This is a genomic window from Lysinibacillus sp. BSL11, from assembly GCF_052928325.1.
Map to the genome: position 1 here is coordinate 1 of NZ_JAVGCX010000022.1, position 57671 is coordinate 57671.

A 57671-nucleotide genomic window follows, 5' to 3' on the forward strand; every position below is an offset into this window, starting at 1 on the left:
GTACATTGAGAAAAACCTTCCAATTTTAAAGAGGAAGGCTTATTTGCTGTACCCTTTTTTAGTATATCATGCGAGTTTTAATTTTTTTATTGAAAAATCTTGACAACTATTAGCTGGTTTTGTGGAACAAGAAAAAATCTTGCTTTTATATTTCGTGTAAACATTGAGCTTTAGAGATTAAAAGTCGATAAAAAACGCGACAACTTTAAAAACTAATCCCTTGATTTTTGTTAAAATGTAAATAAGGTTTTTTTGCTTTTATGTTAAAAATTTTGTAAAATAAAACGGAAGACGCATATTTTTACAACTTGGGAGGGGCTATATTATGCGAAGTAAACGAATTAAATTAGCAATTGTCGCAATTATTCTTGTCCTTTGTATAACTGGTATTCTATTTTATTCAGAATATGGAACAAAGAATATTGGAGATGAACTCATTACAAACACTGATAAATTTGAAAAAGTTGTTGATAGCATTTCCGTTTGGGAAATGAACGGTGGTGTAGATAACAAAAATATATTTATCGTAAACAAAGACGATGAATTATATAACGAAGTACGCAGCATTTTGAATAATTGGGAAGCAAAACGAACTTTATTCAAAAGTATGGATGTCTCTAACTCTTATTACAAAATAGTTTTCACTAATAACGACGATACTACTAATCCAATTAATATATTAATTTCAAAAGATGGTATGGTTAACATTAACGCAAGAGAATACGAACTTGTCAAAGGCGATTTAGTTGAATTACTTAATATCGCTAACTATGAATAATCAATCGAGAATGATGAATCTCAAGTACCTTGTATTCCGCTGCAAGTTCGCATGGATTGGTGGAATGCTTGTTGTATGGTGAAGTCCTAAATTTTCTGATTTCTGATTCGTGCAATCATTCCGGAAAGCTCCGTAAGCTAAATAGATCTTTTTTTTACATCTATATGGTTAAGTGAACCAGATGTAAACAATTATAAATGGTGACTGTTTTTATAATAAAGGCGGCCTTCCACAAACTAATCTGTGGAGGACCGCTTTTAATTTGTTCTTATTTACTTAACAATCCTCGTCTCGTGAATTCAGAAGGACAGAACACTATTCAACAATAGCGCCCAATTGTTGAATAGTGTTATCTAACTAAAGCACTCGAAAGTTTAAGTGAAACTGTTCACAACTTATAATCAGTGTTTTAGGATCTCGGATAACGCCTGTTCCTCACCATCTAACATCGAAGTAACGATTGTCATAAAATCTTCAGCTCCAATTTCAAAATGACCTCGACGAAATGGATATCCCCAATTGCGATTTCCACGCGTAAAAGTGAGCTGGTTTAACAACACTGCAATCTTAACTTCTCGACAAGGAATATAACGCATATCTCTGCGAAATGGCACAAACGACTCCGACACTTGATGTTTGTAAGCACCGTTGTCCGTAACCTGACCAATAGCAGTAAATGCTTGAACTGGCTTCCCTTTTAACATGTCTATGCGAGGGGAATAGTATATCAACCAATCACCTGGAGACATTTTACGCAAAGGTGCTGCCTTACCGTGACACAACTGTGCAAAACCACCTTCTATGGCTAAATTCACATGAGAAGCGGATACAACGCCAATCCAATATCTGCTTTTCTGACTTGTTATATTCGACATGATGCATCCCCCCTACTCTTCAAAGGCTAAACTTTTCAACCGATCCAGTTGTAAAAAATGATGTCTGTAATGCATTTCAATCAACATAAACCATTCCTGAGCGTTTAAAGCACCGAACGCCGGATGAAGTATCTTGTTACTTACAGGCGCTTGAAGTAGAACTGATTCCGTATTCCTCATCTGTTCCACTACACTGTTAAGTCCTTCTACCAAATGCTCCATGCTCTCTGGTGGTTGCGGAGTATAAATCGGAGAAGCAGGGACCTTAATACGAACAGCTGGAAATTGTTCTAGTTTAAAAACAATCTTACCCTGCTCAGTTTTTTCCTTCGTTGGGTTCAATGTCGATTCGCTACCAGCTAAACATTGCTCGACATTATGTAGATGCATGAAAGCTGATTGAATTAAATGTACATACATCTGTCCAATGGACCAATCTTCTTCGTTCAGCTTTCTATGTAATTTATCCATATTGAGTTTTGTCAGTTCTTCCAAATATCTTTCTACTGTAAGTTCAAATGACTTCAATACATCCTTTGTACTTTTCATCCTTTAAGCAGCTCCTCTTCATCTTGGTATAGTCACAGTATAAAAGAACACTACTGACAGGTGTATGTCAGTAGTGTTCTAAAATTTTTTTCGCTACTTCTCGAATCTTGAAGCGTAAAGACTTCGGCTCAATCACCTCGATATCTCCGCCCCAGCCAAGTAAATGATGTAATAGTTCCTCTGGATACCGAACACGAAATTGAAAGATTACATCCTCATTCCGCTCCTCAATGGATGCAATATAAAAATTAACTGCCTCAATGATTTTGTCGGCAATTTCGGGGTTTGCCCTCATTATTATTCTTTCATCTCGATTGTCAGGTGGCCGATAGCTACTTAGGTCAAAATCATTTGGTAGAAGAAATTGATCTTCCAACACAGAAAGCTCGGACATCCGGGACAAGCGGAAATGTCGCATTTCTTGCCTCATATCACAGTATGCTAGTAAAACCCAATTTTCATGGACAAGTGTTAATCCATATGGAGAGACCACACGTTTATTTTTCCGATTCCCATCTGTTCCTGGCATTTTTTTAATATACATAAAACTGATTTTGCACTGTTTCAAAATTGCATCGCGAACTTGATTAAGATACGTTTTTACACGCTCTTCAGTTGACTGATCGCCTATATGAAGCAGTCGCATTGTTTCCCGAACAAGCCTTGACTCGTTACGAACTGACTCCGCCAAAGTAGCCTCGATTTTGCGTTTAGCGGACTTTGCATTTATACCATAATCTGTATCCAACCTTTGCTCGATAAAATCAGCTCCCATGAGCAGGGAGACGGCCTCTTCTGCTGTGAACCTAACCGGAGGTAGAAAATATCCTTCCATTAAGGAATAACCCTGACCAGGGGCGCCTAAAATGGGAACCCCAGCCTCACTTAGTGCTTGAATATCCCTATATATCGTACGTACACTTGTCTCAAATTGAGAAGCTAAATCTTCTGCTCTCAGTGTTTTACTTCGCTGTAATTCAAGCGTGATTGCAAGCTGCCTCTCCGTTTTGTTCATTTTTTTCCTCCACCATTTCTACATTCTATTACGGTACTTGCCCAATAGTTGAATAACAGCAAGCAATGTAACTGGGCTATATCCCTGGATTCGTTTGTATGATATCAAGTTTGCTTAGAGTCATGGTACAACAATTGATAATAGTTGCTTCAATTAAGAATTTTTAAACACCATTCAACTAGATTTTCCTGTTAAAACAGGTATTCACCCATGTTTTCACGAAGTCTTAATCTAATAATTCTTCAGCAAATTTAATCATCCTTAGTCTCAAATTGCACATATTTCTTATAATATCATAAAAATTTTTGTACTAGACTGCCCCATTTGTTGAACAAAAAAATCCTGCATATCGACACAGGATGTTTAAACAAACTTGATTATAAATGATTAATTTTTTTTATAAAACTACAAAGGCTACCTGTGAATTTTTCATACTCAAGTTAAACCTTTCCAAAGTATTTCCATTTTCCATGCTTCATTAAACCTTGCTATTTCACTATTAACGCTGGGCAATGAACATGTTTCATCACTTTGTGGCTGACACTTCCTAACACCATCTCTTGTAAAGTATTTAAGCCTCTGCTACCAATGATAACAAGATCAACTTGCTTTTCATTTGCGTACTTCACAATTATAGAACCAGGTGTACCATGTAAAATCGTTAATTTGAAGTTACTACCAGCAACTCTTAAAACTTCTTCTACTGGTGCTACCTTTCGTTTACGTTCTAATAATAAACTTTCACTAGATACAGCATGTAACACTTCTGTTTTCGCCTTTTCAAAATCTGCCACATACACCATTTCAATCAGTGAATTCTCAGAAGCAATTTTGACTGCCTCTTTTGCGGCACGCACTGAATGCTCAGAACCATCAACAGCCAATAAAATATGTTTATACATAAAGTATCCCCCTTAATGTGATACACCTACATTTAATAATTGGTTATATAATTTTTCACTCGCTGGGTTCATGCCAATGACTTTCACAGTTTTCCCCTGCTCTTCTAATTTCGTAACGACTTTTACGACTGCACCAACTGCTGATTCATCCCATAAATGGCTACTTGTTAAGTCGATTGTAACGATATCATCCTTAACTGCTTCCAGTGTTTGGACAAATTTTTGAGTAGACGCAAAAAATAAAGGACCTTCTACAATAAATTGATCGTTATCTTGATGTATTCGTACCTTTGAAATCGTTGCAACAAAGAATAAAGAACTTAAAATTACTCCTAATACAACTCCAATCGCCAAGTTATCTGTATAGACAACTACAGCTACGGTTGAAAGCATAACGAATGCCTCACTTTTAGGTGCTTTGACAATATATTTAAACGATCCCCAATCAAATGTACCAATACTTACCATGATCATAATTCCTACAAGTACTGGCATTGGAATATCGACCACGATGTTGCCAAGTACTAGGATTAAGAACATTAGGAACATTCCAGCCACAAGTGTTGATAGACGTCCTCGACCACCTGATTTTACGTTAATCATCGACTGTCCAATCATTGCACATCCCGCCATACCTCCAAAGAAACCATTAACGATGTTTGCAATTCCTTGTCCACGTGCCTCGATATTTTTATTGGATTTTGTATCCGTCATATCATCAACAATTTGGGCGGTCATTAGTGATTCCATTAACCCAACAAGCGCTAATGCTAGTGCGTAAGGGAAAATAATCACTAACGTTTCAATATTGAATGGTACGTCTGGAATGAAAAAATGCGGTAAGCTCTGTGATATCGCACCTAAATCTCCTATCGTTTTTAGTTCAAAATTAAAAATGAATGTTACAGCCGTTAACATGATAATCGCAATTAAAGGTGCAGGTATTACTTTAAGGAATCTAGGTAAAATGTAAACGATACATAATGTGACCACGATAAATATATACGTTATATACCCTCCACGTAAAAAGTGTGGTACTTGTGCCATGAAAATTAAGATTGCTAGTGCATTAACAAAGCCAATCATGACCGAATTTGGTATAAAACGCATGAGCTTAGCAATTCCAAATACACCAAATAAAACTTGAATAATTCCTGTTAAAATTGTTGCTGCTAATAAATATTGTAACCCATGGTCTGCCACCAAATCTGCAATCACGAGTGCCATTGCTCCTGTTGCGGCAGAAATCATTCCCGGTCTTCCCCCAACAAATGCTATAATAACAGCAATAGAAAAGGACGCATAAAGTCCGACCATTGGATCGACACCAGCAATGATAGAAAAGGCAATTGCTTCAGGTATAAGCGCTAAGGCGACGACCATCCCTGATAAGATGTCACCACGCACATTACCAAACCATTGTTGCTTTAAACTTTGCATGATATTCTCCTTCTTTACTAAAATATAATCTTTGAATATCATAGCATACTTTTCCTAAAAAGGAACCTTTACGGAACTGAAATGGAGTGAAATTATATGATTTACGGTTATCAACGACCCTTATATAATGATGAGGATATGCAAATTCAAACTGTTGCTTTAAAGAATTGTGACCATCTATTTACTGAAAATCATGGTCGTGCGAAAAAGCGATTAGCGCTTGAAGAATTACTCATGACAATAGAAAAAGACGATACCATTCAGGTACTTCGTTTCTTTAGCATCGCGGATACAACTAGGCATTTAGAAGACCTACTAAAAATTTGTAAAAGAGATCAGGTAACTATTCACTTTATGGAGGAAAATATTACGTCCACACAAATTCTTGAAATGCCACTTGAGCAAGTTTTACAATTCTTTTTAACATTTCAAAGTGATATCGTAAAGCAATCAACTACTTTAGGAATGGCTGAAGCAAAAGCAAAAGGAAAATCAATTGGGCGACCTAAGAAATCAGATGAAAATATAAAAAAGGCAATTGAGATGTATCAGTCTGGAAACACATTATTGGATATTAAGAATGAAACAGGTATTAGTAAATCAACGCTTTATCGTTATCTAGAGTCAATAGAATAAAACAACAGTAAATTGAAATCTTTATAACCTATCAATTAAATTAAAAACAAGCCTGCTTATGCGTTAGTTTGAGCAGGCTTGTTTTCTGAGTGAATTCGTTTTTACTTCCCGAAAAGTCATAAAAAGATGGTATTCAATACTATGCTTCGTTAATTCAATAAAATGAGCTGCCTTTGCAACTCCTTGTTCTTAGCACCTTAGCTTAAATAATTTCTTTCATAAACTTTGTTCAGTGTTAATCTGATTTAATAACCTTTTGTTCAATTCCCATAACGCCGTTTTATTGCTACCCCATTTCAAAAGTATTACTGCCTCTTCAAAACATAACCATTTATAGTTAAGGTGCTCTTTGGATAAAGATATATCTTTTGTAGGAATTTTTTTTGTGATGTAGTTAAAAATCATATATCTATCCATAGCAACTGGATTTACATATTCATAGAGACCTTTAAAAATAAGGTTACTTACTTCTAAACCCGTTTCTTCTTTTACTTCTCTAATTGCATTTTCCAAAATACTTTCAGGAAATTCAACTTTTCCACCAGGTGGAATAAACCCTTTGAAATGATCATGTTGTCTATCAAGTAGTAAAACCTTATCTTCTTTAGGTTTCGGTCTCTCTCAAAACTTTCATTTGGGAACGTTATTGAGGTTTGTATTAGATACGTTATAAATCCTTGTGGCACTACACTAAAGCACCCGTTTAACAAAAATAGAATATATAATCTTTTTTTGGTATATTTGTTAAATCGAGGTTCTTGCTAGCACAACTAGACAGTTTAAATTTCTTCGTCATTGAGATTAATGCTGCGAAATATCTACAGAAATGTAAGTATTGCTAGAAATAGGCATATGGATTTTCTTTACATTCCACAATTTCTGAAATTCCTTAATTGGAACTTTTCGATTATATTTTTTATTGTCATCATCACAATTCACCAAATGCCCTAACGATTCTGAAAGATAAATATACTCTTTGTCGTAGCCTACAACGGGGACAAAATGCAAATTATTAAGCCCCTTCTGTACTTTAATAAAAACAATTACAGGAGTTCCTTTACTAACTTCGTACTTTAATGAATGTATATCCCCTTTATAATAGCTTGTTTTAAAGCCTTTTTCTCTTAATATTTTACGAATTCCCTTTGGATATACATTACCTGCTCTTGTTTTACAAGGAAAATGTGTATATAACGATTCTCCCTCAGCTTCTATACCGAAATGATGTAGTAGATACGCTGTTGAAAACGCTGCACATTCTGTATTTTTTTGTAAATCAATTCGATTATTTTGTTGAATAAGATAATTAGGTGGATAATCTCTTTTGCGTAAAACAGGTATAGGTAATGTCATTAAATATGCATTAATACTAATTGTTATAACCAGCCAAAAAATAACTGTTCTAATTATAAACATATTGCCTCCCACATTGTTTTCATTTGTATTAAAATTACATTTTATAACTGAATTTACCATATTATTGATTAAAGTATATCATTCCCAAAGCGTCGTTTGGTAGACATTTTATAAAAGTTTGTTATTCCACATTCTGGCCCGTTTATTGAACAAAAAAAACCTGCATATCAACACAGGATTTTTAATCAAACTTTATTATCAATGATCAAATTTTTTATAAAACTACAATTACATCTTTTATTGGACTATTTTTTACAGGTAGATGAAATTATTAATTGCTTATAACCTTTAACGCATTATGAAGAAGGCATACAACAAAAGCTTGATTTAGCCATAGCTTTGTTTAAAAGTTCAATTGAACGTAAAACAGTTTCTTTTTCGAACTCATTCAAATGCGAAAAAACTTCATTTAAATAATTGTTTATCATTTCATCAATTGTAGTAGCGAGAAATGTCCCTTCCACCGTTAATGACAAAATGTACACTCTTTTATCTGATGGTAGAGGATTTTTTTTGACAAGATTCATCTTAATAAGAGATTGAATCTGTCTACTAAATGTAGTAATATCCATTCCTATTGCCTCTGCTATTTGTTGCATAGATGGGTTATTTTGTTTGTCTATCTCATATAGAATATGGCTCTGTATTGGTGTGATGTCAATTGATCCTACAGAACAACATGTTTTATTTAGTAAAGCAAACTTTTGAGTTAATACTTGAAAAAGTTCACGTTTATTTTCCATTTAATCATCTCCTATAAAGACATATATATATTATTTACTTGCAAAATGCAACTAAAATATATTTAACTTTTTTTGAAGATGTTTTCCTTACTTCAAAAGTTACTTTTCAAGTGATGAAGTAACTTTTTCACCACATACTCGGCATCTTCTCCCACTCCTCTTAAAGTTGCAGATGCAAATGATCGTTGTCCTTCTAGTCCCACAAAATACAATCCAGGGATACTGCTAATACCTGCCTTTTGTAAAGGCATTCCTTCCCCATCCAATGCACCGAGTAATTTCATATAGGGTAAATATGGTCTGAATCCTGTGGCATAGATAATGGTATCTACAGGTTCCCTTTCTCCATCCGGCCAAATAACTCCATCTTCATAGAAAGAAGTAAACATTAAACGTTGTTCTGGATTCCCCTTACTAATTCTATCTTTATATCCACCTGTATCATTCACAGCATTTGATCTGGGTGCCGTTTTTCCAAAGCGCCAGAAAGGAAAGGTATCAAAACCAATTATTTTCAACCAATAATGTATATCCAGTCCAAGTAAACGTTGTTTTACAAATTTTATTGGTTGTCGTACTGAAAGAGTGGTTTTGCTCACCTCAGACAATTCAACAGCAATCTGCACAGCCGAATTTCCTCCACCAATTACAATTACCCTTTTGTTATGAAATGGCAGTGTATTTTGATACTCTGAAGAGTGAAGAGTTTTCCCTTGAAAAACTTCTCTTCCTTTAATTTTAGGAATAAAAGGGTTATTAAATGAGCCTGTAGCGTTTATGATTGTTCTAGCTTGAAATATATCCCCTGTGACTGTTCGAATAATAAAACCTAGTTTGTTTTTCTCTATCAAATCTACTCTCTGATTAATTAAAACAGGTAATTGAAACTTATTTTTATACTCCTGCAAATATTGAATAACTTCATCTCTTTTCGGATAGCGATTCTGAGTTCCAGGAAACTTCATACCAGGCAAAGAGGAAACACTTGCTGGAGAAAACAATTTAAGACTGTCATAATATCTTGGCCAAGATCCCTCAATCTGATTACTTGCCTCCAATATTAAAAAACGTAGACCTTTTTTCTGTAAATGAAAACCTGATGCTAGCCCTGCCTGCCCTCCCCCTATTACGATAGTTTCTAGTATATCTTTCATTTTTATTCCTCCCTTTTTTATTTGTATTATGCAAGTATTAATGTAAAATAAATATGTTCAAGATACTCATTTTGTCTTAACATTTCCCTTCAATTAAAACGCTATGTAAAATATTTATAACGTAATTACTTGCAAAATGCAAATAAAATAATAAAAAAAAAATACCTCTCTAACTGAGTGGATTATGGAAGTCTCAAATATAATTAATTTCCTGAGTATTTCTCTTTTTTTCATACGTATTAAATACTTCATTCGCAATATTTATTATTAACCGAACTTCAGCTTCATTTCTATCCTCTACTAGATTTTGTAATATCATAATCAAATCTTTTTTTCAAAATACTTATTATTAAAATTCAGAGTATCAAAATTAACAATACACTGACAATAAGCTCTTCAAATCCTGTTAATACTTTTTGTTCTCCGTTTATAGTACCAACAATATGGATGTTCTCTTCTTTCTTTACCTGTGAGATATAGAAAGGTGTTATTACTTCAACTTTACCTGAATATATTAATCCGTGAAACATCGAGTGTGCCATGTGCTGACAAAGCATCTTTTTCTTCGCTGCCATAGGCTTCTTCTACAGACTTTTTATGCATAATCCACACTAGCTTTGTTGCAGAATTCTCTACTTGTAATTCCGGAAGTGCTAACAAGGTATTAATAGCCGAATGGTCACCACCAATAATTGCAATTTTCTTTAGTATTCATATTTATGTCTAGGATACCCTACTCAATGTGATCTGCTAATACTTTTTCATTTTGTAGCCATACCCCGGGTTTGGATTTCCCTATGTACCGCAGCATTCATAACGCTTCACACTTCAATAATTAGGAAAGCTTAGTAAAAGATGTTTACAAACAACGTAAAGTTAGTTATACTTACTAAGTAATCAAAAAAATTCTTAAGGAGGTCGAATAAAATGATCGTTATCGTTAAATTGATGTCATTGGTAGCTACAACTTCAGTAAAAATGAAAATCACACATTCGACCACATCGGAATGGACCGCTTAAGATTTTTTTGTAAATAAGCATACCCATACCGCAGGGAGAAGTGTCCCCCTGCGGTATTTTTGTGCCTTTTTCACCGTAGGGGAGTCTCTCTACGGTTTTTTTATGGCCATTTAAGGAGGTGATAATAAATGATATTAAACTTTTTTGCGCTCACGATAACTATTACAAAACGTGAGATTTCTCTTGAGAAAGCTCTTCATGATGAATATGTGAAAAAAATCTTTGAAGAGAACCGAAAAAAAATAGACGATTATCTTCGTATTCGTCAATATTAATCTTGTTAATTAAAAAACATGAAAGGTGGGAATTGAAATGTTTTATATGATCAAAAGACGTTATGCAGTTTTATGGCTGGAGAAAGACACAACCACCAGATGAAGTAATATAAAGTGATAATATAGCTAATGTTATAATCTCAGTTGAGCTAACCCGTTCTAATCTAGGACGGGTTGCTTCAGAAATATTTTGCACTTTGATTAAGCAATATGTTACACATACAATTTGATGTAGTTTAAGAAAATGCAGAATTACAAGGTTAAGAAAAAATCGTAATTCCTTGATACTAAAATTGAATTTGGCAATTTTTATTTTAATTCCATTGTTCCGCCTAGTTAGCTATCCATGTAGTGCAAAAACAGTACCCGAATATTGAAGATCGTATTCATTTAAAACAAACTAAAAAGTCACTTTCCTTGCAGAGAGGAAAGTAACTTTTAGTCTTTTCAATGGCCTGATTGTGGGACTACTCTATTGTTACTCAATAATTATCAATTAGATATGTATATTGGACATGTCTAGAATAAATACTATTATTTATACGAATAACCTTTTGAGCGATCAATTATGAGGAGCCTCCGATAACCAGTAAGTTGTGACCAATTTACTTATATTATGTAAACTAAAATCATTTGGCGAGGAGTCGGGCTTGATTGCGTCTACTACCCATGCCATTGCAATAAACCCGCCTTCTTTGCATGAGGATTTTAAAGCTTCATAATATTTTAGACAAGTACTTTTATTTAATTAATTTGAAACTAAGATTTACAGAACTTTTATAGTATAGCCGTAAATTATCTCTTATATAGTGATCATTTCCTATTTCAATTTAATTTCATTTTAATCCCTGTGGAAACCTAAATACATTAAACGGATCGTACTTTTGGTTAACTCGTTTCAACCTTTGTGCATTGCCTCCAAAGTATTCCTTATCATAATTTTTAAGCTCACTTATAGGAAAATTCACATATGAACCTTTTGTCATATTTTTAATCATTTCAAAACGCTCACGAACCCACTCCTGATTATCTCTTGCATACTTATCCTCTATCCATACAGACTGGACACCCATTATATATTTAGCATCTCTATAGTAAAAAGCCGTTTCTTCTTTATCAATGTGTTTGATTTCTCCTCCTAATGCATAAAAAGAAATAGCAGCATATACTGAACCATCTGGAGGACTTTGGACACTAGTTCCAATATTTTTAAGCTCTTCTACTGTATAGTTTCTTTGTACAAACCTACCAGTGGATTTAAATTTTTCGAAAGGTGGATAGGTTGCCTCTACCTTTTTCACTGCTTCTAGAAAGGAAGATTCTTCTAAGTTCAATCGAAACCCTTTAATTTCTACAAAAGGTTGTAAAATCTTTTTTGCTAATTTGGATGGACCGTAAAAGAAACCAGTTCCAAAAATACCTAACCCTTCATTTTCAGCGTTATAAAAGCTTGTAACTAAAGTCATTCGTTTATCCAATTTAGGCAACCAATTTTGCCAAATATTCATGACATCTATTTGCTTAGCAATTGTTGTATTTACATAATAGAATCTAATGAATGTGACAGAACGTTGTGTTGGTTTTGGTAACTGAAAAGTCATGCTAATAACCACACCAAAGTTACCTCCACCTGCACCCCGACAAGCCCAGAAAAGATCAGGGTTACAATTTTTATTTGCCTTAATAATCCTTCCCTCGTAATCTACTAATTCTAGTTCTAGTAAACTATCACACCCCAACCCATAAAGTCGACTGGAGAATCCCCATCCACCGCCGAGTGTAAAGCCAGATACTCCAACAGTGGGGCAAGTTCCACCAGGAAAAACATATCCATTGGAGCCAACAAAATCATACACCTCTGTGTTTTTTGCTCCAGCCTCCACCTCTAATATGTGTTTTTTCTTATCTAGTTTCAGCTTATTCAATCTACTAATATCAATTACAAGCACGAAATCACCATTAGAATAGCCTTCATAATGATGTCCTCCAGACCTAATGCGGATATCCACACAATGTTTACGTGCCCAATGTATGGCATTCACAACATCTTGTCTTCTTTCACAATAGACAATGATCAATGGAAACTTTTGATTGGCACGATTCCATTCTTGTCTTGCTTCATTGTAGTTAGGATCTTTTACGGTTACTACTTCACCAGTTAGCCCTTTTAAGAACAATGAATCTCGCTCCATTTCAGTCACCTCTATCAACACAATAATAATTTTTCTACTAGTTTATTCTTTTGGTTGAAAATGGTTTAGGTTTTAGGCTGATATAAATGACTACTGTAGCTAAATATAATGAGTTAGTTTAGAGTTAAAAAGCATGCAAATACATCGGAAGTTTATTGAAAAAGCACGCTAAGCTAAATACCTGAATGATTGTCAAACAATTAATCCTAACTCATAAGTGATTTATACAAAATTAAAGAGCATCATTCTTATTTGTAAATGATGCTCCTTTAAAAAACGTTCCTACTTATCTTGTAGTTAAACGGTGAAAATATCTGTTACAGCAAAAACATTTCGGTTACCAGCTCGCACCATCCATCACTATTTTTGGAGCTAATACTTAGTATCTTTAATCATTGCTTTGAATTTTCTCAATTTATTTTGGGCACGCCGATACATCATATAATCACTTAGGTTTGCTAAACATATAATGCCAAGCACAATCAATAAGACCGAGATGAATTCTCCCTTTTTCACCATTTCGCTATTTGTGATAATAATTAAAGACATCATAATCACTGTAGTCACAATTAATGCAATCAAATTGTTTATTAAGAAGTAGGTTCGGGCATTTGCCATGCTAATTGGTAATATTGCTGTTAGCCATTCTGTCACTAAGCCAATAAAGAACCCTACACATCCGCTGGCTAATATCGCTAAAACTCTATACGAAAATTTTATGTTCGTATTATCAGAAAACTGTAGTATAATCCCGATGAAGAGACCAAGAATAATTGACTTTATGATATTTTCTAAATGAATTTTCTCCATAAGTGATCTCCTATATTTTTAGCGTACTTCTAAGCTTTTTTGAGAACATTTTCGATACTTCCAGTTCAGTGTTATTTTCCATTCTCAATACATATCTGGAGTTAAACCAGGGGATAATTTCTTTCACATGCAGCAAATTAACGAGTTGTGATTTATTAATTCGTATAAATCCTTTTATACCCCACACGTTTTCATAATATTGTAAGGTTTCTTTTATACTGTACCGATTAAACTCAGTAAATGCCGTAATACCATTGGGACCTGCTTCTAGATAAAAAACATCTATAGGTTCTATTACTTCAAATTTATTATCTCTAAAACCTACAATAGTATTTATAAAATGCAGGTCTTCTCGAATGCCCGTAATCAATAGTTTTATCACATTCATGTAATCAATGCCATCAAATACGACACTCAACTTTCCGTCTGGTATGTCATATCCTTTTTCTACGAGTACTAAACTACTATCTGGCTTGATTTCAATTTGGTACTTGGATAGTTCTTTTTTTAATTTTTCATAAACTTTATTTGAACACAATAATTGAACCATCGTATGTCTCCTAATAACAACTTAAGACGTATTTAATCTATATTCATTCTATCGTAAATCATTCTTATTTTAACTAATTCTTCTAAGCCTTTTTCTCCATAATCAAGTGATCCAAAATTAGCTATAAAATAAGTATCCTTTTCTTTATCATATAACATATAAGTTCCTGTAACTCCTACACCGCCATAAAGATCTGTCATTGAGCTTAATTTTAACAGTAAAGATAACTCGCTAAAATCAAAATACATCATACCCATTCCATAATAAATACCCTTTGTATAGATGTTTGAAAAGTCAGTCATTTGACTATAAACATCATCAGAAAGAATGGTTCCATTTTCTAATGCCATCATGAATGTTAAGAGGTCATTCATAGTGGTAACAACACCGCCTCCTGCCCAGTCTATGGATAAAGCGTTTTTGTTGCTAAAGTCAATTTCATTCATATAAATTCCAATGATATCAGTAGGCTTATCATTATAGAACATGAAGTAACTCTCAGTCATGCCCAATGGCTGAAATATCCTATCTTCTAAGATTACTGAGTAAGGTTTTTCCTCGATAGCTTCTAGAATAAATCCAAGTAAGATATATCCCGTATCTGAATAATAAAATTGTTGTCCTGGCTTCCCCACTGGAATCTGGTTTTCTCTAGTAAATGCAATCAATTCTTCTGGTGTAAATAAAAGATCTGGATTGGATGAAATGATTTCCAGCATAGGCTTCCCGCTTTTTACTGGACCTTCAAAATAATCGCCAATTCCTGATGTATGACTAAGTAAATGTTTCAATGTTACCTGATCACTATAATCCGTGCCATCTACGACAAATAATCCCTTAAGAATATCATCATCTAGCCAAGAACTGATTTTATCGTTTAAGTTGATTTTACCCTCGTCAGATAATATGCCAAACACTGTAGCACACATGGTTTTTCCAATACTGGCTGAATGATAACGACTATCGATTTGAACAGGTAGTTCCGAATATTGATTTTTAGTTCCTACTGCAAACTGTTCGAAATAACCTGTCTTGTTGGAGTAAATTGTTAATAATGCACTAGACAATGTTTCATCTTTTTCAACTATTTTTGTTAAACGTGTGTTAATTTCTTCAGAAACTGCCGCTTTTGATATTGGCCTATTTATGATGACAAATACGCAAAATACAATTCCGACAACAATGATTATGCCAAACAATGATCTATTTACATTTATCATATTGCCCATCCCTCGCTTCATTTACTTTTCATACTTTCAATTTAATCGATGGTTTATGATTTAGAAATGTATTTAGTCTAAGTTGGCAAAATTAAAGGGTAAGAAGGTTTTTTTCGTCTATCAATGTGTAGAAAACTCCGCTTATAACCTTTACATAAGCATCTATCCTCTCTTAAAACAAAATTACCAAATTGAGTTAGAACACGCCTATTTACTTTAGATGAAACGTTTTTTTCAATTTATGTCTATTTTTACTGGTCTACAATATTCAGGACAATCTCACTTTTACAAAATCTAAAAAGGAATTAGCGACTATATAATATTAATATTTAGTTTATCTAAAAGAACTTTTTCCCTCGAAATAATATATTTCTTTTATTTAAACATAAATTCTCCTCAAAAATATCATCTACATTTCACATTTCAAATGTATAGTATTCATGTAAGTGAAATTATCTATTTTTAGGAGGCTTTATGAAGAACTTATACAATCGATTTTGGCGATGGCATTTTTTTGCTGGATTATTTATTACTCCCCTCTTGCTTACTTTAACAATCAGTGGAATAGGCTACTTATTCTACACAGATGTAGAGAACAAGCTCTATTCTGATGCTTTCTTTGGTGATAGTAAAGAAACAACAAATATTACAATTGATGAAGGAATTGAACAGGCAAAAGCAAAATTTAGTGACTATAAAGTTAGTAAAGTAATAGTTTTAGACGAACCTTATAATACCCGCTTAACACTGACCAACAGTGAAGGCGAACAAAAGTATGTCTTTTTAGATGATAATTATCAGGTAGTCGATAGTCAGGATGCAAATTACACATTTTCGAATATTATGCGAAATCTCCATAGCTCTCTATTTATAGGTGGGACATTCGTAAACTACTTAGTGGAGCTAGCTGCATGCTGGGCTATCTTCTTATTACTCTCAGGTTTATACATGACCTTTAGAAAGAAAGTATGGAAGAAAGTGCAAACAGAAACATCTCGTATTCGGTCACGTAGATGGCACAGTATCCTCGGTGTGATTATTACCATACCTATGATTGCAATTATTTTCACAGGATTGCCATGGTCAGCATTTATGGGGAATTTTATTTATACAGCAGCACAACAAAATCCGTCCATTGGGATTCCAGAATTGCAACAAAATCCACCAACATCTGATATTAATGAAATTCCATGGGCTACTCGCAAAAATGAAACGCCAACTTCTACTACCCAAGACCATTCAGGTCATGCAGGTCATGGAGGAGCTCATGGTGTTGTTGATTATTCAAATGAATATGCGATGTCAGTCGGCGATTTGATGAAGCATGTGGACAGTGAAAATATTTCTAAACCATACTCTATTATTTTACCTAGTTCGGAAGAAGGCGTTTTTACTGTTGCTAAGGGGTCAAACACAGGTATAACAGGACTGGATGTAAATCCAAATGAAGAAATAACTAATTATTTTGACCAATACACTGGCTCACTTATCTCATCAGTCGGATACGATGAATATGGTATTTTAGGAAAATGGTTTACATGGGGTATCCCACTTCATGAAGGGCATCTATTTGGTTGGCCAAATAAAATAATCAATCTATTGATTTGTCTTGCGTTTTTATATTTAATTTATCTTGGCTTTAAAACATGGTTATTACGTAGACAAAAAGGGATGATTTCTGCACCACCTATGCCAAAAGAAATATCTATTCCATTTTGTATTTTCATGATTTTGCTAGGCATTATTATGCCACTCTTCGGTATTTCTCTTATTTTAGTTGTTATAATTGAACTGTTTATTTTGATTACAAAAAAGAAAAAAACAGCTATTTGAAGAAGTAATTACTATTAAGAAACAGGTGCTAAAACACAATTAGCACCTGTTTTTATCGTATTATAGTTCACTAATAATATTGTCTATATATTGCTCATCAATAGGTCCATAAACTTCATGAACAATCTCTCCATTGGCGCTTAGAAATATTGTAGTTGGTATTGTAAAACCACCGAATCGCTTTCGGATATCCCCAGTTTCATCCAATAAAATAGGTAAATCCCATCCCTTTTTAGTAGCATATTTAGTTACCGTTTCTATACTTGCTTCAGTATCAGTTGCATTGACTGTGACAATCTGTACATCTTTTTTTGTGTCATAATAATTTTGCAAGCGTGGCATTTCCTCATTACAAGGTCCACACCAGGTAGCCCAAAATACAAGGACAACCGGTTTACCTAGATAATTGTATAATGTTTTTGGTTCGCCTCTGAGATTTGGCAATTCAAAATTTCGCACTGCTCTATCTGAAAGTTTTATATCTGTTGATTTAACTGTGCTATCTATAATCTCTTTAGAAGTTTCTGCTTTATCTGAAGGTAAATAGTTAATAAAGACAATACCAATTAAAATTAAAATAACACATGCTGAAAGCCAATTTTTCATGACAAATCCTCCCCTAAATACAATTTCAACCATAGGGATTCTAAAGATTCTTCAGCATATTGTCTTTTTAAACTTGAAATATTACCAGAAGCAAGAATTTTACCTTTATGAATGAAAATTACTTCATCTGCAATTTCCTCTACTGTTGATAGTAAGTGAGTAGAGTACAAGATCAATTGACCTTTATCTCTTTCCTCCTTTAAAATTGATTTCACTCTGTTGATCCAATATGGATCTAGACCATTGGTAGGTTCATCTAAAATATACACATCACATTCGCCTAACAGGCTTTGGGCAAAGTTTAAACGTTGTCTCATTCCTTTTGAAAGCTCACTAACAAAACTATTTTTATGCTCGAATAGATCAACTAACTGTAAAATATCATCTTGACTCCTACTAGTAATACCCTTTAACTTACCTAAAAGCTCAATAATTTCTTTCACTTTTAATGTAGTTGGAAAGTTTAGATCATCAGGCATATATCGAACTCGGCCTTGAGGAATGCCTGTTATAGTCCCTTTATCTAATGGTAATTGTCCCATAATCAGTTTCATTAGCGTACTTTTTCCAGCACCGTTCTCTCCCACTAATGCTACAATTTTCCCACTTGTAAGTTGATAGGTAACTGGACCAATTTGTTGTCCTTTACGATATGTAATCACAACCTCTTGTAGCTCTATCATCTATAGCTCTCCTTACGTTTCAACTTTAAAAAAGCAAGACAAAGTGGAATAAACCACCATACTATTGTGATACCTATTATCAAACCAATTCCTAGACTAGTTTCATAAAACTGTGTTAAATAATAAAACGACTTCCCTAAGATGCCTGTTTGTTCTATTTGAATTAAATAGACATATCGGAGCCACTCAATAATATTAATATGAACATGTGTATAAATTATTTTTTCATAGACATGTTTTGGAATAATGGTTCCAATTGCCATTACTACATAATTACTCAATAATGTAAAAACTGCCCATAGCCCTAGACTAAAACCTAATGCCTGTAATCGATGTATGGAAAAAGCGCCAATCATTACACTTATAGCACTAAAAACAACGATAATAACTGTTGTTAATACAATAAACTGACTATCTATATGAACGCCACCAAAGAAAGCTCCTACAATTAAAATAACTGCTTCTGTAGTTGCTAAAGCGAATAAAAAAATGGATACTAATGCGACATATTTTGCCCCTAAATAATGTGCGATACTAACGGGATATGATCGAATTAATTGATACCATCCTGATTCTATATCAGCAGCTATACTCATTGCCCCTATTGTCAAAATAAATAAAGGAAACAAAAAAAGTAATAAATTTAAGAGAGAGGCTTGAAAGCGATCGAAGCCACCTGCATCCGTGTTTAATTGTTGCAACATCAAAATAGCAACAAATAATACAATAAAAATACCAAGCAACATGTAAATCCACTTACTCCGGAAAAGCTGCTTTATTTCCGATTTAATCAATGTTCATGCACACCCCAATTAAATGACGTTACTAATTCTTCGTATCCAAGTGGCTTACCAGCACCATTTTCTTGCTCATAAATTGCTGCGTCCCCAATTGACGCAAAGGCAAGTACACCATAATTCATGGGTGTCCAATAATCCTCGTTATATAAATAAGCAGCCGTCTTCACATCTATCCATTCTTGCTTATCATTTGATTTGATATAAGCTGCGGCTACTTCTTGCTCTGGACTTTTTAAATATTCAATTAAACAACCTAAATCATCAAATACTAGATAATCATTATTTTTGAAAATTACTTGCCCTGCATAATCAGGATGCGTGATACCCATGTTACACACAATACAAATATCCGTCTCAGGATCAATATCCCGAGGTTCTATTGTCTTCTCCGAACAACCCATCAAAAAAAGTCCTATTACTACTAATAAAATGATCTTTTTCATTTCAATTTCCTCCAACTAAAAACTAGTACAATCAGTAAAGCAACGCCAATGCTAAAATGTTTTCCTGAAAAGGATAATTGCCAAGGCTGACCCTCACGAACAATGGGTTGCGCATCCATTAGAGCATTTGGTTCTGATATTTTGTTATCCATCTTTTCTAATAATCCTGTGGCTGTACTCCCAATAAAATATTGATAATATTCGTTTTTTAATACCCATTTGCCGAAAGTAGACGTTGCAATGTAAACACTATCGCCATAGCCATCCTCATCGAAGTCTTCCCCTTCGTAATCATCATAAACATTCGCTCTAAGTGTTATGCCTTGGGAACCACTTGAAGCAACGAGCACATTTCCATAAAGTTGATTGTTTGTAACAAGGACATCTTTTGGCTGAATATTTTTAAATACTAATAAATTACTAGCAAATATATTACTGGACATATCTACCGTATCTGCCTGCTGTAATTGAACTGCTATAGAATTTTCACGAATGATATTATGGACCACATTTACTTTTGAAGTTTGATAAAGTGTAATGCCAGAACTATTTAAAGCATTTTGATGTTTAATTGTGTTCTCTTCTATATCTACATTATTTGCCATCATGGACATTACCCCTGTTATATGATCGGAGTAGTTATTATGAAGCAATTTCATATCGCTACCATACATGATATGAGTCCCGTAACGTCCATACGTAATCGTGTTTTTTTCGATTGTAACTTGTCTGCTATTCTCTAAGTAAATCCCATCTTGTGTTTGTGTAATAGTACTATTTTTAATATGAATACCTTTAGAGTTATAAAGAGAAATACCATGGCTTTTTTCTGAATAATGACCAGATTTACCAATAACGTCTACTTCAGCAATTTCACTATTTTCTACACCATCGAAGTAAATAGGAAACCTTTTTGTTTGAAAAGAATTTTGGGTGATTTTTATGTTTTTAACTTTTTTTGCAACAATGCCTTGCTCTCCAAGAAATTGAATGCCACTAATCTCTACATCATCAGCTTTAATTTCTATTTTCCCAGTGAATTTAACACCTTTGTTTCCGTTTATTTTAATAGGTTCTTTTATTAATAAATTTTCTGAATATAGTCCTGGTTCTAGCTCTAAAATCTCACCCGATGAGAGACTATCAATCTGCTGTTGTACGCTCTGAGCATATGCAGGTGTTGAAAATCCAACTATGCAGAAAAAAAGGGCAAGTAAACTGCCCTTTTTCATATTAGTGACTATGTGTTTCTTCAGTTCCATGCTGGTCCTCACTATGTTGTTCATGGTCCCCTTTTTCTTGCATCATTTTTTCACGACGTTCTTTTGCTGCTTGTTTAATTACGTCTAATTCTTCAACTTTTGCGGTTGGATTTTCTGAAATATAAGCTTTTGCATCTTCTTCAAAGGCAAAGAATATATACCCCCAGTTCATAGGGGATTTCATATCCGTTTTAACAGCTGTAGCTTCCTCAACATCTATCCAATTTAATGTTATATAATCTCTCACAAATTTTTCATTCGTTTGATTTTGAACCAACTCCGCATTTAATAAACAGCCAATGTCGTCATAAAATGCAATCGATCCATCAGGTTTAACAGATTGCGCAGAAAAAACGCCTAGGTCATGGTCCTTTGTATATACTTTCATATTACACATTTCACAAACAGTATCCTCTGCTGGCTCTTGTAGACGATCATCTATTTCCCACTCAGCAGTGGATGCTAAATATGTAACTTCATTCTTCGGTTGCTCTGAAACAACCTCTTCATGTTTGGGCTCCTGTTTAGCGTCTTTGTTCGTTTCTGTTGTACTATCCTCATTACATGCATAAAGAGCTAGCATAAATGGAACAACTAGAAAAATTTTCTTCATACCTTTACCTCCAAAGTAATTATTTTACTAGACATATACACTTTACTAAAAAGTTGTGAAAAAAATTAGAAATTAAAGTGACAATTATATTCTTTTTGAATAGTTAAAATGGATTACGTGAAGATTCGCTCCTACCACCACCTTATTATTTCTTTGAGATCTTAAAAAAATGTATTTTGAATTGTAAAATAAATGTCTTATTTTTCTACAATAACTTGTATGACACGGCGAGTATTTGTTTGGAAAGAAACTTCATATTGTTCTACTTCCCCTGTGAAGTAATGTTTTAGCTTATAACGCCTAGCCCACCTTAATATATCTTCAGCATTATATAAATAAGCCATTTCGTTTGGTCCTCCTGTATTGTATAAAAGCTGCGCATATTCATAGACCTCAAACATAAAAACACCATTTAATTTAATAGAGTTCATTATTTTTTCCAATATCACTAATTGGAATTTGTGCTGAAAATGACCAAATACCATAATTGCGCCATCATAAGTTTCTTGAGGTAGCTCATACTCTATTAAATCTGCTCTTATTGTAATGATTGATACACCATTCATTCTTGCTAATAACTGCACCTTTGCTAGACCAGATGAAGTTGAATCATAAACTGTTATCTGGTGTCCAAGCTTCGCTAAAAAAACCGCGTTCGCTCCCTCTTTCTCTTCATAGGCAGCAATTTTGGCTTGTTTAGGAAAATATTGAACTGCTGAGGTAATAAATCGATTAGCCTCAGTTCCATATATATATAATGGTGGACTAGCTTGCTTACTCCATATACTCATATCCTTCCTCCTATTTGTAAAAAAGCTTCATTTTTTAACTATATTGTTCCTATTAACATGACCATTATAAAAAACAATTGAGAAATTCAAATGAACTTTAAGCAACAAAAAATAGAATTTCATTAGTATAACCTATGGGACTGCTATAAAAAAAGGGCTAATAAAGAGAACCCAGTATAAAGAAATTCTTGTTACTTAAACTATTTTGACAAAACAATGAAATATAGTTCCTTTCAATTTCACATATTACTCATTCGATTTTCAAAACTATTTTGTATGATTGCATTGCATTTGATTAAAAAATGAAAGGAAGAGGGTAATATGAATTTTCCATCCGTGGATTATACATGGTTTGGTAATGGCACTGTGATTGCTCTTATTGCAATTATTCATGTGATAATTAGCCATGGCGTCGCGATAGGTACTTCTGTTTTAGTTGTATCGACTGAATATCGAGCGATGAAAAAGAAGAATGAGAAATTAGATCAAGTAGCAAAAACAATGTTGAAGTGGGTTTTAATCATTACTACAACTATAGGAGCGATGACCGGAGTAGGAATTTGGTTTTCAACCACAGTTATACAACCAGATTCAATTTCTTCTTTATTGCGTATTTTTTTCTGGGCATGGGTGGTTGAATGGGGAGCGTTTATCTCAGAAGTAATTATACTTATTATTTACTATTATACTTGGGATAAATGGAAAGAAGGCGAACGTAAACGTAAACATATCATGCTGGGCGTAGCACTAAGTGTTGCTTCATGGGTAACAATGGTGATCATTACGGGTGTCTTAGCTGCAAAATTAACACCAGGGCGTTGGATTGAAACTTTTTCATTTTGGAATGCATTTCTCAATCCAACCTACTTCCCTTCACTTGGATTCCGCATGTTTTTAGCAATCATGTTGGCAATATCTTTAGTATCATTTTTTATCCGTTGGCGTATTAAAGATAAGGCTTTACGTACAGAAGTTTTTCGTGTATTTGCATTCTGGGGTGCTATCTCTTTACCTATGACTTTTATCACAGGGTTATGGTATTTATGGGCCATTCCAACTGAAGCTTATAATATGATTGTCTGGTCTACAGGGATGTCCGAGGTCATCTTCAAAAGTTTAAATATCTTAGGATTTAGTATACTTATTATTTTCTTAGTATGGCTTGTAAAAAGTCCAAAAACAGTCCCGTGGATTCTATCAATAGCAGTGATGTTCTCATCCATCGGTTTTATTGGGGAATTTGAAGTAGTAAGGGAAACTGTAAGAAAACCCTATATTATCTATAACTATATGTATGCGAATGGGATGTTAGCAAAAAATGAAGAAAAACTAAAAAAAGAAGGTTTTCTGGCTAATGCTACATGGGCAAAAGAAAAAGAAGTAAATGACAACAATATGGTGGAAGCGGGTAGAGATGTATTCGTTGGTCAATGTATTACCTGTCATACAATAGATGGATGGAGAGATACAAGAGCCTTGTCTAGTAGAATGGAAGGTTGGGATAAGGAAGCCATTATGTCCTTTGTTCCGAATATGCATTATGCACAAGTAGCAATGCCTCCATTTATGGGAACTGAAAAAGAAATAGAAGCTTTAGCTACTTATATTTTAACAGTACTTGAAGAAGAAAAAGAGGTGTCTACAAAATGAAGTATTTAAGTTTTGCTTTAATTTCTTCAGATAACCCTTTACCAATACCTGCACCTATTGGGTTACTAGAAATTCTTATCGTTGCGACATTTATTTTTCATATCATTTTCGTGAATTTTACAATCTCATTGACTGCAGGAGCAGTTGGATTAGAAATTACGAGTATGATCAAAAAAAATAGTTTATTTGATAAAATGGCGCAAATTTGTTCATTTCATGCTTCAATACATAAGAGTATTGCAGTCGTTCTAGGAGTTGGCCCATTACTAATTGTGAGTGTCTTGTATACACAATATTTTTATTCTTCAACTATTTTAATAGGAAAGGCTTGGATGAGTTTATTAATCCTATTGATTACTGCATTTCTTCTGTTATACATTTACAAGTTCACTTGGGATAAATATCAAACCAAAAAATTACTTCATATTAGTATTGGTTTATTGGCAATGTTGATTTTATTCTTTGTACCCCTTATTTTTATTGTCAATGTAACTTCTATGTTATATCCTGATCGTTGGGGAGAAGCAAATGGTTTTTTTGAAAGCTTATTTTATTATCCTCAAATTTGGCAACGTTACCTTCATTTCATGCTAGCAAGTTTAGCAACAGGTGGATTTTATATGTTTGTCTATTTTACTTTTCAGAAGCGAAAGCAGAAGAGATTAGAGGAACATGAGCAATCATTAAAACTTCTTGGTGCAAAAGTAGGCTTTTGGATTACAATTGTACAGTTGGTAGCTGGTTTCTTATTATTATTTTCATTTGATACGGATATTCGTATGCTTTATTTAGGCGAGGATTTATTGTTAACATCTTTACTCATCATTTCTATTGTATTGACTGTCATTCTTTGTATGCTACTATATGCAGCAGGTTATAAAGATTCTACAAGTGCTTTTCTAGGATCTATAATTGTATTCACTTTTGTTATAGGAATTATGGGATGGATGCGACATGAATTAAGGGAAGCCTATTTATCTCCATATCTTGACGAACATCCACGAACAGAAGAAGGAATTGAATCTACCTCTGAATAAAATTAATTGTATTAATCATGTTTCTATATAACGTAATCCTCAATCCCGTTTTTCTATTGGATAAACGGGATTGCTTTGTTATTAAAACAATATATCACCATTTGATTGAAATTGTTTAGCTTAAACTATGAGATAAAACTTCTGCTCATAGATAAAATAAAATGTAAATTGTAATGCACTCTAAGTAGATTCACTATATAAATCACTCTGATCAAATTGTCTTTTCATCATATTTTTCCCCTATTATAGGTATTACTTTAATTGTTGCTCTACTGTTTTATTAAAAACTAAACAGCCACACCTGTTTAGATGTGACTAGTAATACCATACTCAAGTATTAAGGTTACTTACGTACTTAAACTTCACTTTTATTTTACAATTTTTAATTGCTTCGCATTATAAGTTAAAATATCCTGAACTGAATTTAAAGTTCCGTCTGGATAACTTCTTAATTCAACCAGTTTTGCTTTATCTAAGAAACGAATGGCAACAGCAATATAGAAGAATTTTGCACTTTTTCTACATTCATTACATTTGTAAAACTTACAAGAAGTAATAAAGTAAATGGAACCGTCAAATACCCTATTTCAAAGTTATTACCTAGACTAATTTGATTAACCTCGAGGTTTCCGACCATTATGATTACAAGTGACGCACTGATTTGACCAAGCACCACCCAAATGCTTGATAATTTAAAAGCTCGAGTAAGCTTATCCGTAATTACAATTGAAATGACACCAATAAATAAAGCTAAATATAACAACTACTCCCCTCCCAAAGTAATTCTTTAGAAATACTCAAACTTAAATATTCCAACTCCAAATTATACAGTATATGTAAAAAATAAATAAATACTAACTAAACTGCCCCTTTGGCTTAAGCACATTGTTTTACAAACTCACATCAAGATTAACATAAAATCCCATTTTTAATTTAGAAGTGTTATTCAATTAAATGGCATTTCATGAAGAAGGACGCTTTCCTTATATCAGAAAAGCGCCCGATTGGAGTTAGTTTAAGAAGAATGGCAAATCTAATAAAGAATAGTACATAATTTTGATACGTTTCACCTCAATGTAGTTAGTTGCCATATTCTATATATATCCTTCCCTTCGATTCTTCGCTATTTTCACCAAAACAACGTATAATAAGAGAAACAGAAGAAGAATTCATTTTTCCTCTAGTTAAAAAAAGAGGTGCAATTACTTGAAACAATTTGAAACAGCATTACCAGAGCAGTATGAAACATTAAAAAAACAGGCCAATTATACGTCTAGCTGGCGAGAGCGTTTAGACGCAGTCGAAAAGTTATCAGCTTATCAACATGACAAAATCATAGATTTATTAAAAAATCGTATGCAGCATGATACTGTCAACAAGGTGCAATTAGCAGCCTATGAAGCACTTGCGGCGTTTGGCGAGGACGTAGAGAAGCCATCACCTGCACGTTTTGATATTATTAAAGGAACAGAAAAAATTTTCCTGCGTGTTAAAAAGAGCTTGCCGAAGGACCATACAGTGGCAGACTTTGCGGATAAACTAAAACGTATGCGTTTAGATGTCTTTGACGCGTATGAAGGCGACAAAGGTGAACAATTTATGAACTGGTTAGAGGAACGTTGGACAAAACTATAATCAGCAGTTTTGCGATTTATGAAGGAAAGTCATTCTCTCCGCTTATGGAGGGAATGACTTTTTCATATCTTACGCTGCGGTTCATCGAAACCAATATTAAATTGTCTTACTTCTTTTCTTTGATCATCTATCTTTATTGTTTAATGATAAAACAAACACCTAATAAAACTAACCTGCTCCTTTAGTTTAAGTGGAAATTTTCACAATTTCTTTGCTCCATAACAATTTTGATTAAATATGTTACTCAAGTAAATGGCTCTATAATGAGATCGAGCGCTAATCCTGATTACAAAATCGCGCCAGATTGAAGTTCGTTTTTTAACTTACAATTAAAAAAGTCTTATATCATATTTTATACAGATTTTTTCTTCTCATTAAAAGGCTCTCACTGTAAAGTTTTTTACCACTAATTTAATTTCAACCGTATCGGATCAATCTCTTCTGTTATTTTCACAGTAGAAGGCACTATTTTGAAAGTGTGCGGTATATTTTGTAAATCGTTAAATTGTGCTCTATAAATGGTACGATTATTAGTACGTTTTTCATCAAATTTACTAGAATTTCTATCAGCAACAACTAAGCGATTATCGATTACAATATTCCATCCCATCGGCCTTATCTTTGGCTCACCTTCCGTAGAAATTTGAATGTGCAATGAATTATTTTCAATTTCCATTGAATCTACTGTATATTCTGCGTTTTCAAATTGAAATGGTTGCGGCTGTTGCGGATTTACTTGCGTCTCATTTAAATTGTGCACAATTTTTTCCATAGCAAACACTTCTAATACAGTTGACTTAGTATAGCTTGGGACAGAAACCGAATAAATCATTTCACCTAATACATTAGTTCCCCTCCCACTAGAAGAACTATTGATTAACGGTTTTTCTTTTAATCTATGCCCTGCAATCAATTCACCCGCATCATTTTTAAGGGCAAAATGGACATTTGTCCGAACTTCACCGAAAAAGAAATCTTCCATTTTATCAATTGGTGGATTTAGAAATTCATCATATTCATAACGAGTTAGCATTTGACTGTATAAATTTTCATAATAACGCTGATTTTCATCATTGAATTTTACACGAAATTCAATATCCATGTTTTCTCCATCATTAACCACTTGCTCGATTGAAACATCCAAAAACGGTGCATCTAAGCTAGGGTTTTGGTTTTGTTCACTTGTTTTAAGTACCTCCTGGTCACCACTGTTAGGTTCGATTAATTCCGCTGGTTCATCAATTGGCTGTGCAACTTCACTGGGCATTCGATTCCAATAATAAAGTCCGAAACTTAAGACCAGAACTGCAGCACTAATTACACTAATTTTCAAACTATGCCACACTTTCTTACGCTTAGTATTTGTTTGAATAAGCTGCATAATTAGATCCGCTTGACTACTATGTTTAATAATTGGAGTATTAAGCTGTGCAAATAAAGTTTGCTGCTCATTTCTTAATTGCTGGTATTCATTTTGACAACTTTTACAGGTTTGCAAATGGGCTTCAAGTTTCTCCAACTCATTAGCTTCTAAAAAGCCTTCCACATAATCTTCTATCAGTAACGAATCACATTTCATAAAAATAACCTCCCTTTGTAGTTCCGATTGATCTTAATTTTCTTTTACTACGGTGCAGTTTGTTACGTACTTCGTTCATAGAAATTTGAAGCACTTCACTAATTTCATCGTAGCGAAGCCCGTTCACAAATTTTAGCAACAACACAAAATACTCGGTTTCATCTAGCTGCTGTAGGAGTTGTTCTAATTGCTCATTTTTCTCACGTAATAATAGAATTTTTTCTGGATAACGACCGTCTGCTATATCCATATCTATTGATCTTGCTTGCTGCTTATATTTTCTTAAATAATCAAAACACTTATTGACAACAATCCGATAGAGCCATGCATTAAACGACCCTTTTTTTTCATACTTATGTAGGTTATAGTACACCTTAATAAAAATATCCTGAACGATATCTTCTGCAACTGTACGATTACGAACAATTCGTATAACAGTGGTAAATACTTTCTGTTCATAATGTTTGATAATATATGCAAAGCAATGATCTTCTCCGTTCTTTACTCGTGCAATCACTTCATCTATCTCCATCTGATTCACCTCCTTACTACTATAACGATCAATTCTTTATTTCCTCTCAGAATAAGTTTAATTTTTTCTATTGACGGAGTGCTGCAAGGGAAATGCGGATTGACAACACTAAGAAATATACATCGAACGGCAAGCCATAAACGTCTAAATATTAGTGTATCTAGTGTTTTCGCTTCTTGCATAATAAGCTGTATAAATAAAATTTATAGAAAAAGCCACGAAAATGAACTGCACCCCCATTATTAAATTGTGTCTAACAATGGGAGTGCAGTTCACGCTCATGGCTTTTTCAAGTGTTTCCAAACTTTGATTTGGGAACGTTATTTTGTATGTGTTTGTATATTATACTTAGTTAAAGGTCGTTAAATTATCTGATATAGTATTTAAAAAATCTTTTTCAAATTTATAATAAAATTTACCCTCAGTCTCACTTAATGTTATTGAATCCGTTTGCATTCCGTTGCTTAAAGAAACCAATTTTATTGACTGAATTTCTAGCTGATTTTCTAACAATGAATCAAGTGATGTATTCGTTTCCATTTGAGTAAACATTTTTTTTAATTGTACTGGTGACATTTCAACTTCCATTTTATTAATTATAGCTTGCAATAGATTTACGAGATTTTCTTCATTTAGATTTACACCTTCTGTGGCTGCCATTAACAATGCGATAACTTCTTCACCGCTAAAACTCTGTAATCCTTTTTCAAATTCAAATGCTACTTGTGTGATTGCTCTCACTCGAATATCTTCTGACAAATCGTATTCTAATCCATTTACAGAATCAATGAGCGTTGAAATAGTTTCCACATCAATTACTGAATAATAATCAATTGGTAAAGCTACTAATTTTGAAACAGTCGTTTTTACATTATCAGCGCCCCCAAATTTATATGCAAACAATAATTTATCGTACAAAGGTGTCCCATCATTATTAGTCGATACTGGTGCATATGTCTCAGCAGGGAATGATACAACTTTCATCATCTTTTTATCTTTATTATAAGTAAGTAATAGATTTAGATAAATTCTATTGTCCATCTCTTTTGATTTCACCGTAATTAATGTAGTTGAAACCTTCTCTTCTTCAACCACTTGGTTACTTGTAGTACGTATATTAGATTCTTTAGTCAGATTTCCAGGGAATAATGATGGCAAAAATAAAAATAAACATAGACCTATTATTAATATAGAAATTGTTACTGGTGCAAATTTTTGTAGGAAAATAGGTGACTTTTTTTGCATATGAGAATCCCTGTCTATTTTCTTGATTTGTTCAAATACTTTTTGACGATCTTCTTTCGTAAATTGTAGTTCTTGATTTAACTTATTAGAAAAGTTAGTTTTTGAACGTTTCTCATTCATTAACTTCTGCCTCCTTTATCATCGACTCTAATCGTTGTTTTGCTCTTCTTAATCGAGTTTTCACTGTATTTACCGAAACATCTAAAACATTGGCAATTTCATCAGTCGTCAATGAATCGTAGTAGTATAGATAAACCACTTCCCGATATACTTTTGGTAGAGAAAAAATCGTATCTTTAATTTCTTCATTATTGTATTTATCAAGTACTGTTTTTTCTGTTGAAGGTAATATTGACTTCGCCGTTTCATTAATAAAACTTTTTACGTGTACCATTTTGTAATTCCAACTTTTCAAATAGTCCTTACATTCGTTAATGGTAATACGATAAAGCCATGTTTTAATTTGTGCGTCAAAGCGAAATGAATCAAGGTTTTTGTAACATTTGATAAACGTATTTTGAACCATGTCCTTCGCAATCTCTGCATCTTTCACATATGAAAACGCTAATCGTACCAACTCATTACCATAATCAATCATCAATTTTTCTAGTATGAAATCATTTTCTTCACTACCCAATCTACTTCCCTCCTTCTCAACCTGCTCCCAAATTCTTCTATTAGACGATTATCAATTCAAGAAAGGTTCAATTTTTAAAAATAACTCCAAAATATCCGTTACCGACTTGTAACAATTGCGATTGTAAGTGCTGAGAACAGGTGGGTGTTGGATTTGTTAATTATTTGATCAACCTTTCCATAAATTCTATTGATTGCTCCTTTTATAATTCATTGATGTCTGAATTATAGACGCGATTTTTTGAAGGTGAATGACTCTTGTCTAACCATCTATTCTTCTCTCTTACTATTTCATAAGAATAGACTAGCATTATAATCATGTTGGATTAAATTAATGATATCAACCTTGATATGAGAGCAAATCTAAAGAGCATGTTTTGAAAAGATTGTTCAAAACATGCTCTTATTTATTGTGGCAGATTAAATTCTCTTTCAATTACTTTAATATCGATAAGGGCACCCCAAAAACAGATGGAGGTGCTGATACCATGTATATTGTTGATAGAAGTATTTCACAAGGTAAAAGAGCTGGTGTTTATTCTGTATTCGGTATTATTACTGGCTCTTTGGTTCATACGTTATTTGTTTCTTTTGGCTTAAGATTATTGATGTAATTTATCTCGTTTATCTAGGAATTAAAATGGTATTTGATAAATCAAACATAGGTTTTGAAACGTCATCTAGTAAATTAAACTTAAGAAAAATTTATATACAAGGTCTTTTAACCAGTTTTAACGAATCCAAAAGTCTCGTTATTTATTATTGCTTTTCTTCCGCAGTTTATAGATGTAAAAGCATCAGATCCTGCTCCTTTTTTAATATTAGGGCTTACATTTACAGCAACTGAACTCCTATAGTGTTTATTTGTTGCTTATTTCTCCTCGTACGTTACTAAAAAACTAAGAGGAAACCAAAAATTAGGTATGCTTCTGAATAAAATAACGGGAATGATATTTATTTGTATGGGGTTAAAGCTACTTCAAACAAAAGCTCCACATTAAACTTGTAAAATAAAACAATGCCCCCCTACCTAATGAGCTCCTTTCAAATTTGAAGGGACTGTTTCTTAATTAATATCAGTTCGTTTACTGCAGACTTTATTTCTGACATTCTTTCAATATAGTGATGATAAGTTTCCTTCCACTCCTTATTGAAGTAAAGCTCCTTTAGTTGAAGAAGGGATATCTTTTTTCACCTAGGGCTACTGGAATCCTCAACTTACTAATAGTTTTTTGAGTGCTTGTTTTGCTCCATATTTTAATCTAGCTCCAAGGCTACTAGCAAATCCCCTCAATTAATTAAGATATTTGTAAAACCTGCATCTTTTTTAAGTACCATTGAAAGAACTATTTTTCCCATACTATTTCCTATTAAAAACAGAAAATGGATTTATAAAACTGATTTTAATTCTTTGAACTTTTAACTAGAAAATCACTTCATATAAAGCATTATCTAATAAGAATATTAGATACGAATCAGACATATATTGATTTTAGTATTTCATTAAAACAAACATCTATTATTCCATTCATGATGGAATTATATTAAATTTTCTATAAAGATAGGATGATGACAATTATTGAAAAGTCGGTTCTTGCTATGGTTATTTTACGTGTATTGTCTGGGAGTATTGAAGTAAGTGCTGGATTGTTGATGCTAAAGTTAAATAATCTAGAAAAAGCATTTTATATTAATACAATGCTTGCTTTGGTTGGGCCAACCGTTTTAATCGTAACGACAGCAATTGCATTATTTGGACTAGCAGATAAAATACCTGTGACAAGAATCATTTGCTTATTTACAGGTATAACACTTATTATTATTAGCTCACATATTAAGTAAACATAAAATATTACTAAAATAATAATTATAAAGTATGTAAATGCCAGAATATGAAATTAGTAAATAGATTGATATCTTCCCATCCACCATTTTGACATAAGTTTTCTTCTGTCTCGAACATTTATTTTATAGCATGATTCCATTCATAATCTTTGTTAAACTCTTTATGAATCACATAACATGTTTATCCGTCCATTTGAAAAATTTTTTATAATTCTTCCTAATCATGTTCATTAAATCACTGTAGCGTGTGACGACGCTGCTTTTTTTATGTATAATTAGCCTTTGTTTGCACAAATTAGTATTGAGTGTATCGCACGCACTTATACGGTGGTGGCGTTAGTTGACCGTCACGACCTCCCTCAATAAGGGTTACATTATCTCAGTAACCCTTTTTTAATTCCTATTCAGATTAACATTACACTACATCAGGTAGTTTTCTACTTTGGATTAACCTTGATCAAACCTTTACGACCACTAACCCGATTAGTGAGTGTACTTCCCATCTTACTCAGTACTACAAACCTTGCCTATATTTAACTTCCCTTTAATCTACATGGTTTACACAGCACGCGACATCAGCATGAACATCTACTAAAACCGTATCAAACATTTCAAGAAGTTCGCGAATACGCTCATTTCTCAAACTATAGTAGCAATATTTTCCTTCATTACGACCAACAATAATGCCACACCCTTTTAAACAGGCTAAGTGTTGAGAGATATTAGACTGATTACCCTTTAATTCCTCGACGATTTGAGATACTGTCTTCTCTTTCTCTTTGATACACTCTAAAATTTGAAGTCTTACCTTATTTGAAAATCCATGAATTAGTTTGATTTTTAAATCAATATTTTTTTCTGTCACAAAATCTCCTCCAATTCATATTAGACTTAGCTAATATGTTTTGATATGATCATATTCGATATCACTAATATGTGTGTCAAACATAGTAGCACTACCTAATATGTCTGTCAAAAATTTTTAAAAATATGGGTCTCTCTTCAGCTAATAAACGTAGGCATCTTCAAGTTAGATTTTTTACTTTCTGAAAAGGAATATCAGTTTAAATTTGGGACAGGTTTCGCAACTGGCTGGACACTTGTACAGGGCAAATCTTAGCTGGAGTAATGGCTTTAGGGCTAACAAACCCAGATAAAGGATAGTATACATACTTATTTATTATAATTATTGGTGGATGGATGTAGGTCACTCCTATTTTCGGAGGGTGCACAGGATTTTAGAAGCTCATACCCTCTGTAGAAAGGTTGGATGTTGCATTGAATAATACGTGGAACAAAATTATCTATAAAATTGGCTCTTCCTTTTACGATAAACTTTTTAACACAGGTGCTTTTTTAAAGACTAGAAAGAGGATTTTTCAAGAAGTACCTTTTCAGCGTAAGCAAAAAATCCTCTATGTAGGTATTGGTACTGGTGCTGATTTAGAATTAATCAACTATGTTGATTATGATATAACAGCTATTGATTATTCTCCTGATATGCTAGCGAAAGCTAAACATAAATTCGAGCACTCTTCTATCAATTTTTTAGAAATGGATGCTCAAAAAATGTCTTTTGCAGATGAATCATTTGACTATATTGTAGCTAGTTTAATTCTTTCTGTGGTTCCTAATGAAAATAAATGCTTTGAAGAGATGATACGAGTTTTAAAGAAGGATGGTAGAATTCTTATCTTTGATAAATTTGCTCCTAAAAATCAAAAACTAACGCTATCAAAAAAATTGGTAAGGCCATTTATAAGTATGTTAGGAACAGATATTGGTCGAAGTTTTGAGGAGTTGTTTAACCAAAATGATCATAGGCTCAAAATTATAAGAGATGAATCTGTTATGTTAAAGGGTATGTATCGATATATTGAAGTTATTAAACTCTCTTAGCTAAATCGTATAATCGCAATCAATGTTTCGGAGAAAACTCATTAAGGAGCACAAGCATCTTATCAAACTAGAAAGAATAATGGAGAGTTTAAAAAAACAACAATCAGTCCAAATAAAATTGGCTGATTGTTGTCTTAGTAATTGAATAACTTTTATAAATGTTAAATACCATGTCATATCGATTTAAGTCTTCCGTGATAAATTGTTACTCTATTTGTTTTTTCATGAGTTGTTTTGAAAAGTTAAAGGATCGAATTTCGCTAACAAAGGTAGAACCTAATAAGAATACCCCGCCCATAATTTGAACTAGGGTCATTTGCTCTTGCAATATCATTGCAGAAATCAAAATAGCTACAAAAGGATCGACATAACTGAGCATCGCAATACTCTGCCCTTTCAATTTCTCCATTCCCGAGAAAAACAACCAAAATCCAATCCCTGTATTAACGATACCTAAAATTAAAATAAAAGGAATAGATGCGCTTGATAATCCAAAAATCCCAAAGCCCTCTGTCAAAAAAACATACGGCAGCAGTAATAATGCAGTCGTTCCAAGTTGAATAATGGTCAGCTCTAGCTTGTCCATCTCTTTAATAAATTTGTTTAAAAGTAACAATGCAGCATAAAAAGCTGCTGCAATCAATCCAAAGATAAGTCCAAGGAAATCATCTGATTCCGATGCACTCACCCCTTCTCCTACAATCATTATCATACCGATCATTGCAATGACAATGCAGATTATTTTTTTAATGGATAATTGTTCCCTAAGTACAACAGGTGAAAGTATCATTACAAATACTGGTGCAAAGTAATACCCTAGCGTGGCATTGGCAAGTGATGTGTGGTCGTAGGATTGATAGAGAAAAATCCAGTTTCCTCCCAATGCAACGCCTGAGAAAATCAAAAATAAAGCATTCGTTTTTACTAAATTCCAGGATATTTTTTTCTTCATAATGGAGAAGATGAGTAGTAAAAATAAGCATCCTAGGAAACTACTTAGTAGAGCTCTTTCACTCGCCGCTAAATCAATGTAACGCACAACTAAACCGATGGTGCCAAAAATAATCATCGATACGATAAATTGAAATTTAGATTTCATGGTTTACTCCCCTAACCTACCGCATTTTAATAGATACTATTAGATGCTTTTTCCTTCCTTTTGTCCCACTCCCTTTCCACTTGCTTTTGTAATGGGAATAGCATAGCATACACCTAAGTATTACAAAATTGAATGTTTGTCATGTTATCTATAACAAAATAGCATGCAAGGGAGGATAGCGTTATGAATATCCAAAAATATATGGCTTTTGTCAAAGCAGTAGAGTATGGGAGCTTTACAAGAGCTGCTGATGCATTAAACTATACACAGTCCGGCATCAGCCGTATGATCAACGATTTAGAATCAGAATGGGGAATATCCCTTTTTGAAAGAGGTCGTGCCGGAATCAGCTTAACATCTGATGGCTTAAAGTTACTGCTCCAATTACAGCGTATATGCAATGAGCATGAAATGTTAATGATGCAGATCGATGACTTACATGATATCCAATCTGGAATCATTCGAATTGGTACATTTTCTAGTGTAGCAACCCATTGGCTACCTTATATGATCAAATACTTTAAGCAGGATTATCCAGGGATTGATTTCGAGTTACTATTAGGAGATTACACCGAAATCGAAAGCTGGATTATCGAAGGTAGGGTCGACTTTGGATTTTTACGACTGCCAACAAAAGCTGAAATGGAAACAATCTTTGTAGAGCAAGACCGTTTGTTGGTCGTCATTCATCAGGATCATCCTCTTGCTGATTGCGATAAATTTCCTATAAGCGAACTATTGACCAGTCCATTCATGCTTTTAGAAAAAGGCGCAAAAGCTGAAATCTCCGAAATTTTTGACAAGCACAATATCTCGCCGCACATTTCTTTTACAACATGGGACGACTATGCCATTATGTCAATGGTGGAAAACGGGTTAGGAATCAGTATATTACCTGAACTCATTTTAGAACGCATTCCTTACCAAATTATTGCGAAAGAGCTCGAAGTCCCTGCTTTTCGAACTATTGGAATTGCGATGAGAGAGCAAAAATCGCTGTCACTTGCAGCAAAGAGATTTATAGAATATTTATCCTATAGAAAGAGAAAATAAGAAGTTTAGATATTATTTGCACTACTATAAAAAGCGTATTCGAAAAAATCTCGAATACGCTGCATTAATCTTCCACCGCTTCTAAATAGCCTTGCTGTAAACATGTATCCGTCATAAACTGCTTTATCCCTACATCAAAGGACAATTTGATCGTGCTACTTGTGACATCCAAAATTTCGCCTTCTCCAAACATCACATGCCTCACCTTTGAGCCCACGATTAACGCTGACTCCGTTGTAATTGTCCGATCATTACGGTATTGCTTCAATGCTTTCCTCGGACTTTTCGACGCTTTCTTTGGTAATTCCTGAGGTGGGACGATTTGCTTTAACGCCTTCATGAATATTGATGGCACCACACTTGCTTTAAAACGCTTGCTGTACGAAATTAATTCCAAATGGCGAATTGCACGGGTGATACCGACATAAAAGAGCCTTGTTTCTTCCTCTATTGCTTCTTCCGTCTCACTAGGTAAAACCCCATCAATTAAGTCAATCAAATACACACGGTCAAATTCCAAGCCTTTTGAACTGTGTAAGGTTGTTAATGTAATGGCATTCATTTCATTTTTCAGATGAGATGTACGTGCTAAATTTTCAAGGTACTTCAAACGACCTGCAAATTCGGTCATCGTCGACGTATGGCGAGCAATTAGCCCAAGTACATCCACAATATCTAGTAAATTTTCATAATTAAAACCGAGGTCCTCGCTCATTTTCTTTAAGGTACGCTCATAACCAAAGTCATAACGGATATGCTCTAGCATGACTGTTGGTGTTGTTTGATCAAATTGAATGCTATCATACGTTTGGCGAATTCGCTTAATATATTCAGGCTGATATTCCTTTAACTCCACATGCTCTAACAATAGTGTGAATACACAGCCATCCTCCTGTACTTTCTGCAGTGCCTTTAATTGCGTTGGTGTAATATAAGCATTCATTTTTCTGTAAACTTTTTCAAATATCGAGATATTTTTTGTATTGTATGCTAGACGCATGAAGTTCATAATATCCTCCACGACCCAATGCGTAAAAAAGCGAATGGTTGAATCTTTCATATAGAAAGGTAAGCCCGCTCTGTCTAACTCGTCCATAAGTGGAATGGCTGACGTATTATTTCGATATAAAACAGCCGTTGAGCCAGGCTTAGACAAGTTTTTTAACTGATTCACTACATATTTGGCCTGTAAGCTGTAATTCTCAAGGATTTTAAATGAGATTGGCTCTGCTGCAGGATTTTGCGTAAACATTTGTTTGTTATATCGTTTTTTATTTCGCTGAATGAAAAGATTGGCTGGCGCTACAATCGAGGCAGATGAACGATAATTTTGTGTCATTAGTAAAACACGTGCCTCCGGATAAATCTTTTGGAAATTCAACAAATAATCTGGCTCTGCACCGCGCCAGCTATAAATGGCCTGATCCTCATCGGCAACGACGCATAAATTTTGATGGACAGAGACAAGCTTCTCGATGATCGCATGTTGAACAGGCGATGTATCCTGACTTTCATCCGTTAAATAAAAATCGTATCGACGTTGATATTGCGCCAACACCTCTCGATTTTTCGTAAAAATATCATTCGCCATTAACAGCATATCGTCAAAATCAATGAGCAATCGGTCACTAGCTGTGGACTTATATTCTTCATAATGCTGTAAAATCTCGACTTTTCTTGGCACCTTTACTTCTGCCATTGCCCATTCCTGTTCTGGCAGCATTTTATTTTTGATGAACGTTATGTACGTCAGTAGCTCGTCTAACTGATCTTCCGTAATTTTGGAGCCATTTAATTGTTCAAAAATCTCACGAAGCACTTGTTTTTTTGACATAACACCAGGCTTGTCCGCTTCTTCTATAATCCCATACGAAATGCCCTGACGTTCAAGTGTCTCCCGCACCACTTGAAATGCTAAACTATGAATCGTCGAGAAATCAACTGGTGGCAAATGCGGAAAAAACTTTGCAAAACGTGCCTTCATATCATTCGCTGATGCCTTACTAAACGTAACAGCCTTGATGCGAGCAGGCTTAACACCAAGCGCCTCGATCATATAGCCAATACGCATAATAATGGTCGTCGTTTTTCCTGAACCAGGAGATGCCAATAGTAGCAACGGTCCATTCGTTTGCAATACGGCCTGCTTCTGCACATCATTTAAATAAACGCCAAGTGAACGCTCCTTTTCCTCAAAAAATGCTTTTTGCGCTCCATTCATATCAATTACTCCGTTCTAAAAAATCTATATTCTATTATACCAGATGATACTGATTAACCTCCTAAGATCATTAAAAGAGATTGTTTGCCTCTTCATCATTTTTAAATCTTTTCAAAAACAAAAAAGCGTATATACAAAATCTGTACAACGCTTTTTAGTAACTCGTTAGTTATATCTTTTATTTGGCTATCCATTCATACTGAATATCAGCTAAATTTTCTTCATTTTCATGACCTATACCTATAATTTTAAATCCTTGTTTTTCATAAAATCGTTGAGCATTTTCATTGACCTCAAATGTGTATAAAGTTAATCGCCCATTTGCTTGAGCTTTTACTTTATCTAGTAATGTATGCCCTATGCCCATCCCTTGATAGTCAACATGAATATATAGTTGGCTTATTTCCTCTTCGTTATAGGCAATCATTCCAACTACGTTTTCATCCATTAACGCTAAATCGATGTGAAACTGTTTAGCTAATAGCTGATTTAAGAAATATACATGACTTTCAAAGGTATGAATTTCTTTCTGACCAATCGCCTTTTCCTTACTATCTCGCCACATAGCAACTGTTTGTTCAGCGTATTGGGGGTTATATTGCGTAATAATTATTTTGTGTTGGTCCACTACGATGCCTCCTTAAGTGCTATTCGTTGTTTGCGAATTACCATTCTACACAACTTCGGATACCGTTTAATTGGTTATTGAAAAATATAGGACATTCCTGTATGCATCAATTTATATAGGACGGATTAATCTTGGATATATGTAGAAAATCCTTTTGTGCATATAGGTTTTACTATCCCCAAAGTCATTCACATCGACTACAATAATTATTTTCTCGACTTGTCAATGTCGTAATTCAAATCTACCCCTAGTTTGAACCGTATACCACTTTTCCAGTTATAGGTACTTCTTCATAAAGTAAAGCACATTACTTGAAGAATTAATTGTAAGTTCTACGGATAAAAAAACATCTTCCACTCACACTAATGCTGGAGGTGAGATGAAAATGGGAAATAATAAACATAAAAATAATAAAACGCAAGACAACAAAAAACAGCAGAATCAAAATCAAAATGCTAACAATGAACGTAAAAACAGAGAAGAGTTTGCTGAAGAAGTAGATTTCAGTCAAATTCAAAATGAAAACAAACGTTAATAATATTATCATGTGAAAAAACCCTAATACTCACTTCAGTAAAGAAGGGTATTGGGGCTATTTTTATAATACATCTTTTGCACTTTACTCACTATTTTTACGGCTCAAACCCAGTCTGGCTTATATAAACATGATCTTCTGGAAAGATTTCAATAAATCGGTTATATACTTTTTTTATTACATCTGGTCCATACCATTCTTCTAAACCAAGTTGGTCATATTTTTTCCCAATCTCCAGTTTTCTTGTGCGTTTTCCACCACTGCCATCTCCCATGAAGTAGTCATCTATACATATTCGATCGACGAGTTGCTTCAATTTCAAAGGAAAATATTCTCCACTTGGTAAAATGGGAGCGATAGCAACTTGGGTCGGTATGTCCGCAGCTGCTAATTTTTCCAATGTCTTAAAACGCGCCTGGATTGGAGGTGCCATTGGCGTAAAATGTTTACGTATCGTTTCCGAATCTGTCTCAATTGTCATACTTACCCGCACTTTATCTTTAAATTGTCGCAGTAAATCAATATCTCGACTGACAAGTGGACTTCTCGTCTGTACAAATAAAAAGTCAGGGAGATCCTCTAGCATAATTTCTAGTAAAGATCGCGTCACTTTTTCCTTATGCTCTATTGGCTGATACGGGTCTGTACTTGAAGACATAAAAATGGTTACTGGCCCTTTGGCTTTGGCACGATGAAGCTCCTTTTTTAATACATTCGCTGCACCGTTTTTAACATCTACCCAACTTCCCCATTCCCCTTCTCGAAAAAGAGATACAGGCATTTGACGTACATAGCAATAGGAACATCCAAATGAACAGCCTGTATAAGGATTGAGTGAATGCGTATAGCCAGAAAGAAAGCCAGTCCCTTTATTCAGAATGGTTTTTGGATTTTTATAAAGGATTTCACATTTCATACGGAACCCCCATTCCATGTACGGTAAGTATTACGCATTGCTAGACGAACCTCGCTTTTCAAGGTCCAAAAGCAATTTTTTCATTGCTAATCCGCCCCGATAGCCTGTTAAAGAGCCATTCTTTCCTGTTACACGATGGCACGGTACAGTAAGTAACACTGGATTAGCCCCAATAGCCGCTCCCACAGCACGAACAGCTGCTGGTTTATTTATAGCATGGGCAATGTCTGAATAGGATTTCGTCTGCCCATAAGGAATTTCACAAAGTGCTTGCCAGACTGCTAGTTGAAATGGCGTACCTTTGTACTCCAATGGGACAGTAAAGGTTTTCCTCTTTCCTGCTAGATATTGAATGATTTCATTGACATAGGGTTCAAGCTTTTCCTCATCTTCAACAAGAGGACTTTCTGGAAAGCGTTTCTTCGCCCATTCAACCATTTCCTCGAATGGTTTGTTCTGTGAACCTACAAACACAAGGCCCTTGGAGGTAGCAGCAATATAAAAATGCCAATCCTCAAACTTGAGTAAAGACCAATAAAGGGTTGGTTTATTGTTTGTTTCCATCATTTATTTCCTCCATTTTTCTCATTTGACGAAATTGCGCTGGGGTCTGACCTGTTTTCTTTTTAAATAAAGTAATAAAATAGGGCGCATTCGCCATACCCACACATATGGCAATATCGCCTATTGCTTTATTCGTCTGCATCAAATACTTTTTAGCCGCGTGTACGCGAACTTGTTGTATATACTCAACGGGCGTCATGCCTTTAATCTTTTTAAATGTTCGATGCATATGATAGGGACTCCCATGACAAATCATTGCTAGTGATTCTAGTGTTAATTTTTCAGTGAAGTTTTGATCAATGTATGCTGTGATAACATCAACCCACTCGCTATCAGGCAAATTTTCATTAGTAGGCTTGCAACGTTTACAAGGGCGAAAATTTGCGCGGAGTGCTTGTTCTGCGGTTGCAAAAATACATACATTCTCTTTTTTCGGAACGCGAGACTTACAGGATGGTTTACAGAATATCCCTGTTGACTTGACAGCATAAAAAAATTGATTGTTGTACGCTGTATCATTCGTGATAATAGCTTGCCACTTTTCATCTGTCATCATTTCTACATTATTTAAAATTTTATTTTCATCATTCATAGGCTCATGCATTTATCTCACCTCTCCTTACAATATACTCCCTAAAAATTCACCATGTACAATTCTGGATATGGAATAGCAAGATATTGAAGTTTTTTTATTTAGAATCGTGAAAAATGATGCCAAGACCGTATCGTTCTCCAGCAGTAATCGTACTTACTCCATGACGAACTGTATGTTTATAATATCCCCTTTTACCTTGAGCAGGTCTATGGTTCGTAGGAAAGATCAGCGCACTGCCACGATCTAACGTAATGACATGTCCCCTACTCTGAGCACGTGGAATTTGTTCCACTAGGAGTGATTCTCCACCAAAAAAGTCTTGTTCGCGTTGATTTAATACAAATACTACTTGAAACGGGAAGAAGATATCGCCATATAAATCTTGATGCAAACAATTAAAGCCACCTGTTTCATACTTTAAGAGTAAAGGTGTCGGTCTAGTTTGTTCATTTTCTTCACAGGTGTTCAAAAAATCTTGAAGCTGAGCTGGAAACTGTGCTGTTTTCTTTAAATAACCTAACCATCGATTGGCTGTTTTGGCCAATTCTTGATAAAAGGATTCTCTTAAACTTTGGATAATTTCAGGCAATGGATAGGAAAAATATTTGTATTCCCCCTCCCCAAAGCGATACCTCGTCATATTAATGGTCGTTCTATATGGCTCTTCCGTACCATACAACCCTATTAAGAATTCACATTCCTCTTTTGTTAAGATCGCTGGAAGCTTTGCAAATCCTTGCTTATCTAGTTCCTGTTGAATGGAATCCCAAGCTAGGCTTTCGACACGTGTTTGAATATCTTGGACCATCTTTATTCCCTCCTTAGCCTTCTTAATAACTAACACTATAACCTCATCAATAGAAAAAAATAAGGAGTTTAGAATGTAATAGCAAGATAACAAAATGAGTAAAGCTACTTTTATGCTAAAGTAAACTAACAAACTGTGTATGTTGAAAAGGAGAATAAAAAAGTGATATGGCATGACGTTGATGATGTGATGATCATTACCTTACCAGAAAATTTTGATATGAATGCGAATCTAGGCTATTTAACAAGAGAAAAAAATGAATGCATGTATGAAATAGAGAACGATATCATCATAAAAGTGATAGCCATTGGAGAAATGCAGTCTTTAGTACAGATAAGCGTAATTGATAATCAACAAATGGTTGTTCAATTCCTAAATGATTCTAGACCTATTGAGAAGTGGGAGCGGCAAGAAATTGTAACATATATTCAAGAATGGTTTGATCTTGATAACGATTTAACGCCATTTTATGAAATGGCAAATACAGATCCATTACTTAAAATACCTGCGCAAAAATACTCTGGATTACGAGTTATCGGCATTCCCGATTTATTTGAAGCATTATGCTGGGGCGTTTTAGGGCAACAAATTAACCTAGCCTTTGCCTACACTTTAAAGAGACAATTTGTAGAAAGCTTTGGCGATTCTATCGAATGGAATGGTAAAAAGTATTGGATATTCCCTCCGTACGAACGAATTGCACAGTTAACACCTACTGACCTAGCAGCTATTAAAATGACAGTTAAAAAAAGTGAATATATTATTGGCATTGCAAGACTAATGGCAAACGGAGATTTATCGAAGGAACAATTAAAGAAAATGGATTTTAAAGAGGCAGAAAAAAGCTTAATCAAAATACGAGGAATCGGACCTTGGACAGCCAACTACGTGCTAATGCGCTGCCTAAGGTTTCAGACAGCTTTTCCAATCGATGATGTGGGTCTGATTAATTCAATAAAATCATTACGTAATATGAACCGAAAGCCTACGAAAGAGGAAATCTTAGAGCTATCAGAACCATGGAAAAACTGGGAATCCTACGCTACCTTCTATTTATGGCGTGTTCTTTACTAAATATCATCGCCCTGATGTGAGCATGTCTTGAAAAATGAATCAAAACATGCTCTTATGTAGGTACATATTATTCTTCTACAAAAGCACAATAATGCTGAACAATCATAATGGACATAGAACTCTTATTATAGCTGTAATTCTTTAATGCAATTTATGGTTGTTTTTATAAACTCGTTGACAGCGGGAAGGGGCTGCTTCTTTGAGCGAGTAATGATGCTTATTTCTCGGTAAGGTTCGGGTAAGAGAGGTTTTACAATGGTACCTTCTAAATTATAGGGTAAAGCTAGTTCTGGTATGATTGTAATGCCTAATCCCTCACGTACCATTGCAATGATTGTTTGATTTTCTTCCACATTAAACTGTATGTTTGGGGATACCTCATGTTTCTGTAAAAACTTCTTAACACTTACTTCACATCCTAGCTGGGGCATAATAAAAGCCTCCCCTTGAAGATCTTCCGCTTTTATTTGTTCATTTATGGCAAGTTGATGATGAATCGGTACGATTGCTACTAATCGATCTCTTACTATGGTAATAGCCTCCAAATGATCCATAGGGTTACTTAAAGATGTAAAACCTATATCCACTTTCCCCTCTTCTACCCAACGTGTAATTTGGTCATAGCTCCCCTCATAAAAATTGATTTCAATTCCCTTAAACTCTCCTTTAAACCTTGATATGATCGTTGGCAACACTTTTGAGGCGAAACTTGAAAAGCTACCAATATTTATTTTTCCGTTTTGTATTCCTAAAATAGAAGCGGCTTCTTGTTTAATGCTTTCTGCTTCGGATAAGATGTTTCTCATATTGTTGATGATGCGTTCTCCACTATCTGTTAATGAGATGCCATTTCTTCCTCTATTCAAAAGTTTAATGCCGAGTTCTGACTCTAATGAAGCGATATTATGGCTTATGCCCGATTGTGTCATCGCCAATATTTCTCCTGCTTTTGTGAAATTCCCAATATCGACTACTTTGACGAATATTTCTATTTGCAAAAGGTTCACAAGCTAACCTCCGTATAAGATTTAACTTTCCATTCAACTTCCTCATGTTGATGATCAAAAACATGAATTTTACTTATCAATTCTATCATAATACAATAATCTTAGAATGAAGGAGGAGATATAACAATGAAAAAAGTGGTAGAGTTTTTTTATGTTGATGCATTCACCACAGAAACGTTTGGAGGAAATCCAGCTGGCATTATACCTCATGCAGAAAATTTAACAGATGAGGAAATGCTAAACATAGCCAATGAATTAAACCTTTCGGAAACGGCCTTTCTTTTACCATCAACAAATGACAATGCAGATTATCAAATAAAATATTTTACTCCTACAAAAGAAGTTGACTTTTGCGGTCACGCTACGTTAGGTACAGCATGGTTAATGGCTAGTAAGTACAATTGGATTGATAAGGACGAGAAAATAATCTTTGAATCAAAAATTGGACTCATTCCTGTAAAATGGATTACGGAAAACAATCACTTAACGAGCGTGTCCATGACTCAAGTGCGTCCACAAGTAAAAAGTATAGACATTCGCCCTGAAGTCGTTGCGGACCTTGTGGGTTTAGAGGAAACGGACATTGATGATCGATATCCGATAAAAGTAGCGAACACAGGGGTGCCACATCTTATGGTTCCAGTTAAAACACGTCAAGCAATTGATCAAGCAGAACCTAAATTAAATGAGCTTAAAAAGATGAACAATCATTTTAACATATCAACCACTCACCTCTTTACCTTTGACACAAATGAGGAATTTGATATTTATACAAGAGATTTTTGCCCAAATATAGGGATCGATGAAGATCCAGTTACAGGGGCAGCAAACGGTGCATTAGGTGGTTATTTATATCTAGAAAATATACTAGCTCCACAAGAAAAACATCAATTAGTAATTGGGCAAGGACATACGATTAATAGACCTGGGACTCTTTATGTCACGATTACACCTGATGGGGAGAACGCTGTTATTGAAGTAGCAGGAGCAGCAGTTGTTTCAATAGAGGGAAAAATATTTGTATAAAGATCGATTTTACTTATAGCTAAAATACTTATACATGCTATACTTTCTGAATTTTTCGTACTTTAAAGAGGCTGTATATGTCATTATCAATACAATCAAACATAAAATAAATTTCTCTAAATTCTTCACTAAAGGGAAATTTAGAGAAGTTTTATTATGAGGTGGAAACAACAATTTTAAAGTCATAGAAGGTACTTAAAATCATTGCTAATAATGTCAATGCGTTACTATGGTATACGCTCTACAATTTCCGCCTTTGAAGCCCTGGCATGGTTGAACAAAAATTACATTTAATGACAAAAACTAAATCTTGTTGCTTTAAAATAAAGTTTGATCAAAACACGCTCTTCATATTTCCAATTGACTCACTTTTATTAAAAAGTTTATTTGCTCCAGAAGCTTTCCATAAAGAAATAAATTCAGTTAAGCTATAGCCATACTCCACAACTAGAGTGTCTCCTCTAGTTTCTGAATTTTTGAGTGGGAAATTAAATATACATTGCCTAAAATGTCGATTTTGCCTCCCTTTGCACGTACAGCGCAATCTTTATTCGACGCATAAATATTCATTTCTTCCGATAAGGGAGACAGTTCGTCTTGCACCAAGTCTATGTTATTTTCAAGACAAAATGAGACAGGACAGAAAAAGTGTCAAGACCGATTCCGTCATATAAAGAGCTTATTTCAACTTTATAGCCAAAGTTTTTCGAGCATAACCATTTAGAGGACATGTTGATTGCTCCAGCGCTTGCCCTCATCACAACGGCTCTGCTTTTTTTAATCAAATCCAACAATTCATAATCCTTCAAAAACCCATTTTGATTAAGCGTATTTCCACCCAACAAAAAAATGACTGAAGTATTTTGAATTAAGGTTTGGGCATCTTCCTTCTGTACGTGATAATTAATTAAATGATATTCATCGAACATTATTTTACATTTTAAATTAAATTCCTTTTTAAAATGATTAATAATGTTTACCTTATTCGTGAAAATATCTATTAGTTCATAAATTTGTAAAGTAGGATCACTTGATAGTTGATAATCTATTCCATAAGTCCACGATGTAGTATAACTTTCGTGTTTCGTGTTGTGTATAGAGTTCACCTAAGTAAAACTTCTAAACTGTGAATGTCTAAAAGGTTTATTTCATGTTTTGTTATCAATAATTTGAGATAGCCATTTTTACTTATATGTACCGTGCATGAGCTCGAAGATATTTTTCTACGTCATTATACAACCCTGATTGATTTGCGTATTTGACATAATTTTTTGCTGTACGTAGCCAATCTAACGTAGAGGGCTGAAGTTCTTGTAGTGCCATTATTAAATCATTAGTATTGATGGGTCTTTCATTACCTGAAAGTAATATTTCTTCCAGCACATTTTCCGTTGCTAATTCCACTACGTTTGCAATGTCTGCACCCGAGAAAAATCGTGTCTTGGCTGCTAGTACAGTTGTATCAATCTTTTCAACTAATCTTCCCTTTAACTTCAAATTAAAAATTTCTGCTCTTGCTTTTTCATCAGGTGGCGCTACAAAGATGAGTCGATCAAATCTACCAGGTCTTTTTAGAGCGCTATCAACATCCCAAGGTGTATTGGTAGCAGCCATCACCAGAACCTCATCATTGTTTGTATCCACACCTTCCATCTCAGTTAGAAACGTATCGATTATGCCACGAACATGGGAGGACGTTTGTGAACGACTCATGCCAATAGTATCTACTTCATCAAAAAACATAATGCTAGGCTTTTGGAAGCGAGCCTTATCAAATATGGCTTTTAAATTCTGTTCACTTACTCCTATATAAGGGTCTAAGATATCTGTAATATGAACGGGATAAAAATTAGCCTTACATTCTCCCGCTGTCGCTTTAGCGATATAAGTTTTCCCACAGCCAGGTGGTCCATAAAGAAGAACGCCACCACCAACTTTTTTACGGAACTTTGCAAACAATCCCTTGTTATAAAAGGGACTAATAATACGTAAGTTGATCGTTTTCTTTAAATCATCAAGACCAGCCACATCTGCAAAAGTCACTGTTTCATTGATTTTTTTTATAGCCTTTTTAGAAGCATCCCCATCAATCACCCTAAACTTTGGTTCAAGGTTTTTTACTTTCCTATCTTCTATCTGTATGTCAGGAATGTTATCTAAATTATCCAGTTCCACTTCTGCTTCTGTGTCTAGACAATTATCTACGATAGCTAATTCAGCCTTATCTTCATCGTCAATTCCAACAGGGCTAGCATCATTTGAAGAGTGTTGAATTTGTAAACTAGCCTTTGTTAATTCCTGAATGATGTCATTTCGTAGCTCATCGTCCGAGCAAAAAGAAAGACCCAATGAATAAGTTTGAACCGCTTCAAGCCAACGATGATGATCAGCTAGTTCTTTGCCGAGCCACAAATACCCCTGTGAATCATTGGGATTTTGATCTACCATTTGTTGTAACCATTTTATTTTATCCATTTTTGTATCTCCTTATTTTTTTTACTACCCGGACAAGAGGACGTGAAATCCATGTATATAGTCCGAATACAAAGAAGCATTGTATAAATAGAGTTGCTGTACTATTAAACTCTAAAACTATTAATGAAATGTAAATGACAATTCCAATCAGCCAGACAACAGCAGGACCGCCTACACGTTCAACGAGGCGATTAGGTATTAAAAGTGGATGTCCTTCCAATTCAAAATCCTCTAACAGAGAAAATATTTTTTTATCCTCAGGGTTAAGCAAAAAGGCCTGCCTAAAGTATTCTTGTGCTTCCTTTTCTTTATTATGAAAGATTGCATGAGCTCCTAGATTTAATAATTTATATAATTCACTATCATTTGAATTCATATATTGCTCCAATGCTAGGACTCGCTGTTTTTTAGAGCTATTAATCCCCTCTAGAATAAAATGTCTACGTACTACATAATCATTTTCAGGAGCCAGTTCTCTTGCTTTATTAATTAATCGTCTTGCTTTTATTCGATGACCCATTATTTTCATTAGAAGCGCATAATCAGCTAGGACTTCTTCATTGTTTGGATTAGATCGTAATGATTTGAGAAAAACTTCCTCAGCCCTCTTCCAACGCCCTGTTTCCAAATAAATATGTCCAAGTGTATAGTAAACTAATTCTTCACTATAACCTAAACGCAGGGCTTCCTTCAATTCCTCTTCAGATTGATCATATTCTCTCAAAGCCAAATGACTATAACCTAATATAAACCATAATCGACTGTTTTCAATATGATCAGCCAACTGCTCGTGGACAAGTTCAATGGTTTTTGCAAATTTATTTATTTTAACATAGTATTCTATTAATTCAAATGATATCTCTTCGTAATTTTCATTCAATTCAGTGTCTTCATATTTAATCATTCGACTATAAAGCTCCTTTTTAAATTGCTAATAAGAATGCCATGGCGAGATAATCGAAAAACCAAGAAATAATACATGCCAGAATGCCAGGCTTCCATAATAAGGACTCAGTTTGTCCACCAACAGCTAGATGATCTTTATAGGGCTTATTTAAAAAGGCGTAAAAAATAAAATACCCTACCACTGCAATAATTCTTCCAAAAATCTTTATGTGGTTTTCATCAATCGCTAAGATTCCTTGACCAATGACATACACAATCACCAGTTTTCCCGTAATTAATAAACCACTAAGAATTGTTAATATACGGATATATTTTTTTTCAAGTTTTAGCCACTTAGCATTTTGCATACCTAATACTACAATAGCAATAATTCCTCCCACAAAAGCGAAGAAAAATAAATGGCTCACACTATAACTTCGTGTACGATCCTCATTTTCGTTTATTAAACTCGGTTGATAAATATTTTCCATTATCCCTTATTTTCCTCCTTTACAAATTTTGTCTCCCCTATTTAGGACTTTTCCATTTTCTTAAGCCTTTTACAATTGGAATAGATATAAAATAATAGAGTGTTAAAAAGATAGAAAAGCGAAGAAGGTGATTGAGAAAGTACTCGTTGACAAACGTGTCAAGAAGGATACATAGTATAATCCACATCATTAAAACAAAGCCAATTCCGCCTAATCTCTCTACTATACGATTGGGAAGCAAAAGTGGGTGCGTTTTAATTTCCAATGCCTCTAAAGTTGATAAAATTCCTTTATCCTCAGGTTTTATTACAAAGGCTTGGCGATAATATTCTTTAGCTTCCTTAAATCGATTATAAAAGGCAGCACTCCAGCCAAGATGAATTAACTTTGAGAATTTACTATCAGCTGAATTCATATAAAGTGCTAAAGCATAATTGTGCTGCTCCTTTTTTGCAGCCATTGCGGTAAGTAGATAGTGGTGTAAAACGACTGTGCTGTTAGGATCTAATGCTAGAGCTTTTTCTAATAATAAACTGCCTTTTTTTCTATGGCCCGTTATTTTCATCAAAATAGCATATGCTGAATAAATATCCGCATTATTTGGATTATTACGTAATGCTTCCAGAAAAGATTCTTCTGCTTTTTGCCACTTTTCCATTGCCATATAGATGCCGCCTATAAAATAGTAAATTACGCTCTTATCATATCCAAACTGAAATGCTTTATGAAACAGCTCTAAAGCTTCTTTATATTGACCCATGGCATAATGACTGACAGCAAGCTTATACCATAATTCCTTATTTTCCATATCATCAGCAATTCTCTGCTTCACTAAGGGAATAACATTTGTGTATTTTCCAATCGCAAAATAATGTTCAATAAGAGCCATAGGTGTATGTTCTTTTTCACTGTTCATGCACTTGAATTCCTTCCCTAATTAGCTAGGACACCTTCTCTAAGAAAATCATCCATAAAGATGGAAATTAAACAATAGATAATCCCTGTCCAATACAAGGTTTGGGTTTCCCCCACAAATACTAAATGTTCTTTATAAGGCCTTTTTAAAATCACGAAAAAGATAAAATAACTCACTCCAGCCAGCAATCGATTGATTAGCACATCCATTTCTGCGGAAAAAGGAAGGCAAACATAAAAGATTATAGTAGCCGTATGGAGAATTACATTTATTACTATCAGTAGTCTGATGTAATGCTTCTCTAGTTTGAGTGCGTTGGCATTTATGAACCCAACGATCGTAATGGCAAGTAGACCTCCAATAAAGGCAACGATGACTAAATTATGTATGCTAAAGCTTTTTGTCCTTCTTACTTTCTTACCAGTTAAGCTTGGTGTATAAAGTGAATGCAAGTATACATAAGCCTCCTTCTATTTATTACCTATCTCATTGACATTTCGTATTATACATTTATTTATCAATAATGGAAACTATTTCTTCAAATGTATGAACAGTTCATTTATTGAAATGCTTTCTGTTAAAATTACTGTTTTCATCGCGAATGTTAGAAACATCTTCATAATAATAAAATATTCGTGTTTAATTCAAAATGGACGGTCTTCAGTCGGTAGTGAAAGCGCATTCCAAAGGGTGAAATAAGAATATTCAGAATTTTTATTTGATAAATAGTTCATTTTTAAACTTTTTTAGCTTTTGATTCTATGTATTCACGTATTTACTTTCCAATCACTGTTTCCAAAGTTTACTTACTTTTTCTAATAAATCGCTACTTGACTCCCCTCCCTAAATAAATACTCAAAATTAGTTATTAGATCAAAATTTCTCATCTTTTTATTCATTACTACCTCTTAGATTTATTTTCAGCATACAAAGGGGAACATCCAAATTTGATGTTCCCTTTTTGTATCTATGCATTTTTAACATTTTGCCTTTTATAAATCAGCATGCTAAATGCTTTTTCTCCATCTAGTCCATCACTTAGGTTACTTTAATGTATGCAAATGGGTGTTTAAAAACTGAATAAATGGTTGCTCAGCTATATCCGATTTACGTGTACATATAAATAAACTTTGCTGAATAGTTGCCTGCTCAACATACACTTGAGCAAGTTTCCCGTTTGCTATACTTTCAGCCACACTATAGGACGGAGCTAAAGTCATGCCGTACCCTGCTTCCACTACTTTGATGGATTCATGTAGGCCCTGCATTTGAAGTCCTAATTTAGGTAATGGTGCATTAAACGTGTAAAATATGGACTCCAATAAATCGAGTGTCGAGCTACCACGTTCCCGATAAATAAAGTCCTCGTTCGATAATTCAAAGATGGTGACCGTTTGATTTGCGAGAGGATGTGACGGATGGACTATAAACCAAAAAGGGATATCCAATACCTTTTCAAATTGTAAATCTTCATGACCAATTTTACTTTGAACGACAAAACCAAAATCTACTTCATAATTCAGAACTTGCTCCTCCACAGATTGAACATTGCCTAACGATACAAAAAATTCAATTTGAGGATGCGCTAGCTTGTATTTAGCTATGATAGGCGGAAGTATATAATTAATGGGGATGTAAGAGGACGCAATATGTATTTTGTCTTCCTTTGCTAAAAACTTACCAAGCTTCTCATCGATTTGTGCTTCTAAGTAAAATAAACGCATGCCTTGCTCGTATAAAAACTTCCCCTCTGGCGTTAATTGAATTCCACGCCCTTTACCTTCAATCAATTTTGCCCCTATTTCATTCTCTAATTTTCGAATTTGTATGGTAACAGCAGGTTGACTTAGTAGCATACTATTCGCTGCTGCAGTAATTCCCCCAAGCTTGGCTACATTCGTAAAGATCCTCAATGCATGTAAATTCATTCCATTCCAACCTTTCTATCCATAAATAATATTTATGAATAAGCAATAATTATATATTTGTTTTATGTATAGTTTACCAGTAATTTAAGTATTGAGGTGATTGAATGGAAATTTTACTACAGGAATGGTTAACAGTAAAAGGAGTTATTTTATTTACAATTGGTTTACTCGCAGCCATAATAGGCGTTTTATTTGGTGCAGCAGGCTTTATTTTGATGCCTGCATTATTACTCATCGGCATTCCGATTCATACAACGGTTGCTGTTAATAAATTTGCTACAGGTTTATCAGCCCTATCAAATGTTGTTTCGTTTGTCATAAAAGGGCGTCTATCTGTAAAAAAATATTTTTCTTTCATGATTGTTTCTAGTATAGGAGGAGTATTTGGTGCATTATTAGCAATCCTCTTATCGGAACAAATCATGAATGTCGTCGCTTGTATAAGCTTAATTTTCGCATTTCTATTTGTCCTTTGCAGTAGTAAATGGATTGTCAATGATGTAAAAGAAACAGAGGAACAACCTTTGAACAAGCTCATTCCATTTGCAATTTCCATATATGACGGAGGTTTTGGACCAGGTTCAGCACTAATGAATATAACCTATTTCTTGAAAAAACAATACCATTATTTAAAAGCAGTCGAGTTAACAAGAATGCTCTCGTTATCAAGCTGTACAGGTGCTTTTCTCTTTTATTACTTTACTGGCATTGTTAATTGGGAAATTGCTATCCCTGTGTCACTTGGCTCTATTGCTGGCTCTTTCTTAGGTTTAAAGATCATTCATTATATCCAAACAAAATGGATTCAAATTATTTTACCAATCGTTTTTTTGTTCTTAATTGTTCAAGTAGTGTCAGATTTAATAAAATAACCAAACAAATCCTACCTTTTTTGCCCCAAAATTTAAGGACATCTAATGTGGAGCTTGTTTAGAATCCGAAATTTACGACTGTTAGTACATAGACGAGAACAATAATAATTTGCCTATTTTTTTATTTATCTACCGCCACTCACATGTATAATTTCTCCAAGGATGTAATTTGAGGCATCGGCAGAAAGGAAGGCAATTACTTCTGCTATCTCTATAGGCGCTGCAGCTCTTTTAATTGGTACAGCGGAAGCCATCCGTTCAAGCCGATTGTCGCCAGGAGCAAATTTATCGTGAAAGGGTGTCTCTACCATTCCAGGCGCTACCCCGTTCACGATAATTCCATAGTCAATTAATTCTCTGGACATACCAATCGTCATTGTATTGACAGCTCCCTTAGCAGATGCATAATGAATACTTTCCCCTGCTCCACCAATACGTGCAGCTGCAGAAGAGACATTAATAATTTTTCCACATTTCTTCGGAATCATATGTCTTAATACAGCTTGAGAGCATAAGAGCACACTATTGACATTTAGCTTGAATGTTTCTTCCCAGAGCTCTTCACTCATCTCCATAAATGTACTTTGACGGATGCCGCCTCCAGCGTTATTCACTAAAACATCAATTGTGCCGAATGAAGAAATAGCTTGCGCAACCATTGCGTTCACGTCTTCTTTATTCACAATATTCGCTTGAATGGCAATGGCATCTCCACCTTGTTCTTGAATTCGTTGGACAGCTTCGTTGGCACCTTCCACATTTGTATGATAATTGATAATTACTTTAGCCCCGTATTTTGCCACTAGTTCAGCCGTGGCAAAGCCAATCCCAGAGCTAGCACCTGTGATAAGAATAACCTTTCCCGACAAATTATGCATAGCTTCCCACCTAACGTTTTTAATAGTAGTTCGTTCATAAACAACTCAATGCTCACGCACCACGATCGTTAGTCACATGATTCTACTTCTAGTAAATTTTTGAATGATCGTAACTAAAATCGCCAGAATAAATACAATCAAACTATTAATGAGTAGATAGTAGGCAATGTTTAATCCATAGAATAATGCAAAGGGGTCACGTATAATTAAAAGTGCCAATACGCTTCCTAACCCACCAAATACACCTGCCAGTAGTAAAATGATGAAAGCCGCATTATATAGATTTTTCTTTTTTTTGTAGAATACAAACCCAATCACATTTGCACCAACAATCAAAAAGCCTATCAGTATAAAGAAAAAACCTTCCATTCAACGCCCTCTTTTCAAAACGATTTTGTCATGGGATAGCATTCCTTCCTATTGAATTAAAGTGGCCCACCCTCAAAACCAATAGGCCAACCATTTTCTTTAAATTTCACTTTATACTGAAATTCAAAGTGACCCTCATAAATAAAAGCTAAACTAAAGCCTGAAAATATATAACTATCAAAGTTAGCCATATTTCCAAAGCTTATTGTAGATAAATAATAGCTGTTTATTTCTTGATTAGGAAAAAACTTATGTAAATACTCCAATGCGCAGCTTATATGTAAATGGAGTTCATCGAAAATTCTTTCTGCTAATTCGATGATCCCTACCTCAGGATTTTCATTATTTCCTTGGACAATAATCTCCACATCCTCCCATTCCCCAATATTCATCCTGTATAACCACTGTTCCTGAATAAGATACTTCTCTTTATCGTGTACAGGGGGATTAACTATGTTTATTTTTTTGAGATCATCTTTAGTCAACGGTTTTGCAAGATTAAGCTTATTATGCAAAATGTCTTTGATATTAGAGACCATATATTTTGATTTGTTTAATTCTAAAGAGTCCATTTTACACCTCCGTTTAAAGTAAGTTTACCTTAAATTATACCATCATCGCTCTACAACTACCCTACATTGTAAGTTCAAAAAGAAAAAAGAGCTAGCTATGTAACTAATTCCGGAAAATAGCAAAACAGCTATTCAAAAAGGTTCGTCTTTTTGAACAGCTGCTGCATTTATTGCAATGGAATATTTACTTCAATATTTTCCCCAATCGGATGAGGGTAATAGTTTAAATATAGCTTAACTTTTCCATTATATTCTTCAAATTGTGATGTCTCCACTACATACTGCTCGTCTCGTGAAATAGTCAAACTTTTGAATTCTAATGGCGTGCCATCTTCTTTTATGGCGTCAGAGAGCATTAATAATTTGCCTTCATTATTTTTATTCATCTTAACCGCTACACTTTGCTGCACTATTGAAATGTCCCCCTTAAAATAAGTAGGCTTCGTGAGTATCTCTTTTGTGCCAAAATCAACTTCGATAAAATCCTCACCCTTTGGCACAGCTTGAACTGCGCCAATCATAACCGTCAATGACGCTGGATCATCGAAATAATTACTTTGCAAATAGAGTGTAAATTTGCCATCGCGAATATCTCCACCTGTTGAAATGCCATTTCTAATACTATCTCTGCGCTCACCGCTTTCTGTCATGACGGCAACATCATCCAGCGCTAATAGTTGCATTGTATTATCTTTGGCTACCTCAATATCGAGTGCCACTTTTAATGGCGAACGGCGAATTTGTGTAATCGTAAACCTCTGCCCATTGACATCGATCGTACGATTCGCAGTAAAAATTTTCTCCTTTGCGACCTCATTTTTCAGTGAAAACGGTAAAGTAATTTCAATGTTCCCCTTCTCTTCATCATGAAAGTGAAAAACTGCTTTAAAATCCTTTGAAATATAGGCGATAGGCTCTAAAAAATTATATTCCACTGAGGAAGAGATGTATGTTTGATTGCTTGCATTTCTAGTAAACGTACAGCCGCATTCAATCTCCTCATCTCCTTGAAACAATTGAACTTCTTCTAAGTTTAATTTTGAAATATCAAATGAGGCATCAGCGTCATAGAACAGTACAAATCCCGAATTATCGGCAATCACGCCCTGCAATGTAAGGGCTAGACCTTTTCTAGATTGCGTCACATTGATTTCTTCATAGTATTCATGATCTACAATATCTTTTATTCCTTTATCTATTGCAATCGCTGATACAATTGCTTGAAAGCCAGGTATTTTGGCAACTTGGCTAGCAATCGTTGGCGAGACGCGAATTGAAAAGAGAAGGCTTAGGCAAAGCATGGAGATGCATGCAACCGAAACAATGCGCTTCTTTCTTCTTTTTTCTCGTTGAACTTTCCGAAACATGTCCATGCGAACTTGTTGCAGTTTCTCCTTTGGAACGTCAATTAATGATTTACTCATAGCCAGTCCTCCTTTTCTCTAGCAAAGCTTCTAAGCTTCTTTAAAATGTGATGAAGCTTCGATTTTACAGTACCCTCAGGAATTTGATTGAGCTCAGCAATTTCTTTGTTTTTTAGTTGCTGGAAATATTTCATATAGACGAGTTGCTGCTCCGATAAAGATAAATGTTCCAATAATCTCTCCATATCTGAGTAGATGACCCATTCAGATAGGTGGTGTTCCTCAATCTGAACAGTCGGTGGACGTTTTCGTAAATGGTCTTTACAACAATTGATTAAGACGCGTACAAGCCATGTTCTGGCATATTCGTGCTGTTGAACGGTATGCATTTTTTTGAGTGCCTTGTAAACAAGCTCCTGCATCACGTCCATAGCATCTTGCTCATTTTTCATATATGTAAAGGCCATGCGATATAAAATATCCTCATCCATTTCAATCAGTGAAAGTATCGCTTCTTGATCTCCACGTATAGCACGCTTCTCTAATTCAAATTTCATCCTTTTTCGCCTCCTTCTCTCATTAGACTCAACATTGTTGCATTTCGTTCAAAATGTTTTAGAAGTTTTTAGGAAACTGTCATTTCAACACATCTCCCCATTAATAGTAAGAAGCGATTGCTCTAATTGAACAATCGCCTCTTCCTCTTACCCATATGTATTGACAAAATTAAA

Annotated in this window: 60 protein-coding genes and 4 pseudogenes (1 of these 64 running past the window's edge); 15 read left to right on the forward strand and 49 right to left on the reverse strand. The window is 34.4% G+C overall.

Annotated elements, in window-relative coordinates:
* The first annotated feature begins 325 nt into the window (after positions 1 to 325).
* Complete coding sequence (locus RCJ95_RS21060) at positions 326 to 778, forward strand: hypothetical protein (protein ID WP_446722744.1); 453 nt, start codon at positions 326 to 328, stop codon at positions 776 to 778.
* A 401-nt stretch (positions 779 to 1179) separates the two neighbouring features.
* Here the strand turns inward: RCJ95_RS21060 and RCJ95_RS21065 are convergent, their stop codons facing one another.
* The 5 genes from RCJ95_RS21065 to RCJ95_RS21085 all read right to left on the reverse strand — a co-directional run bounded on the left by RCJ95_RS21065 (position 1180) and on the right by RCJ95_RS21085 (position 5562).
* Positions 1180 to 1653, reverse strand: a complete 474-nt coding sequence (locus RCJ95_RS21065) for an EVE domain-containing protein (protein WP_257522204.1) — start codon at positions 1651 to 1653, stop codon at positions 1180 to 1182.
* 12 nt (positions 1654 to 1665) lie between these two features.
* Positions 1666 to 2202, reverse strand: a complete 537-nt coding sequence (locus RCJ95_RS21070; protein WP_446722745.1) for a DinB family protein — start codon at positions 2200 to 2202, stop codon at positions 1666 to 1668.
* Positions 2203 to 2269: 67 nt separating this feature from the next.
* Complete coding sequence (locus RCJ95_RS21075) at positions 2270 to 3217, reverse strand: helix-turn-helix transcriptional regulator (protein ID WP_216485913.1); 948 nt, start codon at positions 3215 to 3217, stop codon at positions 2270 to 2272.
* Positions 3218 to 3705: 488 nt separating this feature from the next.
* Complete coding sequence (locus RCJ95_RS21080) at positions 3706 to 4119, reverse strand: universal stress protein (protein ID WP_216485915.1); 414 nt, start codon at positions 4117 to 4119, stop codon at positions 3706 to 3708.
* 12 nt (positions 4120 to 4131) lie between these two features.
* Positions 4132 to 5562 carry a SulP family inorganic anion transporter gene (locus RCJ95_RS21085; protein ID WP_313150232.1) on the reverse strand — a complete coding sequence of 477 codons (1431 nt, stop codon included), beginning with the start codon at positions 5560 to 5562 and terminating at the stop codon, positions 4132 to 4134.
* A 93-nt stretch (positions 5563 to 5655) separates the two neighbouring features.
* On the opposite strand from RCJ95_RS21085, the gene RCJ95_RS21090 reads away from it, so the two are divergent.
* Entirely contained in the window at positions 5656 to 6195 is a 540-nt protein-coding gene (locus RCJ95_RS21090; RefSeq protein ID WP_205443600.1) for a recombinase family protein, read from the forward strand.
* A gap of 216 nt (positions 6196 to 6411) precedes the next feature.
* On the opposite strand, the pseudogene RCJ95_RS21095 reads toward RCJ95_RS21090, so the two are convergent.
* The 6 genes and pseudogenes from RCJ95_RS21095 to RCJ95_RS21120 form a co-directional block, all read right to left on the reverse strand.
* Positions 6412 to 6576, reverse strand: a pseudogene (locus tag RCJ95_RS21095) (NUDIX pyrophosphatase); the annotation flags it as partial.
* Positions 6556 to 6798, reverse strand: a pseudogene (locus RCJ95_RS21100) (NUDIX domain-containing protein); the annotation flags it as partial. The pseudogenes RCJ95_RS21100 and RCJ95_RS21095, both read right to left, overlap by 21 nt.
* Positions 6799 to 6996: 198 nt before the next feature.
* Positions 6997 to 7611: a cysteine peptidase family C39 domain-containing protein gene (locus RCJ95_RS21105; RefSeq protein WP_446722746.1), complete on the reverse strand. Its 615-nt coding sequence runs from the start codon at positions 7609 to 7611 to the stop codon at positions 6997 to 6999.
* Positions 7612 to 7907: 296 nt separating this feature from the next.
* A complete protein-coding gene (locus tag RCJ95_RS21110; RefSeq protein WP_205443603.1) occupies positions 7908 to 8354 on the reverse strand; it encodes a MarR family winged helix-turn-helix transcriptional regulator in 447 nt (148 codons plus the stop codon).
* A gap of 92 nt (positions 8355 to 8446) precedes the next feature.
* Positions 8447 to 9508 carry a flavin-containing monooxygenase gene (locus tag RCJ95_RS21115; RefSeq protein ID WP_216485921.1) on the reverse strand — a complete coding sequence of 354 codons (1062 nt, stop codon included), beginning with the start codon at positions 9506 to 9508 and terminating at the stop codon, positions 8447 to 8449.
* Between the two features lie 356 nt (positions 9509 to 9864).
* Positions 9865 to 10083: a hypothetical protein gene (locus RCJ95_RS21120; protein WP_446722747.1), complete on the reverse strand. Its 219-nt coding sequence runs from the start codon at positions 10081 to 10083 to the stop codon at positions 9865 to 9867.
* Positions 10084 to 10656: 573 nt separating this feature from the next.
* Here RCJ95_RS21120 and RCJ95_RS21125 point away from each other — a divergent pair.
* The gene (locus RCJ95_RS21125; RefSeq protein ID WP_263081689.1) at positions 10657 to 10803 is read left to right on the forward strand and encodes a YrzI family small protein; all 147 of its coding nucleotides are present in this window, start codon (positions 10657 to 10659) and stop codon (positions 10801 to 10803) included.
* A gap of 836 nt (positions 10804 to 11639) precedes the next feature.
* Here RCJ95_RS21125 and RCJ95_RS21130 read toward each other — a convergent pair.
* The 4 genes from RCJ95_RS21130 to RCJ95_RS21145 all read right to left on the reverse strand — a co-directional run bounded on the left by RCJ95_RS21130 (position 11640) and on the right by RCJ95_RS21145 (position 15575).
* Complete coding sequence (locus RCJ95_RS21130; protein WP_446722748.1) at positions 11640 to 12995, reverse strand: FAD-binding oxidoreductase; 1356 nt, start codon at positions 12993 to 12995, stop codon at positions 11640 to 11642.
* 372 nt (positions 12996 to 13367) lie between these two features.
* Complete coding sequence (locus tag RCJ95_RS21135; protein ID WP_312129299.1) at positions 13368 to 13805, reverse strand: hypothetical protein; 438 nt, start codon at positions 13803 to 13805, stop codon at positions 13368 to 13370.
* A 10-nt stretch (positions 13806 to 13815) separates the two neighbouring features.
* Complete coding sequence (locus RCJ95_RS21140; protein WP_312129298.1) at positions 13816 to 14355, reverse strand: LytTR family DNA-binding domain-containing protein; 540 nt, start codon at positions 14353 to 14355, stop codon at positions 13816 to 13818.
* Between the two features lie 32 nt (positions 14356 to 14387).
* A complete protein-coding gene (locus tag RCJ95_RS21145) occupies positions 14388 to 15575 on the reverse strand; it encodes a serine hydrolase domain-containing protein (protein ID WP_446722749.1) in 1188 nt (395 codons plus the stop codon).
* A gap of 474 nt (positions 15576 to 16049) precedes the next feature.
* Between RCJ95_RS21145 and RCJ95_RS21150 the strand changes: the two genes are divergently transcribed.
* Positions 16050 to 17408, forward strand: coding sequence for a PepSY-associated TM helix domain-containing protein (locus RCJ95_RS21150; RefSeq protein WP_274773394.1), 1359 nt, complete (start codon positions 16050 to 16052; stop codon positions 17406 to 17408).
* Between the two features lie 60 nt (positions 17409 to 17468).
* On the opposite strand, the gene RCJ95_RS21155 is transcribed toward RCJ95_RS21150, so the two are convergent.
* The 7 genes from RCJ95_RS21155 to RCJ95_RS21185 all read right to left on the reverse strand — a co-directional run bounded on the left by RCJ95_RS21155 (position 17469) and on the right by RCJ95_RS21185 (position 22606).
* Complete coding sequence (locus RCJ95_RS21155; RefSeq protein ID WP_313150216.1) at positions 17469 to 18014, reverse strand: TlpA family protein disulfide reductase; 546 nt, start codon at positions 18012 to 18014, stop codon at positions 17469 to 17471.
* Complete coding sequence (locus RCJ95_RS21160; RefSeq protein WP_221683302.1) at positions 18011 to 18697, reverse strand: ABC transporter ATP-binding protein; 687 nt, start codon at positions 18695 to 18697, stop codon at positions 18011 to 18013. The genes RCJ95_RS21155 and RCJ95_RS21160 overlap by 4 nt, the downstream gene beginning before the upstream one ends.
* A complete protein-coding gene (locus tag RCJ95_RS21165; protein WP_312129292.1) occupies positions 18694 to 19443 on the reverse strand; it encodes an ABC transporter permease in 750 nt (249 codons plus the stop codon). Before RCJ95_RS21165 ends, RCJ95_RS21160 begins: the two co-directional genes overlap by 4 nt.
* A gap of 44 nt (positions 19444 to 19487) precedes the next feature.
* Positions 19488 to 19940 (reverse strand): nitrous oxide reductase accessory protein NosL, encoded by a 453-nt coding sequence (locus tag RCJ95_RS21170; protein ID WP_004230382.1) that lies wholly within the window; start codon positions 19938 to 19940, stop codon positions 19488 to 19490.
* A complete protein-coding gene (locus RCJ95_RS21175) occupies positions 19937 to 21202 on the reverse strand; it encodes a right-handed parallel beta-helix repeat-containing protein (protein ID WP_205443616.1) in 1266 nt (421 codons plus the stop codon). The genes RCJ95_RS21170 and RCJ95_RS21175 overlap by 4 nt, the downstream gene beginning before the upstream one ends.
* Positions 21174 to 21815, reverse strand: coding sequence for a nitrous oxide reductase accessory protein NosL (locus RCJ95_RS21180; RefSeq protein ID WP_221683303.1), 642 nt, complete (start codon positions 21813 to 21815; stop codon positions 21174 to 21176). Before RCJ95_RS21180 ends, RCJ95_RS21175 begins: the two co-directional genes overlap by 29 nt.
* A gap of 197 nt (positions 21816 to 22012) precedes the next feature.
* Positions 22013 to 22606, reverse strand: coding sequence for a class I SAM-dependent methyltransferase (locus RCJ95_RS21185; RefSeq protein ID WP_274768988.1), 594 nt, complete (start codon positions 22604 to 22606; stop codon positions 22013 to 22015).
* A 321-nt stretch (positions 22607 to 22927) separates the two neighbouring features.
* Between RCJ95_RS21185 and RCJ95_RS21190 the strand changes: the two genes are divergently transcribed.
* Positions 22928 to 24256 carry a c-type cytochrome gene (locus tag RCJ95_RS21190; protein ID WP_312129289.1) on the forward strand — a complete coding sequence of 443 codons (1329 nt, stop codon included), beginning with the start codon at positions 22928 to 22930 and terminating at the stop codon, positions 24254 to 24256.
* Positions 24253 to 25293: a cytochrome ubiquinol oxidase subunit I gene (locus RCJ95_RS21195; RefSeq protein WP_221683306.1), complete on the forward strand. Its 1041-nt coding sequence runs from the start codon at positions 24253 to 24255 to the stop codon at positions 25291 to 25293. Before RCJ95_RS21190 ends, RCJ95_RS21195 begins: the two co-directional genes overlap by 4 nt.
* 472 nt (positions 25294 to 25765) lie before the next feature.
* Here RCJ95_RS21195 and RCJ95_RS21200 read toward each other — a convergent pair whose 3' ends face one another.
* Positions 25766 to 26056: a hypothetical protein gene (locus tag RCJ95_RS21200; protein ID WP_274768991.1), complete on the reverse strand. Its 291-nt coding sequence runs from the start codon at positions 26054 to 26056 to the stop codon at positions 25766 to 25768.
* Between the two features lie 443 nt (positions 26057 to 26499).
* Here RCJ95_RS21200 and RCJ95_RS21205 point away from each other — a divergent pair, with 443 nt between their 5' ends.
* Positions 26500 to 26928 (forward strand): HEAT repeat domain-containing protein, encoded by a 429-nt coding sequence (locus RCJ95_RS21205; RefSeq protein WP_004230391.1) that lies wholly within the window; start codon positions 26500 to 26502, stop codon positions 26926 to 26928.
* A gap of 406 nt (positions 26929 to 27334) precedes the next feature.
* Here RCJ95_RS21205 and RCJ95_RS21210 read toward each other — a convergent pair whose 3' ends face one another.
* The 4 genes from RCJ95_RS21210 to RCJ95_RS21225 all read right to left on the reverse strand — a co-directional run bounded on the left by RCJ95_RS21210 (position 27335) and on the right by RCJ95_RS21225 (position 30921).
* Entirely contained in the window at positions 27335 to 28507 is a 1173-nt protein-coding gene (locus RCJ95_RS21210; RefSeq protein WP_221683308.1) for an anti-sigma factor, read from the reverse strand.
* Entirely contained in the window at positions 28497 to 29039 is a 543-nt protein-coding gene (locus tag RCJ95_RS21215; RefSeq protein WP_202342226.1) for an RNA polymerase sigma factor, read from the reverse strand. Before RCJ95_RS21215 ends, RCJ95_RS21210 begins: the two co-directional genes overlap by 11 nt.
* Positions 29040 to 29387: 348 nt before the next feature.
* Positions 29388 to 30404 (reverse strand): LCP family protein, encoded by a 1017-nt coding sequence (locus RCJ95_RS21220; protein ID WP_221683309.1) that lies wholly within the window; start codon positions 30402 to 30404, stop codon positions 29388 to 29390.
* A complete protein-coding gene (locus tag RCJ95_RS21225) occupies positions 30397 to 30921 on the reverse strand; it encodes a sigma-70 family RNA polymerase sigma factor (protein WP_221683310.1) in 525 nt (174 codons plus the stop codon). The genes RCJ95_RS21220 and RCJ95_RS21225 overlap by 8 nt, the downstream gene beginning before the upstream one ends.
* 475 nt (positions 30922 to 31396) lie before the next feature.
* Between RCJ95_RS21225 and RCJ95_RS21230 the strand changes: the two are divergent.
* Together RCJ95_RS21230 and RCJ95_RS21235 are read left to right on the forward strand one after the other, a co-directional pair.
* A pseudogene (locus RCJ95_RS21230) lies at positions 31397 to 31921 on the forward strand (LysE family translocator); the annotation flags it as partial.
* A 565-nt stretch (positions 31922 to 32486) separates the two neighbouring features.
* Positions 32487 to 32762, forward strand: coding sequence for a YqhV family protein (locus RCJ95_RS21235; protein ID WP_009371666.1), 276 nt, complete (start codon positions 32487 to 32489; stop codon positions 32760 to 32762).
* A 547-nt stretch (positions 32763 to 33309) separates the two neighbouring features.
* Here the strand turns inward: RCJ95_RS21235 and RCJ95_RS21240 are convergent.
* Positions 33310 to 33630, reverse strand: coding sequence for an ArsR/SmtB family transcription factor (locus RCJ95_RS21240; protein WP_004230401.1), 321 nt, complete (start codon positions 33628 to 33630; stop codon positions 33310 to 33312).
* A gap of 413 nt (positions 33631 to 34043) precedes the next feature.
* Between RCJ95_RS21240 and RCJ95_RS21245 the strand changes: the two genes are divergently transcribed.
* Complete coding sequence (locus RCJ95_RS21245; RefSeq protein WP_221683312.1) at positions 34044 to 34664, forward strand: class I SAM-dependent methyltransferase; 621 nt, start codon at positions 34044 to 34046, stop codon at positions 34662 to 34664.
* Between the two features lie 205 nt (positions 34665 to 34869).
* Here the strand turns inward: RCJ95_RS21245 and RCJ95_RS21250 are convergent, their stop codons facing one another.
* On the reverse strand, positions 34870 to 35763 hold the full coding sequence (locus RCJ95_RS21250) for a DMT family transporter (protein ID WP_337977135.1): 894 nt from the start codon (positions 35761 to 35763) through the stop codon (positions 34870 to 34872).
* Between the two features lie 183 nt (positions 35764 to 35946).
* On the opposite strand from RCJ95_RS21250, the gene RCJ95_RS21255 reads away from it, so the two are divergent.
* Entirely contained in the window at positions 35947 to 36816 is an 870-nt protein-coding gene (locus RCJ95_RS21255) for a LysR family transcriptional regulator (RefSeq protein WP_369354123.1), read from the forward strand.
* A 64-nt stretch (positions 36817 to 36880) separates the two neighbouring features.
* Here the strand turns inward: RCJ95_RS21255 and RCJ95_RS21260 are convergent, their stop codons facing one another.
* The gene (locus tag RCJ95_RS21260) at positions 36881 to 39037 is read right to left on the reverse strand and encodes an ATP-dependent helicase (RefSeq protein ID WP_446722750.1); all 2157 of its coding nucleotides are present in this window, start codon (positions 39035 to 39037) and stop codon (positions 36881 to 36883) included.
* Between the two features lie 178 nt (positions 39038 to 39215).
* The gene (locus RCJ95_RS21265; protein ID WP_446722751.1) at positions 39216 to 39665 is read right to left on the reverse strand and encodes a GNAT family N-acetyltransferase; all 450 of its coding nucleotides are present in this window, start codon (positions 39663 to 39665) and stop codon (positions 39216 to 39218) included.
* Between the two features lie 385 nt (positions 39666 to 40050).
* On the opposite strand from RCJ95_RS21265, the gene RCJ95_RS21270 reads away from it, so the two are divergent.
* Complete coding sequence (locus RCJ95_RS21270; protein ID WP_016992948.1) at positions 40051 to 40200, forward strand: hypothetical protein; 150 nt, start codon at positions 40051 to 40053, stop codon at positions 40198 to 40200.
* A 97-nt stretch (positions 40201 to 40297) separates the two neighbouring features.
* Here the strand turns inward: RCJ95_RS21270 and RCJ95_RS21275 are convergent, their stop codons facing one another.
* From RCJ95_RS21275 to RCJ95_RS21290, 4 genes are all read right to left on the reverse strand, one after another.
* Entirely contained in the window at positions 40298 to 41116 is an 819-nt protein-coding gene (locus RCJ95_RS21275; RefSeq protein ID WP_221683317.1) for an SPL family radical SAM protein, read from the reverse strand.
* A 30-nt stretch (positions 41117 to 41146) separates the two neighbouring features.
* On the reverse strand, positions 41147 to 41680 hold the full coding sequence (gene adaB / locus RCJ95_RS21280) for a methylated-DNA--[protein]-cysteine S-methyltransferase (RefSeq protein WP_221683343.1): 534 nt from the start codon (positions 41678 to 41680) through the stop codon (positions 41147 to 41149).
* Positions 41664 to 42284 (reverse strand): bifunctional transcriptional activator/DNA repair enzyme AdaA, encoded by a 621-nt coding sequence (locus tag RCJ95_RS21285; protein WP_221683318.1) that lies wholly within the window; start codon positions 42282 to 42284, stop codon positions 41664 to 41666. Before RCJ95_RS21285 ends, adaB begins: the two co-directional genes overlap by 17 nt.
* A gap of 85 nt (positions 42285 to 42369) precedes the next feature.
* The gene (locus tag RCJ95_RS21290; protein WP_257522221.1) at positions 42370 to 43083 is read right to left on the reverse strand and encodes a 2OG-Fe(II) oxygenase; all 714 of its coding nucleotides are present in this window, start codon (positions 43081 to 43083) and stop codon (positions 42370 to 42372) included.
* Between the two features lie 162 nt (positions 43084 to 43245).
* Here RCJ95_RS21290 and RCJ95_RS21295 point away from each other — a divergent pair, with 162 nt between their 5' ends.
* Positions 43246 to 44157 (forward strand): DNA glycosylase, encoded by a 912-nt coding sequence (locus tag RCJ95_RS21295; protein WP_257522222.1) that lies wholly within the window; start codon positions 43246 to 43248, stop codon positions 44155 to 44157.
* Between the two features lie 125 nt (positions 44158 to 44282).
* Here RCJ95_RS21295 and RCJ95_RS21300 read toward each other — a convergent pair whose 3' ends face one another.
* On the reverse strand, positions 44283 to 45164 hold the full coding sequence (locus RCJ95_RS21300; RefSeq protein WP_446722752.1) for a LysR family transcriptional regulator: 882 nt from the start codon (positions 45162 to 45164) through the stop codon (positions 44283 to 44285).
* 126 nt (positions 45165 to 45290) lie between these two features.
* Between RCJ95_RS21300 and RCJ95_RS21305 the strand changes: the two genes are divergently transcribed.
* A complete protein-coding gene (locus tag RCJ95_RS21305) occupies positions 45291 to 46190 on the forward strand; it encodes a PhzF family phenazine biosynthesis protein (protein ID WP_446722753.1) in 900 nt (299 codons plus the stop codon).
* Positions 46191 to 46637: 447 nt separating this feature from the next.
* Here the strand turns inward: RCJ95_RS21305 and RCJ95_RS21310 are convergent.
* From RCJ95_RS21310 to RCJ95_RS21340, 7 genes and pseudogenes are all read right to left on the reverse strand, one after another.
* Positions 46638 to 47122 (reverse strand): annotated as a pseudogene (locus tag RCJ95_RS21310) (Type 1 glutamine amidotransferase-like domain-containing protein); the annotation flags it as partial.
* A gap of 256 nt (positions 47123 to 47378) precedes the next feature.
* Positions 47379 to 48665 (reverse strand): ATP-binding protein, encoded by a 1287-nt coding sequence (locus RCJ95_RS21315; protein ID WP_274769012.1) that lies wholly within the window; start codon positions 48663 to 48665, stop codon positions 47379 to 47381.
* Positions 48658 to 49569 carry a tetratricopeptide repeat protein gene (locus RCJ95_RS21320; protein ID WP_312130673.1) on the reverse strand — a complete coding sequence of 304 codons (912 nt, stop codon included), beginning with the start codon at positions 49567 to 49569 and terminating at the stop codon, positions 48658 to 48660. Before RCJ95_RS21320 ends, RCJ95_RS21315 begins: the two co-directional genes overlap by 8 nt.
* Positions 49570 to 49588: 19 nt before the next feature.
* Positions 49589 to 50041: a hypothetical protein gene (locus tag RCJ95_RS21325; protein ID WP_274769016.1), complete on the reverse strand. Its 453-nt coding sequence runs from the start codon at positions 50039 to 50041 to the stop codon at positions 49589 to 49591.
* Between the two features lie 37 nt (positions 50042 to 50078).
* Entirely contained in the window at positions 50079 to 50957 is an 879-nt protein-coding gene (locus tag RCJ95_RS21330; protein ID WP_274769017.1) for a tetratricopeptide repeat protein, read from the reverse strand.
* Positions 50958 to 50974: 17 nt separating this feature from the next.
* Positions 50975 to 51409: a hypothetical protein gene (locus RCJ95_RS21335; protein WP_274769019.1), complete on the reverse strand. Its 435-nt coding sequence runs from the start codon at positions 51407 to 51409 to the stop codon at positions 50975 to 50977.
* Between the two features lie 591 nt (positions 51410 to 52000).
* Complete coding sequence (locus RCJ95_RS21340) at positions 52001 to 52885, reverse strand: LysR family transcriptional regulator (protein ID WP_446722754.1); 885 nt, start codon at positions 52883 to 52885, stop codon at positions 52001 to 52003.
* A gap of 104 nt (positions 52886 to 52989) precedes the next feature.
* On the opposite strand from RCJ95_RS21340, the gene RCJ95_RS21345 reads away from it, so the two are divergent.
* Positions 52990 to 53757, forward strand: coding sequence for a sulfite exporter TauE/SafE family protein (locus RCJ95_RS21345; RefSeq protein ID WP_274769023.1), 768 nt, complete (start codon positions 52990 to 52992; stop codon positions 53755 to 53757).
* A gap of 125 nt (positions 53758 to 53882) precedes the next feature.
* Here the strand turns inward: RCJ95_RS21345 and RCJ95_RS21350 are convergent, their stop codons facing one another.
* The 6 genes from RCJ95_RS21350 to RCJ95_RS21375 form a co-directional block, all read right to left on the reverse strand.
* Complete coding sequence (locus RCJ95_RS21350) at positions 53883 to 54635, reverse strand: SDR family NAD(P)-dependent oxidoreductase (protein ID WP_274769025.1); 753 nt, start codon at positions 54633 to 54635, stop codon at positions 53883 to 53885.
* A gap of 72 nt (positions 54636 to 54707) precedes the next feature.
* The gene (locus RCJ95_RS21355) at positions 54708 to 55004 is read right to left on the reverse strand and encodes a 3-isopropylmalate dehydrogenase (RefSeq protein ID WP_221683326.1); all 297 of its coding nucleotides are present in this window, start codon (positions 55002 to 55004) and stop codon (positions 54708 to 54710) included.
* A gap of 56 nt (positions 55005 to 55060) precedes the next feature.
* A complete protein-coding gene (locus RCJ95_RS21360; RefSeq protein ID WP_312130682.1) occupies positions 55061 to 55576 on the reverse strand; it encodes a hypothetical protein in 516 nt (171 codons plus the stop codon).
* Positions 55577 to 55743: 167 nt separating this feature from the next.
* The gene (locus RCJ95_RS21365) at positions 55744 to 57000 is read right to left on the reverse strand and encodes a DUF4179 domain-containing protein (RefSeq protein ID WP_274769030.1); all 1257 of its coding nucleotides are present in this window, start codon (positions 56998 to 57000) and stop codon (positions 55744 to 55746) included.
* Positions 56997 to 57497: a sigma-70 family RNA polymerase sigma factor gene (locus RCJ95_RS21370; protein WP_257522229.1), complete on the reverse strand. Its 501-nt coding sequence runs from the start codon at positions 57495 to 57497 to the stop codon at positions 56997 to 56999. Before RCJ95_RS21370 ends, RCJ95_RS21365 begins: the two co-directional genes overlap by 4 nt.
* Before the next feature lie 169 nt (positions 57498 to 57666).
* Positions 57667 to 57671, reverse strand: the 3' portion of a protein-coding gene (locus RCJ95_RS21375) for a hypothetical protein (RefSeq protein WP_257522230.1). It continues 358 nt past the right edge of the window; only the last 5 of its 363 coding nucleotides appear in the window; its start codon lies beyond the right edge, outside the window — the gene reads right to left on this strand; it ends in the stop codon at positions 57667 to 57669.

Excerpts from the sequence above, each read along its gene's own strand:
- RCJ95_RS21060 (WP_446722744.1), top strand. The coding sequence starts at position 326 with ATGCGAAGTAAACGAATTAAATTAGCAATTGTCGCAATTATTCTTGTC.
- RCJ95_RS21065 (WP_257522204.1), bottom strand. The coding sequence starts at position 1,653 with ATGTCGAATATAACAAGTCAGAAAAGCAGATATTGGATTGGCGTTGTA.
- RCJ95_RS21070 (WP_446722745.1), bottom strand. The coding sequence starts at position 2,202 with ATGAAAAGTACAAAGGATGTATTGAAGTCATTTGAACTTACAGTAGAA.
- RCJ95_RS21075 (WP_216485913.1), bottom strand. The coding sequence starts at position 3,217 with ATGAACAAAACGGAGAGGCAGCTTGCAATCACGCTTGAATTACAGCGA.
- RCJ95_RS21080 (WP_216485915.1), bottom strand. The coding sequence starts at position 4,119 with ATGTATAAACATATTTTATTGGCTGTTGATGGTTCTGAGCATTCAGTG.
- RCJ95_RS21090 (WP_205443600.1), top strand. The coding sequence starts at position 5,656 with ATGATTTACGGTTATCAACGACCCTTATATAATGATGAGGATATGCAA.
- RCJ95_RS21105 (WP_446722746.1), bottom strand. The coding sequence starts at position 7,611 with ATGTTTATAATTAGAACAGTTATTTTTTGGCTGGTTATAACAATTAGT.
- RCJ95_RS21110 (WP_205443603.1), bottom strand. The coding sequence starts at position 8,354 with ATGGAAAATAAACGTGAACTTTTTCAAGTATTAACTCAAAAGTTTGCT.
- RCJ95_RS21115 (WP_216485921.1), bottom strand. The coding sequence starts at position 9,508 with ATGAAAGATATACTAGAAACTATCGTAATAGGGGGAGGGCAGGCAGGG.
- RCJ95_RS21120 (WP_446722747.1), bottom strand. The coding sequence starts at position 10,083 with ATGGCAGCGAAGAAAAAGATGCTTTGTCAGCACATGGCACACTCGATG.
- RCJ95_RS21125 (WP_263081689.1), top strand. The coding sequence starts at position 10,657 with ATGATATTAAACTTTTTTGCGCTCACGATAACTATTACAAAACGTGAG.
- RCJ95_RS21130 (WP_446722748.1), bottom strand. The coding sequence starts at position 12,995 with ATGGAGCGAGATTCATTGTTCTTAAAAGGGCTAACTGGTGAAGTAGTA.
- RCJ95_RS21135 (WP_312129299.1), bottom strand. The coding sequence starts at position 13,805 with ATGGAGAAAATTCATTTAGAAAATATCATAAAGTCAATTATTCTTGGT.
- RCJ95_RS21140 (WP_312129298.1), bottom strand. The coding sequence starts at position 14,355 with ATGGTTCAATTATTGTGTTCAAATAAAGTTTATGAAAAATTAAAAAAA.
- RCJ95_RS21145 (WP_446722749.1), bottom strand. The coding sequence starts at position 15,575 with ATGATAAATGTAAATAGATCATTGTTTGGCATAATCATTGTTGTCGGA.
- RCJ95_RS21150 (WP_274773394.1), top strand. The coding sequence starts at position 16,050 with ATGAAGAACTTATACAATCGATTTTGGCGATGGCATTTTTTTGCTGGA.
- RCJ95_RS21155 (WP_313150216.1), bottom strand. The coding sequence starts at position 18,014 with ATGAAAAATTGGCTTTCAGCATGTGTTATTTTAATTTTAATTGGTATT.
- RCJ95_RS21160 (WP_221683302.1), bottom strand. The coding sequence starts at position 18,697 with ATGATAGAGCTACAAGAGGTTGTGATTACATATCGTAAAGGACAACAA.
- RCJ95_RS21165 (WP_312129292.1), bottom strand. The coding sequence starts at position 19,443 with ATGTTGCTTGGTATTTTTATTGTATTATTTGTTGCTATTTTGATGTTG.
- RCJ95_RS21170 (WP_004230382.1), bottom strand. The coding sequence starts at position 19,940 with ATGAAAAAGATCATTTTATTAGTAGTAATAGGACTTTTTTTGATGGGT.
- RCJ95_RS21175 (WP_205443616.1), bottom strand. The coding sequence starts at position 21,202 with ATGGAACTGAAGAAACACATAGTCACTAATATGAAAAAGGGCAGTTTA.
- RCJ95_RS21180 (WP_221683303.1), bottom strand. The coding sequence starts at position 21,815 with ATGAAGAAAATTTTTCTAGTTGTTCCATTTATGCTAGCTCTTTATGCA.
- RCJ95_RS21185 (WP_274768988.1), bottom strand. The coding sequence starts at position 22,606 with ATGAGTATATGGAGTAAGCAAGCTAGTCCACCATTATATATATATGGA.
- RCJ95_RS21190 (WP_312129289.1), top strand. The coding sequence starts at position 22,928 with ATGAATTTTCCATCCGTGGATTATACATGGTTTGGTAATGGCACTGTG.
- RCJ95_RS21195 (WP_221683306.1), top strand. The coding sequence starts at position 24,253 with ATGAAGTATTTAAGTTTTGCTTTAATTTCTTCAGATAACCCTTTACCA.
- RCJ95_RS21210 (WP_221683308.1), bottom strand. The coding sequence starts at position 28,507 with ATGAAATGTGATTCGTTACTGATAGAAGATTATGTGGAAGGCTTTTTA.
- RCJ95_RS21215 (WP_202342226.1), bottom strand. The coding sequence starts at position 29,039 with ATGGAGATAGATGAAGTGATTGCACGAGTAAAGAACGGAGAAGATCAT.
- RCJ95_RS21220 (WP_221683309.1), bottom strand. The coding sequence starts at position 30,404 with ATGAATGAGAAACGTTCAAAAACTAACTTTTCTAATAAGTTAAATCAA.
- RCJ95_RS21235 (WP_009371666.1), top strand. The coding sequence starts at position 32,487 with ATGATGACAATTATTGAAAAGTCGGTTCTTGCTATGGTTATTTTACGT.
- RCJ95_RS21250 (WP_337977135.1), bottom strand. The coding sequence starts at position 35,763 with ATGAAATCTAAATTTCAATTTATCGTATCGATGATTATTTTTGGCACC.
- RCJ95_RS21255 (WP_369354123.1), top strand. The coding sequence starts at position 35,947 with ATGAATATCCAAAAATATATGGCTTTTGTCAAAGCAGTAGAGTATGGG.
- RCJ95_RS21260 (WP_446722750.1), bottom strand. The coding sequence starts at position 39,037 with ATGAATGGAGCGCAAAAAGCATTTTTTGAGGAAAAGGAGCGTTCACTT.
- RCJ95_RS21270 (WP_016992948.1), top strand. The coding sequence starts at position 40,051 with ATGGGAAATAATAAACATAAAAATAATAAAACGCAAGACAACAAAAAA.
- RCJ95_RS21275 (WP_221683317.1), bottom strand. The coding sequence starts at position 41,116 with ATGAAATGTGAAATCCTTTATAAAAATCCAAAAACCATTCTGAATAAA.
- adaB (WP_221683343.1), bottom strand. The coding sequence starts at position 41,680 with ATGGAAACAAACAATAAACCAACCCTTTATTGGTCTTTACTCAAGTTT.
- RCJ95_RS21285 (WP_221683318.1), bottom strand. The coding sequence starts at position 42,284 with ATGCATGAGCCTATGAATGATGAAAATAAAATTTTAAATAATGTAGAA.
- RCJ95_RS21290 (WP_257522221.1), bottom strand. The coding sequence starts at position 43,083 with ATGGTCCAAGATATTCAAACACGTGTCGAAAGCCTAGCTTGGGATTCC.
- RCJ95_RS21305 (WP_446722753.1), top strand. The coding sequence starts at position 45,291 with ATGAAAAAAGTGGTAGAGTTTTTTTATGTTGATGCATTCACCACAGAA.
- RCJ95_RS21315 (WP_274769012.1), bottom strand. The coding sequence starts at position 48,665 with ATGGATAAAATAAAATGGTTACAACAAATGGTAGATCAAAATCCCAAT.
- RCJ95_RS21320 (WP_312130673.1), bottom strand. The coding sequence starts at position 49,569 with ATGATTAAATATGAAGACACTGAATTGAATGAAAATTACGAAGAGATA.
- RCJ95_RS21325 (WP_274769016.1), bottom strand. The coding sequence starts at position 50,041 with ATGGAAAATATTTATCAACCGAGTTTAATAAACGAAAATGAGGATCGT.
- RCJ95_RS21330 (WP_274769017.1), bottom strand. The coding sequence starts at position 50,957 with ATGAACAGTGAAAAAGAACATACACCTATGGCTCTTATTGAACATTAT.
- RCJ95_RS21340 (WP_446722754.1), bottom strand. The coding sequence starts at position 52,885 with ATGAATTTACATGCATTGAGGATCTTTACGAATGTAGCCAAGCTTGGG.
- RCJ95_RS21345 (WP_274769023.1), top strand. The coding sequence starts at position 52,990 with ATGGAAATTTTACTACAGGAATGGTTAACAGTAAAAGGAGTTATTTTA.
- RCJ95_RS21350 (WP_274769025.1), bottom strand. The coding sequence starts at position 54,635 with ATGCATAATTTGTCGGGAAAGGTTATTCTTATCACAGGTGCTAGCTCT.
- RCJ95_RS21355 (WP_221683326.1), bottom strand. The coding sequence starts at position 55,004 with ATGGAAGGTTTTTTCTTTATACTGATAGGCTTTTTGATTGTTGGTGCA.
- RCJ95_RS21360 (WP_312130682.1), bottom strand. The coding sequence starts at position 55,576 with ATGGACTCTTTAGAATTAAACAAATCAAAATATATGGTCTCTAATATC.
- RCJ95_RS21365 (WP_274769030.1), bottom strand. The coding sequence starts at position 57,000 with ATGAGTAAATCATTAATTGACGTTCCAAAGGAGAAACTGCAACAAGTT.
- RCJ95_RS21370 (WP_257522229.1), bottom strand. The coding sequence starts at position 57,497 with ATGAAATTTGAATTAGAGAAGCGTGCTATACGTGGAGATCAAGAAGCG.